Origin of the sequence: Pseudoalteromonas sp. SR43-5, from assembly GCF_014163835.1 — a bacterium.
GTDB classification, from domain to species: Bacteria; Pseudomonadota; Gammaproteobacteria; order Enterobacterales; family Alteromonadaceae; genus Pseudoalteromonas; species Pseudoalteromonas distincta.
In genome coordinates this window covers 1-57664 of the sequence record NZ_JACJEA010000027.1, presented here as the reverse complement: position 1 = coordinate 57664, position 57664 = coordinate 1, and the positions used below count along the sequence as shown (strand labels likewise).

Annotated in this window: 51 protein-coding genes and 1 tRNA gene; 25 read left to right on the top strand and 27 right to left on the bottom strand. The window is 39.7% G+C overall.

Annotated features, from left to right (window positions below; translation table 11 throughout):
* Positions 1-247 precede the first annotated feature (247 nt).
* Entirely contained in the window at positions 248-1393 is a 1146-nt protein-coding gene (locus H5090_RS15580) for an iron-containing alcohol dehydrogenase (protein ID WP_002962851.1), read from the bottom strand.
* Between the two features lie 185 nt (positions 1394-1578).
* Here H5090_RS15580 and H5090_RS15575 point away from each other — a divergent pair, with 185 nt between their 5' ends.
* On the top strand, positions 1579-2475 hold the full coding sequence (locus H5090_RS15575) for an AraC family transcriptional regulator (protein WP_182696153.1): 897 nt from the start codon (positions 1579-1581) through the stop codon (positions 2473-2475).
* 75 nt (positions 2476-2550) lie between these two features.
* Positions 2551-4155, top strand: a complete 1605-nt coding sequence (locus tag H5090_RS15570) for a diguanylate cyclase (protein WP_182696152.1) — start codon at positions 2551-2553, stop codon at positions 4153-4155.
* 2 nt (positions 4156-4157) lie between these two features.
* On the opposite strand, the gene H5090_RS20925 is transcribed toward H5090_RS15570, so the two are convergent.
* From H5090_RS20925 to H5090_RS15560, 3 genes are all read right to left on the bottom strand, one after another.
* Positions 4158-4316 (bottom strand): hypothetical protein, encoded by a 159-nt coding sequence (locus tag H5090_RS20925; protein ID WP_240915877.1) that lies wholly within the window; start codon positions 4314-4316, stop codon positions 4158-4160.
* A 58-nt stretch (positions 4317-4374) separates the two neighbouring features.
* Positions 4375-4572, bottom strand: coding sequence for a hypothetical protein (locus H5090_RS20920; protein ID WP_240915878.1), 198 nt, complete (start codon positions 4570-4572; stop codon positions 4375-4377).
* Between the two features lie 437 nt (positions 4573-5009).
* Positions 5010-5429: a VOC family protein gene (locus H5090_RS15560; RefSeq protein WP_010554617.1), complete on the bottom strand. Its 420-nt coding sequence runs from the start codon at positions 5427-5429 to the stop codon at positions 5010-5012.
* A gap of 273 nt (positions 5430-5702) precedes the next feature.
* On the opposite strand from H5090_RS15560, the gene H5090_RS15555 reads away from it, so the two are divergent.
* The 6 genes from H5090_RS15555 (at position 5703) to H5090_RS15530 (ending at position 11286) form a co-directional block, all read left to right on the top strand.
* The gene (locus H5090_RS15555) at positions 5703-6008 is read left to right on the top strand and encodes a hypothetical protein (RefSeq protein WP_002962854.1); all 306 of its coding nucleotides are present in this window, start codon (positions 5703-5705) and stop codon (positions 6006-6008) included.
* Positions 6005-6394 carry a hypothetical protein gene (locus H5090_RS15550; protein ID WP_002962855.1) on the top strand — a complete coding sequence of 130 codons (390 nt, stop codon included), beginning with the start codon at positions 6005-6007 and terminating at the stop codon, positions 6392-6394. The genes H5090_RS15555 and H5090_RS15550 overlap by 4 nt, the downstream gene beginning before the upstream one ends.
* Positions 6395-6564: 170 nt before the next feature.
* Positions 6565-7047 carry a DUF3015 domain-containing protein gene (locus H5090_RS15545; RefSeq protein WP_002962856.1) on the top strand — a complete coding sequence of 161 codons (483 nt, stop codon included), beginning with the start codon at positions 6565-6567 and terminating at the stop codon, positions 7045-7047.
* 79 nt (positions 7048-7126) lie between these two features.
* The gene (locus H5090_RS15540) at positions 7127-8965 is read left to right on the top strand and encodes a DUF4105 domain-containing protein (protein WP_182696151.1); all 1839 of its coding nucleotides are present in this window, start codon (positions 7127-7129) and stop codon (positions 8963-8965) included.
* A gap of 206 nt (positions 8966-9171) precedes the next feature.
* Positions 9172-9936 carry an ABC transporter substrate-binding protein gene (locus H5090_RS15535; protein WP_024596684.1) on the top strand — a complete coding sequence of 255 codons (765 nt, stop codon included), beginning with the start codon at positions 9172-9174 and terminating at the stop codon, positions 9934-9936.
* Positions 9937-10188: 252 nt separating this feature from the next.
* Complete coding sequence (locus H5090_RS15530) at positions 10189-11286, top strand: polysaccharide lyase family 7 protein (RefSeq protein WP_182696150.1); 1098 nt, start codon at positions 10189-10191, stop codon at positions 11284-11286.
* Here the strand turns inward: H5090_RS15530 and H5090_RS15525 are convergent, their stop codons facing one another.
* Entirely contained in the window at positions 11287-11688 is a 402-nt protein-coding gene (locus tag H5090_RS15525) for an NUDIX hydrolase (RefSeq protein WP_024589726.1), read from the bottom strand.
* Positions 11689-11874: 186 nt separating this feature from the next.
* Between H5090_RS15525 and H5090_RS15520 the strand changes: the two genes are divergently transcribed.
* From H5090_RS15520 to H5090_RS15510, 3 genes are all read left to right on the top strand, one after another.
* Positions 11875-13758, top strand: coding sequence for a propionyl-CoA synthetase (locus H5090_RS15520; protein WP_182696149.1), 1884 nt, complete (start codon positions 11875-11877; stop codon positions 13756-13758).
* Positions 13759-13933: 175 nt separating this feature from the next.
* Positions 13934-14791 (top strand): MBL fold metallo-hydrolase, encoded by an 858-nt coding sequence (locus tag H5090_RS15515; protein ID WP_182696148.1) that lies wholly within the window; start codon positions 13934-13936, stop codon positions 14789-14791.
* Positions 14792-15008: 217 nt separating this feature from the next.
* A complete protein-coding gene (locus H5090_RS15510) occupies positions 15009-15242 on the top strand; it encodes a hypothetical protein (RefSeq protein ID WP_182696147.1) in 234 nt (77 codons plus the stop codon).
* Between the two features lie 517 nt (positions 15243-15759).
* On the opposite strand, the gene H5090_RS15505 is transcribed toward H5090_RS15510, so the two are convergent.
* The 6 genes from H5090_RS15505 to H5090_RS15480 all read right to left on the bottom strand — a co-directional run bounded on the left by H5090_RS15505 (position 15760) and on the right by H5090_RS15480 (position 24288).
* On the bottom strand, positions 15760-16434 hold the full coding sequence (locus H5090_RS15505; RefSeq protein WP_182696146.1) for a hypothetical protein: 675 nt from the start codon (positions 16432-16434) through the stop codon (positions 15760-15762).
* Between the two features lie 190 nt (positions 16435-16624).
* Complete coding sequence (locus H5090_RS15500) at positions 16625-17917, bottom strand: HAMP domain-containing sensor histidine kinase (RefSeq protein ID WP_182696145.1); 1293 nt, start codon at positions 17915-17917, stop codon at positions 16625-16627.
* Positions 17914-18597, bottom strand: a complete 684-nt coding sequence (locus H5090_RS15495; RefSeq protein WP_166378157.1) for a response regulator transcription factor — start codon at positions 18595-18597, stop codon at positions 17914-17916. Before H5090_RS15495 ends, H5090_RS15500 begins: the two co-directional genes overlap by 4 nt.
* Positions 18597-21785, bottom strand: coding sequence for an efflux RND transporter permease subunit (locus H5090_RS15490; RefSeq protein WP_182696144.1), 3189 nt, complete (start codon positions 21783-21785; stop codon positions 18597-18599). Before H5090_RS15490 ends, H5090_RS15495 begins: the two co-directional genes overlap by 1 nt.
* 2 nt (positions 21786-21787) lie before the next feature.
* Entirely contained in the window at positions 21788-22930 is a 1143-nt protein-coding gene (locus H5090_RS15485; protein WP_182696143.1) for an efflux RND transporter periplasmic adaptor subunit, read from the bottom strand.
* Positions 22927-24288, bottom strand: coding sequence for a TolC family protein (locus tag H5090_RS15480; protein WP_182696142.1), 1362 nt, complete (start codon positions 24286-24288; stop codon positions 22927-22929). Before H5090_RS15480 ends, H5090_RS15485 begins: the two co-directional genes overlap by 4 nt.
* Before the next feature lie 153 nt (positions 24289-24441).
* On the opposite strand from H5090_RS15480, the gene H5090_RS15475 reads away from it, so the two are divergent.
* The 4 genes from H5090_RS15475 (at position 24442) to H5090_RS15460 (ending at position 31832) form a co-directional block, all read left to right on the top strand.
* Positions 24442-25134 carry a hypothetical protein gene (locus H5090_RS15475; RefSeq protein WP_241764510.1) on the top strand — a complete coding sequence of 231 codons (693 nt, stop codon included), beginning with the start codon at positions 24442-24444 and terminating at the stop codon, positions 25132-25134.
* Between the two features lie 198 nt (positions 25135-25332).
* Positions 25333-28077, top strand: a complete 2745-nt coding sequence (locus tag H5090_RS15470; RefSeq protein WP_182696141.1) for a cadherin-like domain-containing protein — start codon at positions 25333-25335, stop codon at positions 28075-28077.
* A 16-nt stretch (positions 28078-28093) separates the two neighbouring features.
* Positions 28094-30772 (top strand): TonB-dependent receptor plug domain-containing protein, encoded by a 2679-nt coding sequence (locus tag H5090_RS15465; protein ID WP_182696140.1) that lies wholly within the window; start codon positions 28094-28096, stop codon positions 30770-30772.
* Complete coding sequence (locus tag H5090_RS15460; RefSeq protein ID WP_024605820.1) at positions 30765-31832, top strand: cytochrome-c peroxidase; 1068 nt, start codon at positions 30765-30767, stop codon at positions 31830-31832. Before H5090_RS15465 ends, H5090_RS15460 begins: the two co-directional genes overlap by 8 nt.
* Here H5090_RS15460 and H5090_RS15455 read toward each other — a convergent pair.
* The gene (locus H5090_RS15455; protein ID WP_220488585.1) at positions 31827-32744 is read right to left on the bottom strand and encodes a LysR family transcriptional regulator; all 918 of its coding nucleotides are present in this window, start codon (positions 32742-32744) and stop codon (positions 31827-31829) included. The two genes, H5090_RS15460 and H5090_RS15455, sit on opposite strands and share 6 nt — an antisense overlap.
* Before the next feature lie 80 nt (positions 32745-32824).
* Here H5090_RS15455 and H5090_RS15450 point away from each other — a divergent pair, with 80 nt between their 5' ends.
* The 3 genes from H5090_RS15450 (at position 32825) to H5090_RS15440 (ending at position 35645) form a co-directional block, all read left to right on the top strand.
* Positions 32825-33964, top strand: coding sequence for an alkene reductase (locus H5090_RS15450; protein ID WP_182696139.1), 1140 nt, complete (start codon positions 32825-32827; stop codon positions 33962-33964).
* Between the two features lie 245 nt (positions 33965-34209).
* Positions 34210-34974: a DUF6515 family protein gene (locus H5090_RS15445; RefSeq protein ID WP_182696138.1), complete on the top strand. Its 765-nt coding sequence runs from the start codon at positions 34210-34212 to the stop codon at positions 34972-34974.
* A gap of 170 nt (positions 34975-35144) precedes the next feature.
* Entirely contained in the window at positions 35145-35645 is a 501-nt protein-coding gene (locus H5090_RS15440; protein WP_002962012.1) for an RDD family protein, read from the top strand.
* 80 nt (positions 35646-35725) lie between these two features.
* On the opposite strand, the gene lptG is transcribed toward H5090_RS15440, so the two are convergent.
* Positions 35726-36793, bottom strand: a complete 1068-nt coding sequence (gene lptG / locus H5090_RS15435) for an LPS export ABC transporter permease LptG (RefSeq protein WP_024603537.1) — start codon at positions 36791-36793, stop codon at positions 35726-35728.
* Entirely contained in the window at positions 36790-37902 is a 1113-nt protein-coding gene (lptF, locus tag H5090_RS15430) for an LPS export ABC transporter permease LptF (RefSeq protein ID WP_002962016.1), read from the bottom strand. The genes lptG and lptF overlap by 4 nt, the downstream gene beginning before the upstream one ends.
* Before the next feature lie 309 nt (positions 37903-38211).
* On the opposite strand from lptF, the gene pepA reads away from it, so the two are divergent.
* The 3 genes from pepA to H5090_RS15415 all read left to right on the top strand — a co-directional run bounded on the left by pepA (position 38212) and on the right by H5090_RS15415 (position 43228).
* Complete coding sequence (pepA, locus tag H5090_RS15425) at positions 38212-39723, top strand: leucyl aminopeptidase (protein ID WP_101164139.1); 1512 nt, start codon at positions 38212-38214, stop codon at positions 39721-39723.
* Positions 39724-39872: 149 nt separating this feature from the next.
* On the top strand, positions 39873-40319 hold the full coding sequence (locus H5090_RS15420) for a DNA polymerase III subunit chi (RefSeq protein WP_002962020.1): 447 nt from the start codon (positions 39873-39875) through the stop codon (positions 40317-40319).
* A gap of 53 nt (positions 40320-40372) precedes the next feature.
* Positions 40373-43228, top strand: coding sequence for a valine--tRNA ligase (locus H5090_RS15415; protein ID WP_182696137.1), 2856 nt, complete (start codon positions 40373-40375; stop codon positions 43226-43228).
* Positions 43229-43341: 113 nt separating this feature from the next.
* Here H5090_RS15415 and H5090_RS15410 read toward each other — a convergent pair whose 3' ends face one another.
* Entirely contained in the window at positions 43342-44610 is a 1269-nt protein-coding gene (locus tag H5090_RS15410) for an outer membrane protein transport protein (RefSeq protein ID WP_154903642.1), read from the bottom strand.
* Positions 44611-44893: 283 nt separating this feature from the next.
* Between H5090_RS15410 and H5090_RS20915 the strand changes: the two genes are divergently transcribed.
* Positions 44894-45217, top strand: coding sequence for a hypothetical protein (locus tag H5090_RS20915; protein ID WP_310736003.1), 324 nt, complete (start codon positions 44894-44896; stop codon positions 45215-45217).
* Here the strand turns inward: H5090_RS20915 and H5090_RS15405 are convergent.
* Positions 45177-46391 (bottom strand): HD-GYP domain-containing protein, encoded by a 1215-nt coding sequence (locus tag H5090_RS15405; RefSeq protein ID WP_039490270.1) that lies wholly within the window; start codon positions 46389-46391, stop codon positions 45177-45179. The two genes, H5090_RS20915 and H5090_RS15405, sit on opposite strands and share 41 nt — an antisense overlap.
* A 336-nt stretch (positions 46392-46727) precedes the next feature.
* Between H5090_RS15405 and H5090_RS15400 the strand changes: the two genes are divergently transcribed.
* Positions 46728-48491 (top strand): lysophospholipid acyltransferase family protein, encoded by a 1764-nt coding sequence (locus H5090_RS15400; protein ID WP_182696136.1) that lies wholly within the window; start codon positions 46728-46730, stop codon positions 48489-48491.
* A 106-nt stretch (positions 48492-48597) separates the two neighbouring features.
* Here the strand turns inward: H5090_RS15400 and H5090_RS15395 are convergent, their stop codons facing one another.
* The 3 genes from H5090_RS15395 to H5090_RS15385 form a co-directional block, all read right to left on the bottom strand.
* A complete protein-coding gene (locus tag H5090_RS15395) occupies positions 48598-49302 on the bottom strand; it encodes an NRDE family protein (protein WP_182696135.1) in 705 nt (234 codons plus the stop codon).
* Between the two features lies 1 nt (position 49303).
* Complete coding sequence (locus H5090_RS15390; protein WP_033022198.1) at positions 49304-49837, bottom strand: DinB family protein; 534 nt, start codon at positions 49835-49837, stop codon at positions 49304-49306.
* A gap of 211 nt (positions 49838-50048) precedes the next feature.
* Positions 50049-50123 (bottom strand) — tRNA-Arg (locus H5090_RS15385).
* 246 nt (positions 50124-50369) lie between these two features.
* Between H5090_RS15385 and H5090_RS15380 the strand changes: the two genes are divergently transcribed.
* The gene (locus H5090_RS15380) at positions 50370-50552 is read left to right on the top strand and encodes a hypothetical protein (RefSeq protein WP_039490259.1); all 183 of its coding nucleotides are present in this window, start codon (positions 50370-50372) and stop codon (positions 50550-50552) included.
* Between the two features lie 3 nt (positions 50553-50555).
* On the opposite strand, the gene H5090_RS15375 is transcribed toward H5090_RS15380, so the two are convergent.
* The 3 genes from H5090_RS15375 to H5090_RS15365 all read right to left on the bottom strand — a co-directional run bounded on the left by H5090_RS15375 (position 50556) and on the right by H5090_RS15365 (position 52435).
* Positions 50556-51362 carry a phosphotransferase gene (locus H5090_RS15375; protein WP_182696134.1) on the bottom strand — a complete coding sequence of 269 codons (807 nt, stop codon included), beginning with the start codon at positions 51360-51362 and terminating at the stop codon, positions 50556-50558.
* Between the two features lie 3 nt (positions 51363-51365).
* The gene (gene pnuC, locus H5090_RS15370) at positions 51366-51983 is read right to left on the bottom strand and encodes a nicotinamide riboside transporter PnuC (RefSeq protein ID WP_002963042.1); all 618 of its coding nucleotides are present in this window, start codon (positions 51981-51983) and stop codon (positions 51366-51368) included.
* A 200-nt stretch (positions 51984-52183) separates the two neighbouring features.
* Complete coding sequence (locus tag H5090_RS15365) at positions 52184-52435, bottom strand: hypothetical protein (protein ID WP_002963043.1); 252 nt, start codon at positions 52433-52435, stop codon at positions 52184-52186.
* 100 nt (positions 52436-52535) lie between these two features.
* Between H5090_RS15365 and H5090_RS15360 the strand changes: the two genes are divergently transcribed.
* Positions 52536-52775 carry a DUF2960 domain-containing protein gene (locus H5090_RS15360; RefSeq protein WP_002963045.1) on the top strand — a complete coding sequence of 80 codons (240 nt, stop codon included), beginning with the start codon at positions 52536-52538 and terminating at the stop codon, positions 52773-52775.
* A gap of 31 nt (positions 52776-52806) precedes the next feature.
* Here H5090_RS15360 and alr read toward each other — a convergent pair whose 3' ends face one another.
* The 5 genes from alr to H5090_RS15335 all read right to left on the bottom strand — a co-directional run bounded on the left by alr (position 52807) and on the right by H5090_RS15335 (position 57343).
* Positions 52807-53886, bottom strand: a complete 1080-nt coding sequence (alr, locus tag H5090_RS15355) for an alanine racemase (RefSeq protein WP_024596806.1) — start codon at positions 53884-53886, stop codon at positions 52807-52809.
* Positions 53886-55265 (bottom strand): replicative DNA helicase, encoded by a 1380-nt coding sequence (dnaB, locus tag H5090_RS15350; RefSeq protein ID WP_002963050.1) that lies wholly within the window; start codon positions 55263-55265, stop codon positions 53886-53888. The genes alr and dnaB overlap by 1 nt, the downstream gene beginning before the upstream one ends.
* 112 nt (positions 55266-55377) lie before the next feature.
* Entirely contained in the window at positions 55378-56316 is a 939-nt protein-coding gene (locus H5090_RS15345; protein WP_002963051.1) for a DUF4097 family beta strand repeat-containing protein, read from the bottom strand.
* Positions 56317-56325: 9 nt separating this feature from the next.
* Positions 56326-56808, bottom strand: a complete 483-nt coding sequence (locus H5090_RS15340; RefSeq protein WP_024596807.1) for a hypothetical protein — start codon at positions 56806-56808, stop codon at positions 56326-56328.
* Complete coding sequence (locus H5090_RS15335) at positions 56795-57343, bottom strand: RNA polymerase sigma factor (protein WP_182696133.1); 549 nt, start codon at positions 57341-57343, stop codon at positions 56795-56797. Before H5090_RS15335 ends, H5090_RS15340 begins: the two co-directional genes overlap by 14 nt.
* Positions 57344-57664: the final 321 nt, after the last annotated feature.

Sequence of the window (57664 nt, the reverse complement as noted above, 5' to 3'; positions counted from 1 at the left end):
AATCGCGGCGCGAGGTTTGTAACCTAGTGGGCTAAGTAAAAACCGAGCAACAAAGAGTTAATCGTCCCTAGAAAGAACCCAAAGGGCAGCGCATGTTTGGTATTTATGCTGCGTTATCGCCTATTCATGGGGAATAACCACACTACATAGGCTCCGCCTTGCCTAAAAACCAAACATACTGCTGCAAATTCACCCACCAAAGATCAACACGCCCTAGTATATTTAAGTAAGCGCTTAGCTTTGAAAATTAAGCAACCGCTTGCTCTAAAATTTCGCGGCTTTCTTTAAGCGTAATAGCTTGGTTTTCACCAAGAGCAACCATGCCGTGAGCTTCAAGTTTGCCAATAATATTGTCAATAGCAGCGGCTTTATCATCGCCATGTTCAGTAAGCTGGGTCGCTACGTCGAGGCTGTGGTAAAACGCTTCAATTGCTGCAATTGTTTTCTCTGCTAAGTCTTCAGATTGCTCAAGACCAAATACGTTTTTACCCATTTGCTCAAGCTTTGCTTTTTTAACTGCAAATTGGTTACGTAATAAAGAAGGCTGAACAATAGCAAGTGAACGTGCATGATCAACACCGTAAGCCGCTGTAAGCTCGTGACCAATCATGTGTGTTGCCCAATCTTGCGATACACCAGAACCAATTAAACCATTGAGTGCTTGGTTAGCAGCCCACATAAGGTTTGCACGCCATGCGTCATCTTGGTTTTCAAAGTTATCACCTAAAGTTTTAAGCGTTCTTAAAAGTGCTTCAGCGTAACCTTCTTGAACTAATGCTGTTTCAGGGAATGTTAGGTACTGCTCACAGGTGTGAACCCATGCATCTACTAAGCCATTCACAAGTTGGCGCTGCGGTAATGTTTTCATTACATCAGGGTCCATAATCGCAAATTTAGGAAGTACTTCTGGTGATGCAAACGGTAGTTTTTGCTTCGTTGCTTCTTTGCTCACAACTGAGTTTTGGTTAGATTCAGAACCCGTTGCAGGCAATGTTAATATTGCACCGATTGGTAATGCACTAGTAATAGTATGCTTACCAGTAGGAATATCCCAACCTTCGCCATCATAAACGGCTGATGCGGCAATGTATTTAACGCCGTCGATCACTGAACCGCCGCCTACGCCTAATACGAAGTCAATATCTTGTTCTTTACAAATTTTTACTGCTTGGTCTAGCACTTCAATTGTTGGGTTAGCGCCAACGCCCGAAAACTCAACCCAGTCAAAGCCTTCAAGTGCTGCTGCAACTTGGTCGTACACGCCGTTCTTTTTAATTGAACCGCCGCCGTACACTACAAGTACTTTTTGATCTTTTGCGATCAAATCAGATAGTGCCGCAATTTGTTGCTGACCGAATTGGATAAGAGTTGGATTTACGTAGCTAAATTTCATTATTTTGCTCCTAGGTGACGGTTAAATACTAAATAGAATGCTTAGACACTAGCTAAGCTAAATTCCAATGAGTGCATATTAGTAGCAAAACAAACATAAAAAAAGCCCAATAACTCGCAAAAGCTTGCCTAAAACTATCAACATTGTTATTTTACGTAAAATACACTCAATTAAAGATGCCTTTTATGCCCACCATAGCCAATATGTTGCAACAATACGCCGAGCATAATCAATTACTCAGCTTTGAAGGCACCATGGAAACTATCATTCCAGGCGTGTATTTTCATCGAGCAACTAAAAGCTCGCCGCGCCAGCCGCTTATATATAACTCAGGTATTATTATTGTTGGGCAAGGTCATAAAATAATTCACTTTCCTGAACATCAAATAAAATACGGCGCAGGCGACTACTTAGTCCTTGGCGTACCGGTGCCATTAGAGTGTGAAGCATTTACTGATAACGACTTACCCGTTATGGGCATTGCCATAGATATAAACCCTGCAATGCTACACAAACTCGTTAATCAAATAATGCAGCATAAGCCTCTTTCAGCATCATCGTCTTCTGCACAAATTGGCGCAGTACAGTCGGCAACTTTAGATACAGCAATGGAGCTCGTTACTCACCGGTTATTAGCTGTTTTAAATAACCCCATTGAGGCTGACATTTTTGGCGAGGATATAGTAAAAGAATTGGTATATCGCGTACTTTGTGGTCCACAAGGACATACTTTAATAGGGCTTGCTATGCATGATGGGCATTATGCACGTATCGCCCGCACGCTCTCAACTATGCATAGTAGTTATGCCAATCAAATTACGGTTGAAGGGTTAGCTGAAGATGTAAACATGAGCGTATCGTCGTTTCATCGTGCTTTTAGGCAAGTTACGTTTGAATCCCCTCTACAGTATTTAAAAAAAGTACGCTTAGCTAAGGCTAAAGAGCTTATAACCACTAGTGGAAGTAAAGCCAACGAAGCTGCATTAAAGGTTGGCTATACCAGCCCATCGCAATTTAGCCGCGAATTTAAACGCCACTTTAATAAAACACCTAGCGAAGTATTAACTCAATTACACAGTTAATTTAACTAATTAACTAATAGCTAAATAGGTGGGCTCTGCTAGTATAAAAAAATGTAGTTGAGCTTGGAAGTGCTTATGGCTGACAAAAAATATCATAAAAATACAGTTCCTAATATTTTACACGGAGGTGCTAAATACGTATTTCTTTTTTTTATTTACTTAATAGCATTTAATAGCAATGCAGGCGATTTTTGCGATATTACCCCCTTAAATAGTCAGTCCCCTCCATCATCTTTACAACCTAATACAACTTCTGAACTTCAGGCAAAACGCGGTACAAACCAATTTCAGCTTAACTGCTTGTTAAAGCGTGGCGGCGTACTTTCGTTTTTGCGCCCAGGTCTTGATGATTTTACATGGCAGCAAAACGGTGTAATAAAGCAGCCATTAAAATCGGCACAAGTGGCATTTTTAATGGACTCAGGAAACTTTACAGCCATTATTACAGTTGAGTCAAAACTTAACTATACACCACGCTTTAAGTGGCAAAATACACAAGTTTTTTTTAAAGAAACACAGCAACATAATCTCATTATGGGTGCTTTTTATGGGCTGTGTATCACACTCATTTTTTACGTATTTATAATGGGCTACAGGCTTCACGACAAGATATTTAAGCTATACAGCGCTTATATTTTTTGTATTGGCAGCTTTATTTTGCTTCAAGAAGGCCAACTCTATTTATTTATAACTGACCACGTTTCATCACTCCTATTTGATTTATACTTACTCAGCATAGGTTTAACAGTACTCAGTGCTACATGGTTTATGTGCGCATTACTTGAACTAAACAATAGATGGCCAAAAACAAGTAAGATTTTAAAAATTATGGCCGGTATTGTTATGTGCTTTTCTTTAATAAAAATATTGTTCAGTAACACTTTGATTTGGCAAATAGCTGGCAACATCATGGCTTACGGCTCATTAATTATTGTGACTGTTATTTTTGTTTTAGCGGCACAACAGGCTCGCAAAGGAATACGCGAAGCAACGCTTGTTTTTGTAGCATTGAGCTTGGTGCTCGTAAGCATGGTATTTAGAGTATTACTTATTAATCAAAGCCCATTTATGCAACGTTACGGATTTATTTTGGCTTTCGCTGTGGAGTCATTTTTACTAGCAGTAGCTGTTTCTAGGCGTATTAGCCGTATGCGAATCGCACAAAAACGCGCCGAAACCGAAGCCGATTACGATCACCTTTGTGGCATTTTAAACCGCCGTGGCTGGGGTAAAAAATCATCAGAGCTGATTGAGCTGCATGCAAAAAAAGGCGGAGTTTTATGTTTAATGTATATAGATTTAGATGACTTTAAACAGATAAACGACAATTATGGGCATGCCGTAGGCGATGAAGCTTTATGTAAAGTAGCCGCCAGTTTAAAAAGTATTGTACGCACCAGCGATGCAGTCGGCCGCTTAGGCGGCGATGAATTTGTAGTACTTGCCCACTTTTACAGCAAAGCGCAAGTAAGCCCAAAAACACACCATCTAAAAATAGAGTTAGATAAACTCGCCATCACGCATAACGACCAGCCTATTGCTATAAAGGCAAGCATTGGTAGCAGCGTATTTAGTGAGCCTCCTAAAAATATTGACGAAATTTTAAAAGCCGGCGACACCGCTATGTATCATGAAAAACTACAGCGTAAAGTAAAGCCGCTCACTTTAGTTGATAGCTAGCTTTAAGTATTTAAAACCGTAGCTGGCTTAGCAAACTGCTTACGGTTTATATAGTGGCTAAAAATAATAGTAAATAACGTTGAGGCTTGTTTGCCAATAAAGTGGGCAACACTACCCATTACCGCTAAAATAACCGGAAAGGTAGAGATTAACCGCTCCACGCAGACCCTATATGCTGTGATATAAACGTAACAAGTACGATAAAGCCCGTCACTAATATCATTTTACCAAAAGCTCCCAGCGGGCATTTAATGGTTTTGCATCAACTGATATATTTAGCCTTGTAGAGATAATAGCTAAACCGAGTAAAATACAAAGCGAAATCACCCTCGCCACAATAATATTCACTGGTAAAAATAAAGTAATAACGCTAAATACACACCAAATACTCAACGCTGTAAAAAGCGATTTAAGCATTCCAAATCTTTGTGAAACAACCAAGTAACTAAAACAAAATAAGCCTATACCGCTCATACCATAAAGAGAGGCCACCGCTGAGTTAGCTGCAAATAATTTACCTTGTTCTAATGCTATAAAATAAGAAATAGGCCAGAGGTAATAGGCAAACCAGGAATTATGCCGCTAACAAAACTACCAAAGCGTTTTTGGGCGAATGTTATTAGTAAAATAAGCAAAGGTGCAATTATGAGTTTAAGCAGCATAAATAACAATAAAATATGAGAGCTGAAATTAAGTCTAGGTGTCTATACTTATATTGTAGAGTGAATAAAAATCATGTATGTAGCGTAATTTTTTTACCTGTAAATATTAACTAATTTATCAAAACACTGATTAATAGTTATAAAAAAACCACTTATTGAAGTGGTTTTTTAGCTTAACTTAAGCAACAGCATTTATACTTTTTTAAATAAAACCTCTGGGTTTACCATGGTTTTCATTTCAAGCACATTGCCATTTGGATCTTCAATAAAAAACGTTTCTTGCTCAAACTCATCACCAATAAAACGGCGGTATGGTTTATCTAGGTATTCAATACCCGCATCTTCAATACGTGTTTTTAACCCGTTAAATTCATCTTCAGATAAGTGAATACCAAAGTGAGGTACTGCTACGGCTCCCATATCAACATCATGGCGAACTGTTGGTAGGCGCTCAACGCTTTGGTGTAAGGTAAGTTCATTGCCCCAAAAATCTATATCTACCCAGCGACCTTCTTCACTATTACCCGTTTTACAGCCTAGTACGTCACAATAAAACGCTTTAGCCACTTTTAAATCGCCAGCCGGAATAGCCAGATGCAAACAGTTAGACATAAATAACCCTTGGTTAACACTTTAATACATTAAATTATCGCCATTATACATAATTTGTGATTTATAGAACATTAACAGCAACGCTATTAAGCATATTTAATACCTAAGAGTCGTTTAAAAAACACGCTTTTTAAATGTGTAATTACTTATAACATTTATTTGTTAGAGAGTATTAGAAAGCGCAAAAGGATTAGTTTAAAATGCGCCGCTATGATTAAATTCTTACTTTTAAAATTCATTACTTTCTTTTTAGGCTTTGTAGCTTGCTTTGCTATGCACACTACTTTTGCACTGCCTTTAGTAATTTCTGCCGCGCTAACGGGGCTTATTGGCTCTTTTATTCCTTTTCCTGCGCGTTATAAAAACCATCCTTATGCTGCAATTTATGCTGGTAGTTTTGCCGGTATGTGTTCAACCCATTTAATTACCAGTTACTGGGAAATTGCTATTATTTCGCTTATTGGCTCAAGTTTGTATGTGCTTACTATGAATATGTTTACAGGCTTTGGTGGCAAACTTGGTAGTGTCGCTTTTGCAAGCGTGGCACTTTTTGTATTAGCTAAAGGAATCGTACTATGAGTATTGAATACCCATTACTTGTACTGCTTGGTGCTTTTTTAACGTTTTACTTAGCTAAACATAGTCGCTTTGATGGTATAAGAGCATCCTCTTCACTTTCTATTATTGCTTACTTAATTTTTAGCGCATTGAATTTAAACCCCGATTTATACGCAATTATATTTTTTGGCGGTACATTTATAGGCATGAGCGCCCCGCATCGTTTTGGTATTTATACCGTAGCAAGCTCATCTGTTTTATTTTCAATATTATTTGAATTTCTTGTACCAAAACTTGACGGCTACGGTGGTGCACTAGGTATTAGTGCATTTTTATCTGTATGTATTTGCCATACCTGTATTTTGTTAGGTGCCCCAAGAAGTAAAAAACCACCACCAGTTCAATAAAAAATTATTGAACTGGTCTAGTTTCTCCCTGCATTCGCTTTAATATAGTAGAGAAATTAGAGTGTAAAATATTCATGTTTTAAGCTGTTCTTTTTCTCTGCAAGTCTGTTAGAATCTTTCGCGAACTTTATTTACCCTAAATAAAGACAATCATATATGGATTTATGAAAATGAAAAAACTAATCGCAGTAGCTGCACTATCTTTACTACCTTTCTCAAATGCAATGGCTGACCAAGATATTGGTTGTGGTCTTGGTTCTATGTTATTTGCAGGTCAGCAAGGTAAAGGCGTTAAAATTTTAGGCGCTACAACAAACGGTACTTCTGGTAACCAAACTTTTGGTATCACTTTTGGTACTTTAGGTTGTGATGGTACTGGTACAGTAACGTCTTCAGAAAAAATTGCTTTATTCATCGACGGTAACATGGAGCAACTTGCTCGTGATATGTCAAAAGGTGAAGGCGAAACTTTAGCTACTCTAGCTGAAGCTTGGGGTGTTGCAGATCAAGATAAAGCAGCATTCAACGCGCTTGCTCAAGCACAGTTTTCTTCAGTATTTACTTCTGAAAACGTAACTTCGCAAACAGTTTTAGAAAACCTAAACACTGTTCTTGCAAGTAACGCACAACTTGCTTCTTATACTCTTTCTTAATCAGCTAAATTAGCCGGTTTTATACGTATAAATAAAGCCGCTGGAGTATTTCTCTAGCGGCTTTTATTGTTTAGTGATTATGAAAAAAATATTCTTTGTTTTATCAATTGCGCTGTTTAGTACTTACGTAAACGCTCAAAGTTTTAAAAATGACACCTTAGCAACCGACCCTTACTGGCTCAAATTAGGTCATTACCGTGGGGCCACATTAGGTGGTTGGAAAAGTGAAGTAGATAGTGCTGAGTTTTTTTTATCTCCTATAGGTAAAACAAGTCCACTGGACGAACTTGAAGCCACTATAGCCGCATTTAGTGGTAAAAATACTGACCCAAAAACAACACAATCTCGCTGTCGGTTTCCAGCACGCTATAAATGGCTAAAAACAAAAATTAAAAATAACTGGCCCGCGCTTAATTGCCCAGAGCTTCAAACGTGGCAAAAAATAATAAACCCAAAAGGGGTTACGTTAGTTTTTCCTACTGCATTTATGAATAGCCCATCATCAATGTTTGGTCACACCTTACTTCGTATTGATGCAAAAGATCAGACCCGCCATAAAGAGTTGCTCGCATTTGCGGTTAATTTTGCAGCAGAACCAGACGGCTCAGACAATGCAGCTATGTACGCACTAAAAGGCCTGATTGGCAGCTATCCTGGTAAATTTTCGCTTATGCCGTACTATAAAAAAGTACGCGAATATAATGATTTAGAATCTCGTGATATTTGGGAATACAAACTTAATTTATCTGAGCCACAAGTAGAGCTTATTTTATTGCACTTATGGGAGCTACAATCAGCTACATTTGATTACTTTTTTATTGATGAAAACTGCTCCTACCAATTACTTGCATTATTACAACTCGCACAAGAGGACCTTGATTTAACATCGTCATTTAATATGCAAGCTATTCCATCAGATACCGTTGCAATACTAAGAAACAACAACTTACTACAAACACCTAATTACCGCCCTGCTTTTGGCACTAAGCTTTACCATTACTCTACTCAAATGACTAACGAGCAACTTGATGATGCAAGAGAGTTAATGCAAGGTGGCTCCCTCAATACTCGTAATTACTCACAGTCGCAATTAGTCGCAATATTAGAAATGGCGTATGAATGGTTAAATTTTGAATTTTACGATAAAGCATTAAAGCGTGAAGAAATTGCACCGCGACTAACTAAGCTACTACTAATTCGCAGCAAATATAAAGTAGCTTCGCCATTTACTAAGCCAAGTCGTCCTATTGCTTCTCCAGAGCAAGGTCATGGCTCTTCTAAAGTAACGCTTGGAAGAACTGAGTATGCCCATCAAAGTGACTTAACAAGCTTTGCGTATCGCCTTGCATACCATGATTTATTAGATAGCTCAGCTGGATTTATTCCTGGTGCTCAAATTAGCTTTTTTGATATTGAAGGAGCCATAAGCGATAAGGGTAACACGCGACTTGAGCATTTTTATTTATTAGATGCTATGTCACTTGCACCCGATAACCGCGTGTTTGATAGCTGGTCTTGGAACTTTAAAATGGGCTTTGATCGTCAGCCTAATAATAATATTCAACAAGGTCGTTGGTTTGCTAAAGGTGGATACGGAAAATCAATCGGTAACCCAAACACGTTACACGGCTATTTACTTGGCCAAGTTGAATTTAATAATGGTGACATAACAGACAACCTAACAACAGGCATTGGTAGTGAAGCTGGTGCAATATGGCAAATAAATAACAGTCATAAACTCGCTCTTACAGCAAACATAACATGGTTAATAGATGGCCAAGCAGATAAACACAGTGACTTTGCAATAAAGTGGAATTACTCCTTATCACGTAATTTATCTATACGTACTGAACTTAAAAACCAACATTGGTATACAAGTAGTACATCGGCTAAATTTGCAATTCAATACTACTTTTAATCATTGCATATACCCACAAGGGCTCAATTATTTTTACAGCGCTTGTGGGTATATAAAACTTTACTCAATACACGTTCAATTTTCACTTCTTTAATTATGCAATAGACTCTCTACATACCTATTCATTTACTTATTTTATACATTTGAGTATATATTTCAGACAAGACCCTTTAAACTCAAAGTATTGTAGTTAGAAAGATTCTCTTATGTATCTGCGTGTTGTAGTTTTCATTTTCGTTTTTATTTTTTGCAGTAATGTAAGGGCAGTAAGCTCTCTTACTTTTATTGCCGAAGATTTACACCCTTACCATTTTAAAAACAAAAGCGGTGAAGCTGACGGAGCTTCCGTTGATATTGCTAAGGCTGTTTTAAGAGAAGCAAAGCTACAAGCTAAATTTGAAATAATGCCAATGGCACGAGCCTTTCATCAGCTAGCAGCTAATCCAAACACAATTATGCTCTCTTTATTAAAAACTCCCGCTAGGCAAAGTCAGTTTAAATGGTTAGGAGCGGTATACTTTACTGATGCCTACCTAGTTAGTTTAAAAAGCCATAAAGACGAAGTAACTCATTTAAATCATGCAAAATTTTATAAAGTAGGCACTATTCGTGGATATTTGAGTGCCAAATATTTAATAAAGATGGGGTTTGAAGAAGATAAAAATTTAATACTAGCTAGTTATTATCAGCAGGCATGGCAAATGCTTTATAAGGGTAGAACTGACTTTGTCCTTATGAATACACTCACCTTAGATAATGAACTAAAAATGTCAGGGCTCGACCCAGACTTAATAACTAAACGACTTCATTTAGCTGATTTTCCTTCAATACTCTATTTTGCTGCTAATAATCAGCTTGACGATAAAACAGCAAACTTAATCTCGCAGGCATTAAAAACTATAAAAGTAAGTGGCGAATACCAAGCCATTTTAAAAAAGTGGCAACTCCCTCTTCCTCCTTCTATAAATTAAACCTATTTAAATAAGTATATTAGCAAACATCAAGCGCTACCAAATATGATGAAAAACACCTCTGTTTAACAATTTTAAATAACATAATAACGTTAACCAACCCTATTGGTTAACCAAAACACCGTCATTAAAATAACAATTAATTATAAAAAACTACAAATTGGTAAGTTTTAATTTTTAAATTGGTATGTTAGATTGAAGTTAAGCGACGCCTGTACCGCGCAATTTTTACTTCATCACACAGAGACAATAATGATAAAAAATACATCCACATTTAAACTTACGGCTTTAGCCGTTATCACACCTCTACTTTTTACGGCTTGTTCAAGTACCCAAAGCACTAATCAGCAAAGCGATGCGCCGGTACCTGCAACAAAGTTTGATTTATCACACTGGAAAATAAATGTACCAGTTGATTTAAACAACGACGGTAAAATTGATGAAATAGATGTAGAAGAAATTCAGACTTACGCACACCCTGATTTTTTCTATCTTGATGATAAAGGCTACATGGTATTTACCTCGCCTAATAAAGCGCTTACAAGTGCTAACTCTACTAATACCCGTAGTGAACTTAGACAAATGATCCGTGGATCAAATACTAAAATTAAAACTAAACACTCTAAAAACAACTTTGCTTTAGCTGTTCACCCGCTATCTGACCGATTTGGCTCTGTTGGTGGAAAAATGGAAGCAACGTTAAAAGTAGATCACGTTGCGCTACGTGCAACTGATCCTGATAAAAAAGCGGCTTACTCGGTTGTTGTAGGGCAAATTCACGCAGGTAAAGATCAGGCACTTATTGATACCAAGCTTGGTTATGGCTGGGGCAATGAGCCACTTAAAATATATTACAAAAAATGGCCAGGGCATAAAACAGGCTCAGTTTTTTGGAACTACGAACGTAACTTACCTAAAACCAATCCTGACCGTAAAGACATTACTTACCCAGTTTGGGGTAATACATGGGAAAACCCTAACGAGCCTGGCAGTGCCGGTATTGCACTAGGTGAAGAATTTAGCTACACGGTCAATGTGTATAAAAATGTTATGCACCTTACATTTAGCGCACAAGGCAAAGAAGACGTTAACTACTCTATTAACTTAGGTAATAACGTAGATGCTTATGGCAAAGTGGACGAAAAAGACCATCCACATGGTTACGCTGCAGATTGGCATTACTTTAAAGCCGGCGCTTATAACCAATGTAGCACTAAGAGCGCTAAAGGTATTTGGTACCCAGGTTGTTTAGGCACTGGCGATTGGACTACAGATAAACAAAATGGCGATTACGCTCAAGTAAGCTTTAGTAAACTAGAGTTAAGCCCAGCGACACCGCCAACAAAATAACTAGGCTAGTACAGCCTCAGATAAGTAATTTTTTAGTGATGTAAACAGTGGCGTTGGTAGATTATTAATATCGCACCAGCGCCACTTTAAACATTTATTAGGCTCTTTAAGCTCAGGCTCTCCGCCTTCAAAATCAGCTTTTACATACAGCGTAATATAGTGCTTGTTCTCTGCTGTAAAAATATCATTGGTAAAATCAAGCTTAGTAATTTTACTTACCTTTAAACCTGTTTCTTCAAACACTTCTCGTATTGCACATTGCTCAACACTTTCACCAAACTCTAAATGTCCACCAGGTGTTGCCCATGTATTAGCACCATGCGCGCCAATGCGCTCACCTAGTAAAATTGTGTTTTGATGCTTTATGATAACCGCAACCCCTACTCTTACTACGTTACTCATATCGTATTTTCTCTTATTTTTACTGCCCGCCATGCTGAACCACACGCTTTGTGTTGTCAATTTTGTATTTTTAAAACCAGTGTATTGATTAACTTTTAGCCGACCAAGGTCGAATAGCTTGCTTGCTAAAAAAAGCCTACATTTTGTAAGGTCTCTCACACACAAATTTAGTTTTAGGAGCCTTACATGTCAGGCAAATATAAACAGCAATATAATGGTTTTAAACAAAACCCAGCCCAATTTTGGCTCGAACAAAGTAAAAATATTCCGTGGTATAACCCCCCCACAAAAGCATACACACAAGACGACGACGGGCTTTACCATTGGTTTAGTGACGGGCAATTAAACACCAGTTTTTTAGCACTAGACCAACACGTTATTGCCGGATTTGGCGAGCAAACTGCACTGATTTACGACTCCCCAGTCACTAATACAAAGCAAACTTATAGCTACTCACAACTACAACAAGAAGTTGCTAGATTTGCAGGCGTAATACAATCGTTAGGTGTTACAAAAGGCGACCGCGTTGTTATTTATATGCCAATGATCCCACAAGCTGTTATTGGTATGTTGGCGTGCGCTCGTCTTGGGGCTATTCATTCGGTGGTATTTGGTGGGTTTGCTGCACACGAATTAGCTGTACGCATTGATGATGCCAAGCCCAAACTTATACTTAGCGCCTCATGCGGTGTTGAAGTAAACAGCGTTATTGAATACCAACCACTTATTGATAACGCAATAGACTTAGCTGCGCACAAAGTAGAACACTGCGTTATTTATCAACGTCCACAAGTAACCGCCACTCTTAAGCCTAAACGAGACATAGATTGGACTCAGGCAATGCAAACGGCTGCAAGCGCAGATCCGGTGCCTGTAAATGCAGATGATCCGCTTTATATTTTATATACCTCAGGCACGACAGGCACACCCAAAGGCGTAGTACGCGAAAATGGCGGTCACGCAGTGGCAATGCAATACAGCATGGCAACCGTTTATGGTATGAAGCCCGGCGACGTATTTTGGGCAGCGTCTGACATTGGCTGGGTAGTTGGGCACTCTTATATAGTTTACGCACCGCTAATGTATCGCTGCGCGACCGTATTATATGAAGGTAAACCCGTTAAAACGCCCGATGCTAGTGCATTTTGGCGCGTGGTAGAAGAATATAAAGTAAATGCATTATTTAGTGCCCCCACCGCCTTTAGAGCAATCAAAAAAGAAGATCCAAATGCCGATGGTTTTAATCAATACGATACCTCAAGCTTAAAACGTTTGTTTTTAGCTGGCGAGCGGTTGGACCCTCCCACTTACGAGTGGCTTAAAGAAAAAACCAAACTGCCAGTGCTCGATCATTGGTGGCAAACAGAAACCGGCTGGGCTATTGCTTGTAACCCTGTAGGGCTTGAGTACTTAGCAACAAAACCTGGCAGCTCTACCCTGCCAACTCCAGGTTTTGACGTGCGAATATTAGATATGGATGGCAATGAATGCGCAGCTAACGAGCAAGGCGCCGTGGTAATTAAACTGCCACTTCCACCAGGTTGCCTACCAACTATTTGGCAAGATACCCCGCGCTTTAAAGCAAGCTACCTAAATGAATACGAAGGTTATTATTTATCTGGCGATGGTGGTTATATTGATGAAGACGGCTACCTATTTATTATGGGCAGAACCGACGACGTTATAAATGTAGCAGGCCATAGGCTTTCTACCGGCGAAATGGAAGAGATAGTAGCCGCGCACCCTGCTGTTGCTGAATGCGCTGTTTTTGGTGTGAACGATCCTCTAAAGGGGCAACTTCCTATGGGAATGATCGTGCTTAAGAATGATTTTATGGGCTCAAGTACCGACGTAGAACAAGCGCTTGTTTTAAGTGTTCGTAATCAGATTGGCGCTATTGCGTGCCTTAAAAATATAGTTAGCGTAGATAGGTTACCTAAAACTCGCTCGGGTAAAATACTGCGTAAAAATTTGCGCCAATTGGTTGATGGCGAAGAGCTACAAATACCTTCAACCATAGATGATGCCAGTATCTTTGAAGAAATAAACCAACAACTAACGCAAAGATAAACCCAACCAAGCTATCTAAAGCCATTTTTATAATGGCTTTTTATTTCATCCTTATATTTGATCCTTTTACTTAAGCTTAAGCTTTAATTTAACCAATAGCTGAAATTTTTTACTGCTTAATGCTTTCTTCTTTTAATAGCGTTATTAATTTAATCAATTTAAAAAGGAATGGTGTATGCCCCGCTTGCTACAAAAACTATTAACCACAGCCCTATTGTTTATAGGCTTTGCCACACAAGCCTATGAAATAGAAGACTTAGGAGATGGCTTACACCGCTTTATAGACGACAGACACCGCTCAGTATTTTTAATCACTCCTGAGGGTGCAATAGTTACCGACCCACTTAATAAAAAAGCCGCCACGTGGTTAAAGGAGCAAATTAAAACTCGCTATAACGTACCGGTAAAATATGTTGTATATAGCCATAATCACAGCGATCATATTTACGGCGCCGAAGTATTCAAAAGCCCGCACACCACTTTTGTGGCGCATAAACTCGCCGCGCAAGATATTAAAAACACACAAATGAAAACGGTAATGCCCAGCCTTACTTTTGATAACGAGCTACTACTTACCCTTGGTGATTCAACAGTAAAGCTTAACTACCATGGTCCAAACGATGGTCGTGGTTCGGTTAGTATATTATTCGAAAAGCAAAAAACCTTGTTTGTGGTTGATTGGATTGTTATTGGCAGAATGCCGTGGCAAAAACTGTGGAGTTACGATATTCAAGGCATGATTAACTCAACTCAAGCGGTACTCAAATATGACTTTAATACTTTTGTAGGCGGACATGCCGATATTGGCAGTAAAGCAGATGTAGCGCGTTACTTAAGTTATTTAGAGCTTTTGTATAGCCAAGTAACCGCAGGCGTTTTAGCCGGTAATACGCTTGACGAAATTAAACAAAATGTAAAATTAGACCAATTTAGTGACTTTAAACAGTTTGATGCATGGTTACCACTTAACATAGAAGGCGTGTACGAGCGTTTAATGGAAGAGTCTGGTATGGGTTGGCGCAGCGATTTATAAGTTTGAACTCAGTGGACTAAGCTCTGAGCTCTAAACTCAATATTGTAAGCATTGGTATTGGCGTATTTAACGCAGTACCAATGTACTTATTAATTAGTTAAATAGACGTCAAAAGCCATATAAGTCACCTTTACAATATCCTTACGTTTGCTTACAGCACTATACAAAAAAAAAGTTTATCCTAGGCTTTGTGTTAAGCTACATAGGACTAATAAACATGAACTTATCTTTAAAAGTAGTTTTAGTAATGACGACCGCGCTTATTATGAGCGGCTGCACAGTATATCAACATGGTCCCAGTGCGCATAAACCACATAAAAAAGTCGTTAAAGTAGTTACGCCTGCTTTAGTAACTGAGCACAACTCTCCCAACATTGTGATCGTAAAAGCCAAGCCCACAAAACAAGCCTGCACTAAACACGATGATCATTGGCATTGTAAGGCTCGATAAAAACTCTTTGATTGAGTAAAATTAGCAATCTAAACGTTACTAATATCCGCTTGCGATCTTATTTTCAGCTACTTCCATACTTTTCTAAAATACTGAAAAAACCTGACTAGCAAAACTCGAAAGCATGGTTAATTAGCGTTCATACTTTTAATTTCCTCTATTGTGTACGGAAGGCTCTTCCTATGCGCGACTGAGTAGTAATTAGAGCATAACGGGATCAAATCTTTTATTGGGCAAACTACATTATTTTTAGTTATGTCATATCCAGTTAAAGCTCCTTTAAGTTCGCCTTTAACATAAGCATGGAGTATTTTCATTGTTTCGTAGCCACCACCTCTTTCAGGAGCAACTATTTTTAATACATTTCCTGAATCCAGCGATGGCTCTTAGACTCAACGAGAAAAGACTTTAAAACTTTAAACTCGATATCCTCCATAAGACTTCCGTGAGCTAATTAATAGCAGCAAGAGCAGGTTTACTTTAAGTGCTTTAAAACCGTTCATATTGATTGTTTATGCTAGATTTTTTCAGAATAGAACTTAAGGAAACGATAGTAAAACTCGGCTCTCCCACTATCACAAGATACTACCAAACTTCCGTCATATAAGTATTTAAGTGCATTTTCAACCGAAGCTTCAATTAAGTCTACCAACATCACAGGATTGACAATCGTAGACATGCTGTTATTTAGTTTATTAAAATCACCATCCCATGGTATGTCTGGATACTTTATCAAATCATCTGAATTTTTATCAAATACGAAACTATGATTTGGTTGGTTAGGTCGTTCAGCTTTCGATAAACATGATGCCGTATGCAAAAATGAATTTCTTAATGCATATAATGTTTTTGTATCTCTATCATTCTCAGAAAAACCACAAAAATAATATAGAGACTTTTTTATTGAGCTTGCATTAATGTCACTATAAGTAGGGATATCACTTCTTGAATAACAAAAACCAAGCTGATCTAAAACAGTGAATGCTGAAGCAAGGGGTAGAAAATTCTGAGAATATCTATAAAATTTAGCGTGCCTGATCTCTCCTATAACTAAAGGAAGAACAGATTGTATTTGTCCATGCTTTATGTCGTTATAGTCTCGAGCATTTAGATGAACAAATGCTAGTTCATTAAAAGTAAGCTCTTTTAGAACCTTATCTTTAATTGAATTATAATAGTCGATATATTGCATGTTACTCCATTAACCCTAATAATTTAGTAGCACATAATTCACGTGTATTTCCATTCGCGCTACACTCGCATCCTTTCTATTTATAGTTTTAGCAAATTACTTAACACATTACTATCACTAAGTTTTTTATATTCTCAGCGTTAAATTAAATATTTTTGAATGTAAAAAACCTAAGTATTAAGAAAGTCTATTAACTAAAATCAACCACCACTTCATAACGCCCTGGCATGTCGTTTACTTCATATACCCAACCATGTCGTTTTATTATTTTTTCGCTTAACTCTAATCCTAAACCGTAGCCAATATTGGTAGGCTTATTTGCGCTATTAGTAACGTGTGACGTATCAGTTTGTGCGCTACTATTTACTATAATCACACGGCTACCCTGCTGAGTAATTCGCACTTGCCCTTGTTGCGTATGCTGATACGCATTACGTATTAAGTTAGTAAGCACAATGTGGCATGCGGTGGCTTCGGTATTAATAGTCGTATTTTGGTTATCGGTATTTATAAGTACATCAACTTGTTTTGAATTGAGTAAATAATCGAGTTCGTTACTCAAGGTCGTTATTTTTTCGGCTAGGTTTACGGGCTCTGGTGCACTTTGCTGGTCGTCATTTCTGCTAAGCCACAATAACGTCTCGGTTAAATCGCTCATGGTTAAACCGGCGCGCTCTATTCGCTGCAGTGTAAGGTGTTGTTTATCGCTTAAAGGTGCTTTTTCGCTTAAGCGGTTAAGTAATTCAACGTTGCTACGAATAACCGAAATTGGCGTACGTAACTCGTGGCTCGCATAACTTAAAAAGCGCTGCTCTCGCTCAAGGCTGTCGTGAGCAGAAAGCAAGCTACTGCGTATTAGCGTTGCCAAGGTATTTAGTTCGTTATAGGTAAAGTCGGGCGGCGTGTTTTGTAAATTATTTTGATTTAGCGACTTAGCCCAACCGCGTAGTGACTCTACTGGTTTAGCTATTTTTTTCATTACCATAAACAAAAAGAAGGTAAATAAAGCAATTGCCGTAACCCCTGTTAACGCTATCCATGCCAACTTTTTTATAGGTTTATCGGGTGAGCTTTGTTTTTTAAGGCGCTCTTTTTCAAGCATAATACGTGATACGTAACGGGGCTCCCCTGCAGGGTTTTGAAAATACGCTACAAAATAGAGGTCTTCCGGCATTGAAAAAAACGATGGTTTTACTTTGCTTTTTTGTAGTACGCCAACCTCTGTAGGCTTTGTAAAGCGTTGCTGAATTTCGCTTGGCATGTCTTCCCAGCGACTCGCTATTTTAAAGCCAATCATTTCTGCAGGTTCACCGTTTTTAACCTCAGTAGATTGCGAAAGCGCATGCATTACGCCATTTAACCCTCGGTCTAAGCCATCAATAAAATAATTAACACTTAAAAACGAAAAACCAATTGCCATTAATGAACTTAAAAGCACCATGGTGGCAAAAAAATACAACCTCAGGCTGGGTCTAATTTTCATGCTTGTGTCTCATTTTTTAATTTTAGCGCAAACCCCACACTAGGTATTGTTTCTAGTACGGCTTGGCAATGCGCTTGCTCTAGCTGTTTACGCAAATGATGAATATGCACTTTTAAGCTATTGCTGTCTGGCTGATCGTCTCCCCATATTGCTTGCATAATTACCTGTCGGGTTACCGGTTTTTGCTGCTCTCGTACAAGCACTTCTAATAACTTAAAAGTAATGGGTGATAACTTTAAACTGTGCTCTGCCACTGTTGCTGTATGCGCGGTTAAATTAAGTGTTAAATTAGCAAATGTAAGTCGCTTAACCTCTCCACTTTTACGCTTTGCTAATACTTGAACCCGCGCTACTAGCTCTTTCATGGCAAAGGGTTTTACTAAATAGTCGTCGCTACCGGCTGCAAACCCCTCAAGCTTATTGTCGAGGCTATCGCGCGCTGTCAGCATTAATACAGGTATATCAATGCCTTGCTCACGCAATGTTTTACACATGGTTAAACCGTCCATTTTGGGCATGTTTACATCTAATATAATCATTTGATATTGATTACGTTCTATTAAATTTAAACCCATTACGCCATTGCTTGCATGGTCACACTCTATTGACTCAATTTCGAGATAATCAACAATGGTGGTTGCCAAGTCTATGTCGTCTTCAACCAGTAGTACGTTTATCATTAAGAGGCTACTTCCTGCGTTTTATTTTTAGCACCTAGCGATATTAGCACAGCATCAATACCACGCTTAGCATCGGTTTGAATCATCAATAATGCCGGTATAAGTATTAAGGTAATAACCGTGGCAAACAAAATACCGTAGCCAAGTGATGCCGCAGCAGGGATTAAAAACTGTGCCTGCATTGAGGTTTCGCTAAGTAGCGGCACTAAGCCTGCGTACGTCGTAATTGAGGTAAGTAATACCGCACGTAATCGGCTCGTACACGACTCAACTATGGCATCGTGCGTGCTCATGCTCTCTTCTTTTACTAGTTCGTTAAAGCGTGAAACAAGTAATAAGCTGTCGTTTACAACTACCCCACTGAGCGCCAAAATACCATTTAACGACAATATACTAATGGTTAAGTCGTTCCACCAATGTCCTAAAATAGCGCCCACAATGCCAAACGGAATTGCTACCATAATCAACATAGGTTGAATGTACGATTTAAGCGGAATAGCCAGCAACACGTAAATAACTAATAAAGCGGCTACAAACATAGTGCTCATTGAGCTGGTGGTTTCGCTTTGTTGCTCTGCCTCTCCTGCAAAATACACACTTAAGTTAGGAAATTGCTGTGTTAACTCAGGAATTAAGTCGCGCTTTAAGTTAGCAACTAACTCGTTTGGAGCAATCACGTTTTTATCCACTTGGGCGCTTAAATAAATTGCACGAAGTCCATCAATGCGGGTTATTTCATCTTGCTGATATTCACTGCTTACTGTGGCTACGTTAACTAAAGGGACAACCGTGCCATCAGGCAGGCGAATACGCGACTGCATTATATCGGCAGGTGTTTTACGAGCATCTTCTGGGTAGCGTACACGTACTTTAACTTCGTCTTTATTACGTTGGTAGCGCTGTACAACTGCACCACCAAAGGCTTGCAGTACTTGCTTTGATAAACTAGCTGTATCCATGCCAAGCGCGCGCCCTTGTGCATTTAGGGTAAATTTAAGTTGTGGCTGACCTGGGTTTAAGTTGTCGTCTATTCCGTTAACGCCTGCGGTATTTTGTAAGCGCTCCTTAAATAGTGCGCCCGCCGCCATTACGGTTTCGTCGTCCCACGCTTTAAGCTCAACTTTAAAGTTATCAACCATTTTACGCGTGGCTAATATTTGTAATTTTTTACTGCCCTCAAGGCTACCTGCTACGCGCTGCCACTCTTGAGCAAATTCGCTTGCTGTAAAAGCGCCTTCGTTTAATAGCTCAACGCTTACTTCACCGCTGGTGTCGCTGCTACTAATGACTTGTAGGCTGGTTATTTCGCTTTTGTCAGAGTTCAACTTAGTCATTAAGTTTTGCTCAGCTTGTAATGCACTTTGCTCAAGCGTTAGTAAGTTTGTGTTTGTTTGCCCATAAGCGGCGTCGTTTTGCATAACCAAATCGGCTGTTACGGTATCGCCTGCAATACTTGGGAAAAAACCAACTTTAACTGTGCCTGTCATCGGCATGCCAATAACTAATATAAAAAAGGCGATAAACGCAGCCACTACGGCGTATCTAAAGCGCAGTGAAAATTCAATAACCTTGCAGTAAATGTTTTTACTAAACCAGCTTAAGCCGCTATCAGCACCATGTTGTATTTTTGACCACAGACCTGCTAAGCCTTTTTTAACTTGGCGTTTAGTACTAATGTGGGCTAAATGCGAGGGTAAAATAAGTTTTGATTCAACAACTGAAAGCAGTAAACAAATGGTCACTACAGTGGCAAATTGAGAATAAATTTTACCTAAGTTGCCCGACACATTCGAAAGCGCTACAAACGCAGCCACCGTGGTTAACACCCCAAATATTGTTGGCACAGCAACCTTCATGGTACCTAAAACTGTATTATTTAATGTATCGCCATGCTTTTTACGTGTGGTGTAAATACTCTCGCCTACAACAACGGCATCGTCTACCACTATGCCCAGCGCCATAATAAAACCAAAGGTGGTCATTTCGTTTATGGTTAGTGCGGTGTAGCCATCGGTCATAAAATAAAGCGTACCAAAAAATACAAACGGCAAGCCACCAGCAACCCACAGCGCTACGCGTACGTTTAAAAATATGGCAAGTATTACAAACACCATAATAATACCGGTCACGGCATTTTTAGTAAGTAGCGATAAACGCTCGGTGATCATGGTGCTTTTGTCGTGCCAGCTTTCAAGCTCTACGTTTTGAGGTAATAAACCGCTTTCGTGCCATTTATCTATTACGCTATTAGCTTGCTTAACAATGGTAGTTATATCGCTGTTATCGCCCATTAAAATTTCAACGCCTACGGCATTTTGTTGGTTATAACGGCTTAATGAGTTGCTATCTTCGGCAAATGAGTCGGTAACTGTGGCTACATCTCCTAACTTAATTTGTGTGCCTGATGCGGTTGTTAACAATACAATATTGGCAAAGTCGCGCTGCCAGTAAGCTTGGTCGGCGGCTTTTAAGCGTATAATTTTACTGCTATCGCGCAAACTAGTCGAAAGCGGGCTTGATGACTCATTATTAATGACCTCACTTACATCACTAATAGTTAAGCCATACGCTTGTAATTTACCTTCGTCGATTTCTATGGACATCATCGGGTCGAGCACACCCGATTGCTCTACGTCGCTAATGCCTGATTGCGCTAATAAATCGGCTTTAAGTTTTTCACCCAGGTTTTGTAATGTATGGCGATCTGCATCCCCAAAAAGTTGCAGCGTTAATGCATGATCTTGCCTACGGGCTTTATCAATAACAGGTTGCTCAGCATCTGCCGGAAAGTTATTAATAGCGTCAACTTGGTTTTTAACGTCAACAAGTAACTCATCGAGTGAGTAATCAGTACTTTTTTCAATGCTTACATGGCTACCGCTAGCATCGGATGTAGAGGTAATACGTTTAATACCCGATACGGTTTCGAGCGCTTCTTCTATTTTTAACGCTATTCCTTCTTCGGCTTGCAATGCATCGCCACTGTCGTAAACCACCGATACCGAAATAGTATCTGGCTCTAAACTCGGAAAAGCCTCTTTACGTAAAGTCGTAAGCGACATAATACCCATTACAATCACACTAACTAACAATAAGTTAGCGGCAACAGAGTTATTTGCAAACCAATTAATAATACCGTGCAGCGGGTTATTATTACTGGGTATTTGAGGTGGTTGATGAGGGCTCATTATTATATCTCCTCAACTATTGGATTTACTTTCATGTCGTTTAAGTAACTAACAAGTGGGCGCGCCACCACTTTTAGATTTTTAGCACCATCTACTGGCGTAATATATACGTAATCCCCACGCTCAAATACTTTATTAGCGTGTGTGCTTACTAAGCTATTTTGATCATTTACGTACCAAATTAAGCCATCTTGAGATACCGCCGAAGCAGGCAGTTTTATTACGTTACTTAACTGCTTACCGGCAATTTCTACCGCTAAAAATGTACCAGGCAGTAACGGCGTTGTTTGCTCAAACGGTTTATCTAAGGCAACAATTACGCTGCGTTGGCGCGAGCTGTCATCAAGGTGTTGCTCAAAACGTGCAATATAACCGTTCCATTTAGTATTAGTGGTTACATCACTTAAAATAACATCGCCTGATTTATTATTTGCTAGGTTTTGCCACTGACTTAATGAAAGCGGCACCGTTATTTCTACTTTGTCAGTGCTGTTTAGCGTGGCAAGCGTATCGCCAATACTCACATAAGTACCTAAATCTATATCGCGCGATAAAATAACAGCGTCAAATGGTGCACTTAACTGGGTGTTATTTACATCACGCTGTGCGGTTTTAAGTGCATATTGTGCTTTATCGAGCGTAGCTTGCGCGGCTTCTAACTGCAGCGTTCTAAATACAAGCGGCGAGCTTGGCGCTTGCATAACGCCTGAGCGATCCCATTCACGTTTTGCTTGATTACCTAAATCTTGTTCTTCTTGCAGTGCTAGTTTTGCATCAGCCAATGTTGCTTTTGCGCTAGCTAGAGCTTGTAAGTATTCGGTGTCATCAATTTGTGCAAACACCTGCCCTTTAGTTATTAAGTTACCGGTCGAAAATTGCTCGCTCATACTGGTTACTTCGCCTTTAACTTGTGCTTTTAAGCTAAGTGACCAATGCGCTTTAGCTTCACCGTGGCCGCTAACATAAGCCTGATAAGTGCTCGGAGCTGCATTAATTACCGATACATTTGGGGCAATAGCTTTAATAGCGGCTGGTTGTGGACTATTTGCTTTTTCAACCATTTTTTGACCGTTATACATAATAGCAAGCCCTATACAAACAATAGCAACAAGCGTTACAACAACCGGTGTTGGCGAAATTTTCATGACGATACTCCAAGGCCCAAAGCGAGGCCTAAATCTATGCGGTTAGTTAAAAGGGTGTAGTTTATTTGGCTAAGCTGGGCTTGCAGGTCGTATACTTTTTGTTGCACTGTTAGCAAATCTAAAATATCAACCAAACCTTGTTGATACTTACTTTGATAGTTACTAAAGCTGCGTTTAGCGCTAGCAAGTGCATTGCTAATTTGCAGTTGCTGCTCGGTTAATGATTGCTCCTGCCCGAGTGCATTTTCAACTTCGTTTACAGCACTTAGCAGCGTATCTTGGTACTGCCAAAACGCTTGCTCGGCATTTAATTTTGCAATATCAACTTGCGCACGCAGTGCTCCACCTTCAAATAAAGGGGCACTTAAACTGCCTAATAAACTCCACACTGGGCTGGTTAATAATGATTGGCTTGGCGTGCTTGCAAAATCACTCAGTGATGCCGAAAGCGAAATACTCGGTAGTAGCTCTTTGTACGATACATCAACCAAGTAATACTTTGCCTGAATGTTGTAATAGGCACTTTGTAAGTCAGGTCGGCGCGCTAAATCTTGCTCTGGTAAGGTACTTAATGGCTCAATAACGCTTGGTAGTGTTAATGTATTTGGCAGGTTTTGAAGTTTATCAGTGCCTACAATTAGCATTAAAGCACGCTTTGCTTTTGCTATTTGTTCTTGGTAATCGGCAATGGTTGCGCGAGTAGATGCCGTGCTAGTACGGGCGGTATCAAGCGCTTCTAAATCACCTAACCCATATTGGTAGCGCTCTACAATACTTTGCTCATTATTTTGTAAAACAACTAAACGTTGTTGCTCTATATCGAGCAAATTTTGCTGCAAAATAATGTTTAAATACGTGCGTATCACGCTGGCTACTAAGGTGTCTTTAGCGCCTTGATAAGTAGCTTGATTACTGGCAATAGTCATATCTTGCGCGGCTACATTGTCAGCAATTTTTTGCCATATATCAGCTTCCCAACTTATACCTACTGATGAGCTATATTGCGTGCCTTCGGTTTCACTGCGCTGCGCGTCAAATCCCGCATCTACACTAAACCACTGACTTGCAGCGGTTACATCACGCTGCGCATAAGCTAGTTTTAATGCAACATGCACTTGATTAAACGATGGATTATTAGTAACAGCTTGCTCAATAAGCGAATCAAGCCCTTCTATATTCACCAAATCGGTAATGTAATTTACGTGCTGTGCGTTACTTTGCGTGTACTGCCAGTTTGTATGTTGCTTTAGCGACTGCTCAGTACTATTACCTTGATAGCTTGGCTGACTACTACATGCAGCAAGTGTACAACTAAGTGCAAGTAAAAAACCAGTTGAGTGCTTTTTAAAATAAACCATTTAACTATGCCTAATTCGTACTATTACACATAGCTTATTAGGTCGAGGGTTAAGAAGGGGTTAAAAGGAGTTAACTTACTTTAGACAAATTAGTATTTGCCTCGCTTAGCCAAATTACGTAGCCTTTGGCAAAAATACTCATTCAAAACCCACATGCAAAAATTAATTTTTACTCTTTTTTTAATATTCCCAGCTTTATTACAGGCTAAAGTCACTTTAAGCGATAAAACGCTTATTTATAGTGGTCAAATCAACAAACAAAATAACAATACAGCAGCTGAGCTGTTAAAAAACAATCCCACAATTAATACCTTTACTATTACCAGCGGCGGCGGAAACATAGCTTTAGGAATGGATTTAGCCGAGCTAATTTTGGCGCATAAATTAACCGTAAATATAAAGCAGTTTTGTTTTTCATCGTGTGCTAATTATGTGTTGCTTGCTGGGCACCCTACTACAATAGAACCTAATGCAATTATCGGTTGGCATGGAGATGCAGCCTCAGCAAAATGGTTAGACAGTGATATTGATGCCATGGTAAAGCATTTAGAAGAGCCGCAAAAAAGCCAAAAGTGGGAAGAATTACGTGCTCATTACGATGAGGTAATTAATAAAGCAAGCCTGCGCGAAAAAGCCCTATACAAAAAATTAAACGTAAATCATGATTTACTCACTGTAGGGTTAAAACCCAATTTACGCAGCGCAGCTATAAAGCAACGTGCCCGAGGCTGGACGTATTCACCTAAAGTGCTTAACTATTTTGGAATTAGCAATATTAGCTATAATAATTGGCAACCTCGCTCAGCTAAAAACTTCCCCCTTCTTATTATTAACGATCTTAAATAATTAATTGGTTCCCCTCCATTTAGTAACACTCTCTTATTTGCAATATAAACCCTGTTAAGCGCAGGGTTTTGCTTTTTAGGGACATTTTGAACCTCAATTGAATACTCACTATTTATAATACAAATACAGATTAAACTTTTAAATCTAATTGATATCAGTTATCATTCGCAACATCATTAACTTTTTATATTAACAATAATGAACAAGCTAATTAAGTTTACCCCAATATTATGCGCCCTTGCTTTAGCTGGCTGTGGTGGTGGCTCAGGCAACACAGCCCCGCAGTTTGCACAACCTAATTTAAGCTTTACTGTAAACGAAGACACTCCATTTACTGCTCAAGTAACAGCCACCGACGACGATACCCTTAGCTACACACTTGCTAATGCACCAAGTAACGGCACTATAGCAGTAGAAGCAAATGGTCAATTTACGTATACGCCTTTTAGTAATTATTATGGCGAAGATACCGCGACCATTAGCGCAAGCGATGGCAACTTAACAGCAAATGTTGTGGTACGTTTTAGCGTAGAAAATGTTAATGATGCACCACAGTTACTAACCACTAACGTGTTTGTTACCTCTTCAACCACCACACAAGGGATTATTACTACGCAAGATTTAGATGGTGACACCGTAACTATTAGCTTAATTACACCACCTAGTAATGGCGTAATGAGCATAAATAGCACCACGGGTGAATTTACCTATGAGGCACAAACTCTAAGCAGCATTGATGAGCAATTTGAAATTAGTTACACAGATGGCCTAATTAGCGAGCCATTAACTGCAATTATTTCGTTAAGCCCTTCTTATGTAACTAACGAAGACAAACTTAATTATTACTACAGTTCTAGACTATCTCATCTAAAACAAGCAGATGAACTAAGCGCAAATATTGCTGACGAACTGTCTCGTTACGATATATACGCAACCCAAGCTGCGGCCTATGCGCGTGCAGGATTTTTAGATACTGCTAACGACTATTTAGCACTTATAAACGAGCAAACGGCGCGTTCTTCGGCACTAAAAGATGTGGCGCAAGCACTTGATGAAATAGGCCAAACAGAGCAAGCAAACGATTACCGCGTCCAAGCGGTAGCGGCCTACAACCAATACTTAGCTGATAAAGGTTTCGATAACATTGCCTCATCAGACGCATCAGCACTTTACTCTTTAGTAAAAAGCTACCTAGACGCCGATCAAGTCTCGCAAGCAAGTAGTTTGTTGAATACAATTTCGTTATACGCTGAGCAAGTACGCGAAGACGAATACACATCAAGCTATGGCTACTTTTTAAATAGCGTACGCTTATCAATAGATGATGCCCTACAAAGCTATGCACAAAGCCTAGATGAAAGCGATTTAACTCAAGCCAAATTACTTGCCAATAACTACGCGCAACTTGCGGTAAAAACGGGTTACAGACTTGTACGTAGCGGCGAATACGAAGGCCAACCATACGAGCAATACAAAACGTTGCACGGGGCTTGGGCTGCGCAATACCTTTATAGAGCTGGCGAATTTGAAGCAGCAAAAGATTACACTAACCAAGTCCTTGCTATGTATGGCTCTACCGGTTTTGATAGTAACTACACCTACTCAGCGTCGCCATACAGCGCCGCTACATTAGATAACTACACTTACCCTATTCAATTTTTAGCGGGCTTAATTGAAGGCTTATACCAAAGCGACGAAAACCCAGCAATAACGCTGTCAGACAGCGAAACCGATATAAACAACGCTCAAGAGCAAGTATATGGCTTTAATATAGCTAACCGCCTACTTGCCGGTGAAGATATAACAAGTGCCGCAGCACAAGCTCGCAGTTTTTTTACTGAAAATGGCGATTATAACGAATTCTTTAGAGCACTTACCGAACTTGATAACGTCCCAGGCACAGGCCTAATTTTAAGTGAGGCCGGCAGAAACGACTTAGCACAGCAAGTATTTACCTATGCGGGCGACTTTTTAGCCTCTGATGAATACATTAGCAAAGAGTCATCAACCACGTTTTTAACGGGTTTTAAAGGCTGTAAGTCATTAGTAAGCTTAACAGCGCGAGTTGGTGGTGATACAGCAAGTGCGGCTAATAAATGTTTAACCATACTTAATACGCTTAATGATGGCGACATACGCACGCTAAGTAATAGCTCATCAATTACGGCGCATAATCAAGTAATAGTATCGCTAATTGAAGGCGGCTTAGCGGAGCAAGTAGCCGGTGTACACAATCAACTACTTAGTTATATTGCACTAGATGAAGATACCGAAGACAGATTTGAAGCCCGCCTAGAAACCTTAGGTTACTTAGTTAATGCAAACCAAACATCGCTTGCAAGCACCACTTTAAATGATGCAATTACAGAAATAACACCTGCGTTAAATGAGTTAACAAGCGATCAGCTAGAAACTATTTTAGCCGCTGTTAAAGCCGAAGTAATTGGTTTAGAAGAAGCTCAAACAGGTGAATTTTTACGTTATTCTATGCTTTCAAGTATGGGTTCAAACGCAGCGAACATTAGCGACTTTTCAGCAAATTATAGTAATGCAAAAACACAAGCTAGCACGCTTTTAAATACGCTTGAGCCTCTTATTTTGGGCTTTGCCGATACAATTATTGCCGACAACATGGCAGACTTAGTTAACAGCTTTACGTTAATTAACGATATTACTAAATCACAAAGCCTAATAACTAATGGCGTTAATGGCGAGGCTGATCAGCTTGAGCTTTACATAGGCATGACCAACTTAGTTGCCTCACGCGATGACTTTAGAGGCATAGCTATTGCGAGCGTAGACACCGACCACGACGGCTTACCTAACTTCTTTTTACCTAATAGCAGCGATGAAGACATAGCCTTAGCAGGATTAATTGCCGACCAAGATGCCGATAACGATGGCGTCATTGATAGCGAAGACACTACCCCACTAGGTATTTAAATAAGAGCCGTAATATATGCAGACACCGACTACCCTCGCGTGTCTGCTTTTGCTTTCTCAGGGTGTATACGCCGCAGAGCAGCAACAGCAGACCGAACCAAAGCCACAGCCATGTAACGAACTTAAAGATGAGCAAAAAGAGCGCTGTGAAGCACTTGAGCATATTGAAGTAAAAGGCCAGTACATAGGCATAGAAGTACCCGAAGTTATTGGGCGTTCTTATTTAAACCGTGATTTTATAAACGCCACACCTAAAGGCAATGGCGATATAAATGAGCTAATTGCATTGCTCCCTGGCGTGCAGCTAAGTAACGAAGCGTACTCTATTGGTAGCTTAGCTGAGATCAGCGCGCCAGAAATATCAATCTCAGGGGCGCAGCCTTGGCAAACAGGGTTTTCGTTAGATGGGTTAAATTACAATAACCGCATAGACCCAGCAAGCAGCAGCCGATTAAGCTCTTCATCAGACGATGTGTCGGGTGGCGTACAAAGTATGAACGTGAACTCCGATATAGTTGAATCAATCACAGTTTACGACCATAACATACCGGCTGAATTTGGTGGTTTTTCGGGTGGTATTGTTGATAGTAAAACCAAAAGCGTATTTGCAAACAACAGCTTTAGTTTTGGCGTGCGGGGGAATCAAAGTAGCTGGGGGAGTTATCATTTTATTGAGGCTGATCAAGACAGTTCACAGCAAAATGTTGACCAAAGTACTCTTGAAGAGCCTAAATACGAAAAAATTAGCTATAACCTGCGTGCTAATAAACAAATTAATGAGCGCCATGGATTAATGATGAGCGTTAATTACTTAACCAGCGACATCAGCGATTTATCGCTAGGGGAAGTAAAAACCCAAAGCAGAACAAACATAAATGCGATTGTGAAGTATGGCTACCGAAATGGCTGGGTAGATGCACTAGATTTAACACTAATGTACTCCCCCTACGAAGTTGATAACTTTATAACGGATGCCAAAGACAGTAACTTTCATTTAGAAGGCGGTGCTATTGGCGCCGTTGCGGCATTAACTGAGCATTTTGACTTTGCATCGTGGCACAGTAATCTTAATTTTAGTATGAGTGACAGCAGCCGAGAAGGCCCAGCTCACTTTTATAGCTGGCTACAAGCCAAAGGGAAAGATTGGGGGCAATATGCCGACCAAGGCGATGCGCAAACTCGTTACTCTCGCCAAGGGGGATATGGCGCCCTAGATAATACCCAATACACCACCAGCTGGAAAAACACCCTTGATTTTAAAACGCTGGAGTTTGCAGGCACTGAGCACCGCATTAAAGCCGGTATTGAACTTATTCGCCAAGAAGTAGAACGCGAACGCATACAAAATAGCTACAGCTACGACTCCCCTATTATATGGTCTAGCGCGAGTACGCCACTTAATTGCAGCGGTTACACACTTGATTGCCAAGCACTTCAAACCACTATTTCTATTGATGAGTTAGCAGCACAACTTGGTGGCGAAATTGATTTTAATAATCAATCGCACATTACTGCCTATACAAATAATGTAACAGCTACAGCGCAGTATTTTAATGGCCGTTTAGTCACCCCTGCCGAATACATTAACGTAACACTTAATCGTGCCTCGTTTTATGTAACCGATAGCATCACATTAGGGCAGCTAAACCTAAACTTAGGTATGCGCTACGAATATGATGACTTTTTAGCAAATCATAATATCGCGCCACGTATATCGCTGGGTTACGACGTATTTAACGACAACCGCACTATTATTAGTGCAGGCGTTAACCGCTATTACGACTCTGCCATTATTGGTTATAAAGTCAAAGAACAGCAGCGTTTTTCATATCGAGAATACCGCCCAATTGAAAACGGTTACCTGCAAGGGTGGCTACCTTCTAACTATACTGGCGCGTTTAAGTACCGCTTTGATGATGTAAACACCCCGTACGATGACGAACTCGCATTAGGTATTGCACATTCATTTGAAAAAGCAGGTAATGTATCGCTTAAATATGTAAAACGTAAAAAGCATCAGCAATTTTCTCAGGTTACCGATGAAGAAGCAGGTAGCGATGGCTATAAATATATTCGTATGACCAACGAAGGTGATGGTAGCTCAGAGCGCTATTCTATTTCGTGGAGCGCGCAGTTTGGTAGCCATTCATTATGGGCTAACGCCTCATACGCTGAAAACAAAGTCTCTAACGACGACTACAATGCCACTGCTGAAAATACCCCCCTTGACGAACTCGTTTACTACGTAAATGCAAGTGGCAGCGGCGAGCTTGTAACGCTTGGACAACTTGATCAAATTCGTACAAACTTTGGCACTCCGATTACCGGTGCGCTAGGTTGGAATGTTGATTGGAGCAATTCATTAAGCACAGGGCTTAACGTAACCTTCAGTGATAGCTACACCAGCGCAGTGAGTACCGGCGCAAGCGAAAGCATAGGCCTTGAACAGAGCTGTGCAAATTGTCCTGCAGAATCAACACTTGTTGATGTATACGAAGAACAAGAAATTCGTGCCAGAACCATGCTAGGCCTTAGCCTGCGCTATAGCCACAACCTAACAAAAACCCAGTCAGTTGAAATAAGAGCAGATATTTCTAACTTGTTGAATGCACGTACTTACACAGTAAACGAAGGCGCATCTGGTATTGAGCCTGGGCGTATGTTCTGGCTAGGAGTTAGCTATAACTATGATTAGGTTATTAAGCATTTTTTTTCTGTGCTCATTTAGCTTAAACGCCACACCAACAAGTAGCCACGATTTACGCTCACTGTATAGCAAAGGCCAAGCACACTGGCCTGCTATTCAAACCAGTGATGGCAGAAGCGTTGAGCCCATGTCGCTTTTGCCTGTAGCCTCGCCAAAACCTGAGCATGTTGCTTTAGGTGACAAGCTCTTTCACGATGTGCAGCTCTCGCGTAATAATACCGTTAGCTGCGCAACCTGCCATGAGCGCGACAAAGGCTTTCATGATGGCCGCACAACCGCAGTGGGTATTGATGGGAAAATAGGCACACGCAATACCCCTGCAATTTTTGGTATAGATCAGTGGCAAAGTTTTTTTTGGGATGGTCGCGCTAAAACAGCTGAGCAACAAGCACTTATGCCCATTAGCAACCCAATTGAAATGGATTTAGATCCACAAAAAGCTTTAATGCGGGTCAATAAAGATAAAAGCTATACGGCATTTAATAAAAGTGCTTTTAATTCAAATACGCTCTCTATGGCACAAATGGCAGAAGCCCTCGTAGCTTTTGAGCGAACACTCATTGCACCTAATACTCGCTTTAAATCATTTATTAATGAGGTTCAGAGTAATCCAAAAAAAGCGCTTAGACGTTTATCCGATAATGAATTAAACGGATTACATTTATTTAGAACCAAAGCAAAATGTATGACTTGCCACAATGGCGCACTATTAAGTGACAACCAATTTCATGGCACTGGCCTTCATTATTACGGCCGTAGTTTTGAAGATAAAGGGCGGTTTAATTTTACAAATAATCCAAGTGATATAGGGTTATTTAGAACCCCTTCTCTACTTGGTTTAACTGAAACATTTCCTTGGATGCACAATGGGCTTTTTGATGACCTACTAGGCATAGTAAACATGTACAACCATGGTGGAGCAAGACCTAAGCCTAGGAAAAGCCAATTAAACGATCCACACTTTCCTAAAACGACGAAACTGTTAAAACCATTAAAACTCACCAAGCAAGAGCGTTTAGATCTTGTTGCATTTTTACGGATTTTATAAGTTTTGTAATTGCTCTATCAACCATTTATGAATAGGGCTGTTATTAGTACGCGGATGCCATGCGGCTATTACTTTAAATGTAGGGGGCAGAGCTTCTATTTTTAGCTGTTTAACTTTGCTGTTTGGTAATAATCTTGATGGGTAAAACGCGAGCATATCGGTTGTATGTAAAATGTCGGGTACCGCAGAAAAACTTGGTACCGACATTACAATATTACGTTTTAGCCCTTGGCTTTCAAACCACTGATCGTGCGATCCGCGCAAATTTGCACGAGATGGCGACACCACTAGCTGTGGATGCTTTGCAAATTGCGCCAAACTCAAAGGTTCAGTGTAAGTCGTGTTACCTATACCGGTAATACACAAATGTTGTTCTTCAAACAAAGTGATATAAGAAAGGTTGTCGGGTATAAATTCTGGAAAGCTTATCAGCAAATCAAGCTCGCCTGCCGTTATAAGTTGATTAACGTTATCTGATGCAAAGTCGCGCACAATCAACTTTAAACCTGGCGCTTCGCGGCGGGTAATATTAAATAATTGTGGCAATAAGGCCTGCGTGGCGTAGTCGGTTGCGCTTATGGTAAACACACCTTTATAAGTTTGCGGGCTAAACTGCTCGGGCTCTAGTAACGACTCTAATTGCTTTAAAATATGATTAACAGGCGCCTTGAGTCCTTGCGCTTTAGGAGTAGCAACCATGTTATTGCCTTGGCGTATAAACAAGCGATCGTCAAATAAGTCTCGTAGTTTTCGTAGTTGCTCACTAATAGCTTGTTGCGTTAACCCCATTTTTTTGGCTACTTGTGAAAGATTTTGCAGTTCTAATAAGCTACTGAGTACTCTTAACTGTTTTATATCGAGCCGACTGATACCATTCATAATTGTATGCTGCACAAAAAAGTGTTGTTTCAAATTGTATCCTTAAATCTCTATGCTGCCAATGTTGCTTAACCACTATTTAAGCCTTTGTTTGCTTTATAAGAGAATTTAAAATGAAATCAGAATTAGTTAATACCGCCCCTTTATTCTCATCAATTGAGCTTGGCCCTTTTACACTTAAAAACCGTATTGTGATGCCACCTCTTACTCGCTCTCGCAGCACTCAGCCTGGCAATATTCCTAATGAATTAATGGCTGAGTATTATGCGCAGCGGGCATCGGCTGGTTTTATGGTTACCGAAGGCACACAAATAGAACCTCGTGGACAAGGCTACGCTTGGACCCCAGGTATTCACTCGCAAGCACAAATTGAAGGCTGGAAAAAAGTAACACACGCGGTACACGCTAAAGGCGGTGTTATTTTTGCTCAGCTTTGGCATGTAGGGCGCGTATCGCACGCCACACTACAACCAAATTCAGGTAAACCGGTTGGTCCTTCAGACATTGCAGCTGACAATGTAAAAGTATTTATTGAAACCGCACCTGGTGAAGGCGCATTGGCTGACCCAAGTGAGCCTCGTGCGCTAACAACAACTGAAGTTGGCGAACTGGTAAACATGTATGCTCAAGCTGCACGCAATGCTCTAGAAGCTGGCTTTGATGGTGTGGAGCTTCATTGTGCTAACGGCTATTTAGTTAATCAGTTTATTTCTGAGCATACTAATAACCGTGACGATCAATACGGTGGAATGCTTAGTAATCGCCTGCGCTTTTTAAAAGAGATAGTTGAAGCGGTAAGTGACGTTGTAGGCGCAAACCGTTTAGGTGTACGCTTTGCTCCTTTATTTGAAAGCACAGATGAAACACGAGTGTATTTAGGGCTTGTTGAATCAAACCCTCATCACACTTATATCCAGGCCGTTAAAGTGCTTGAGCAAGCAGGTATTGCTTACTTATCGATTGCGGAAGCTGATTGGGATAACGCTCCCGATTTACCACAAGAATTTTATAAAGCAGTCCGAGCTGAATTTTCAGGGCGCATTATTTATGCAGGTAAATACACAGTAGAAAAAGCAGTGCGTATTTTAGGTGAAGGTTACGGTGACTTATTTGCATTTGGTCGCCCATTTATAGCTAACCCTGATTTACCAGAGCGTATAGCAAATAATTGGACGTTTAACGAAGCTGATGCAGCCACTATGTATGGCGGTACTGAAGTAGGTTATAGCGATTATCCTTTTTATCAAAAGTAATTAACCAGCAAAGCCAAGGAAGGCTTAATTACTAATTTAATAGCCATTTTTTATGACACGACTAATCATTTTGGTATATTAAAACGTTCCTATAATCGTCAAAAACTAGAGATTATGTCAAGAACCGTCAGTAAAATGTAAAAAGCTGTAAGCATAACTCCGTTTGCTGTTGTATGTCAGTTAACATTCAGTTTGAGCCGCTAGTATTGAACCCAGTTATGTAAAAACATAAACGAGGCAATACTATGAAACTTACTTTTTTACTACCTGCCCTGCTCGCCATTGGCGCAGTATCAGGCTCTGCGCTTGGAGCACAAAACGAGCGAGAGAATGATAAAAGCTTTAAACGCGATCACGACAAACGTGTTGAATATAAACGCGATGAACGCCGCCATGAAAAAAAGCAGCGTATTGAGCATAAAAAAGAAAAACGAGAAGACCGTAAGCAAGAAAAACGTAAACTTGCTAAGTACAAACAGGAAAAGCGTGAACTACACCGCTACAACCAGCGAAAATATAACTACTTAACAAGCCATCACAATTCAGTCGCTTACAGACAAAATCGATTTATAAACCATTTACCACGCAATAGCGCATCAATCAGATTTAATGGTATTTCGTTTACGTTTAACGACGGCCTTTATTACCGTAAAGCTAAAAGAGGCTACCATGTTGTTAAACCACCTAGAGGCCTGCGTATAAATACGCTACCAAGAAATTACAGGCATTTTAAACACCATAATACGACTTACTACACTTATCAAAATGTGTACTACATTGCAGATAATAATGGTTATACGGTTGTTGATGAGCCATCAACTCGCCTTAATCAGGCAATAAAAGTGGGTAATGTGAATGACTATAACTTGGGCCAAACTTACGATTCATTGCCTCAGACAGCACAGGCCGTAATAATTAACTCACAGCAGTATTTTAAATACGGCGATATTTATTTTTTACCGCAAATAAGTGGTGACGACATAAAATACCTTGCCATTAAGCTAGGTTAAACTCGCTATAAATTAAAAGGCCTTACTGTAAATAGTAGGGTCTTTTTCATTCCCCTCCGTAGGTAGTAATTTACAGCAATAAAATCAATTCTCTCTAAACATTAACATGTCTTAGTATTTGTAAGCTTTTTTGTTAAACTAGCTCGCATATTAATAGTGAGAGTGTAATTATGTCGGGTGAGTTTCCACGTGCTGGTTTTTGGCGCCGTTTTGCGTCGTTGGTCTACGATACGTTAGCCATTATTGCGTTTGCGATGTTAACTGTAGTGCTGTATTTATTTGCAGTACAGGGGCTTATTTCTCTCGATGTAATTAGTTTAAATGGCGCAGAGGATGTATCTGCATTTATTCAAAATTCAAATCTTCTTTCGGGTATTCGTACCGCTCTTTTAATTATTGTTAGCTTAGTATTTTTTGGCTACTTTTGGACTAAAAGCGGGCAAACCATTGGCATGCGTGCATGGCGTTTAAAAGTACAAACTCTTGAAGGTAATTTAATTAGCTGGCCGCAATCAATTATCCGCAGCGTTAGCGCTTTACTCGGTTTAGGTAATTTGGTGGTGTTAGTCGATTTTAAAAACAAAAAGGCACTGCAAGATTACATCTCTAAAACAGAAGTTATTGCACTTACTAAAGAAGAGAACAGGCGTATTTATAGTGAGCTTGATTAATACCAGCTTTCCAAAACTGGTAATTAAAAAGCAAAAAGGGTGACCACTGGTCACCCTTTTTAATGCTTTGCATAGGTACTCTATACCCGTTTATTCATCAAATATGTCGCAAAGCCTATAAATATAATACTGGGTAATACCGCCCCTATAATGGCAGGTATTTGGTAAACCATAACTACAGGGCCAAATATTTCATTAGTTAAGTGAAACACGATCCCCGTTACAACACCCATAATAATACGTGCGCCCATAGTAACGGTACGCAGTGGGCCAAATATAAACGAGAGCGCCACCAGCAGCATTACCGCTACAGATACAGGCTGCATAAGCTTACGCCACAGAGCGAGCTCGTAGGTACTGGTGTCTTGTTCGTTTTGCTCTAAGTAAGTTAAATACGACCAAAGCCCAGTAAATGAAAGTGACTCTGGTTTTACCGAAACAACCCCTAACTTTTCAGCGGTCAATTGTGAAGGGTAAAACTCTTCTGGTAGTTGCTCTGTTGTGGTTTTTTCGCTCGTAATAATAACCTTATTTACATCACGAAGTAGCCAGCCTTCTTTTCGGCTCAGTGCATCTTTTGCTTTAGTAATTTGGGTAAGCTCTAACGATTTGTCAAAGTGGTACATGTGTACCCCGTTGAGCCTGCCGTTTTCGTCAACATCTTCAATATTAATAAAATTGCTGCCGTCTTTAGCCCATACACCTTTTTGTGTGTTAAATACATCGCCGCCATGTATTGCTTGGTTACGCATTTCTTTAGCGTGTAATTGCGCTTCAGGTGCACCCCATTCGCCAAGTGCCATCATGCATACAGCCATAAATATGGCCGTTTTCATCACAGAGCCAATTATTTGTAAGCGCGACATACCAGCCGCTTGCATCACTACCAGCTCACTGTTTGAGGCAAGTGCCCCCAAACCCGTTAGGCCACCAATTAGCGCAGCCATCGGAAAAAACACCACTAAATCGCCAGGTATTGTGTAAAGCGTGTAAAGCATTGCGGTCATTAAATCGTAACTGCCACGCCCTACCGACTTTAGCTGGTCGATAAACTTAATTAAGGTGCTAATACCAACAAGTACCAACAATGCAAAGCCGGTAGTTTGTAAAATACTGCGGCCTAAATACCAATCAAGCGTTTTCATCATGAGCCTAACTCCCGCTTAGTTACAACGGCTTTAAGCCAAGCGCCCAACGGTCGCCCTTTTATAATTAATAATCCACCTATAAACAAGGCACTTAGATGAATCCACCACAAGCCAATTGAAGGCGGAATTTTGCCATCTTCAACTGCAAATTTAGCGGCATTTAGTAAAATAAAATAGCCTAAGTACAAGCTTATAGCAGGTACTAGTTTTGCAAATTTACCTTGGCGAGGATTAACCACACTTAGCGGTACTGCCAGTAAGGTAAGTAGCGGAATTGATAACGGAATAGCGAGTCGCCATTGCCATTGAGCAATAGATTCAGGAGTATTTATAGCCAATAATTGGTTAGTTGGCACAGCCTCTAATTTACGGCGTTGGTGTTCTATTTCTTGTTCTCGTATTTGTACGCTGTAACCATCAAATTCTGTTAAGTTAAGTGCAGGCGTTGTGCCATCTGTTTCGTAGCGTTTACCGTCTGTTAGCACGAGCTGTTGCTCACCATTTACGGCTTCAACCACAACACCTTGCTCTGCATATACTAAGCGCGCTAGGTTGCCTTTTTCGCTATCGGGTAACTGTGCAACAAATACCTTATTGAGCTCTTTGCCACCCTTTTCAATATTATGAATAAACACCACGGCTTTTTCGTTACCGGTTTCTTGGAACCGCCCAGCTCTGAGTGCAGATAACCCCGCATCGGCTTTGGCTTGCTCTTTTAATTGATACTCTTGCTCGCTTGCCCACGGCGCTATATACATAGTCAGTGCGGCGGCTAATATAGCAAGCCCTACACTTGATATAAGTGTTACGCGCACAACATACCATTCACTTACGCCACAGGCTTTAAGTACGGTCATTTCGCTATCGGCGTAAATACGGCTGTAGGCTAAAATAATGCCTAAAAATATACTCAGCGGAAGTATTAGCGAGGCTAGTTGTGGAAGTTTTAGTGCAATCATCGATAGCACTAATTTAGCAGGAATGCTGCCCTCAGAGGCATCACCTAAAATACCAACTAACTTTTGTGACAAAAATATTGTCATCAAAGTTAAAAATACGGCGACCTGCGATTTTAAAACCTCAGCGGTCAAATAACGGAAAATTAGCAATGCTCGCCCCTGTTAAACATGGAATTTCACTACGATAGTGAGAATTGAATAGTTAAATGGCTATTTTACCCAATTAATACCGGCAAATAGGCTATTATTATAAGCCATCAGAATTAATTATCCTACCTAAGTGCACGATATAATGTTGCATTAGTAGCCCTTAAGCATATAAAGTTCAATTACACAGTAAGAGTCTAACAAAATCAGCTAAAATAAGAATTATCTTTACATAAGTTACGTAGATAAGACTAGAAAATACTTTTTTAGCCCCAACTTAGTAACTTAAACGACTCAAAACCAGGAGTAACAATGGAATTTAACGTAAAAAGTGGTAGCCCAGAAAAACAGCGCAGCGCATGTATTGTGGTTGGCGTTTACGAGCCACGTAGGTTATCCCCCATTGGTGAACAACTCGATAAAATTAGTGATGGTTATATCTCTAATTTACTTCGCCGTGGCGATTTAGAAGGTAAGCCAGGCCAAGTTTTATTATTGCATCATGTACCTAATGTATTAAGCGAGCGCATATTGCTTGTTGGTTGTGGTAAAGAGCGTGAGCTTGATGATAAGCAATATAAACAAATCATTTCTAAAACTATTAATACCTTAAACGAAACGGGCTCTATGGAAGCAGTCTGCTTTTTAACAGAGCAACACGTTAAAGGTCGCGACACCTACTGGAAAGTACGTCAGGCAGTTGAGACAACGCAAGACTGCTTATATACGTTCAACCAACTGAAAAGTAAAAAAGTAGACCCTCGTCGTCCACTGCGTAAAATGGTGTTTAACGTACCAACACGACGCGAACTAACTATTGGCGAAAGCGCTATTGAGCATGGTTTAGCCATTGCTGCAGGTAGTAAGCTATGTAAAGACGTAGCTAATATGCCACCAAATATTTGTAACCCTGTGTACTTAGGTGAACAAGCACAAGAGCTGGCAACTGATTTTGACAACATTACTGTTGATCTTATTGGCGAAAAGCAAATGGCAGAACTTGGTATGAATTCTTACCTAGCTGTTGGCCGAGGTAGTGATAACGAATCGATTATGTCGATTATTAACTACAAAGGCGCCGCTGATGACCAAGCCCCTATTGTACTTGTTGGTAAAGGTCTAACGTTTGATTCAGGCGGTATTTCATTAAAACCAGGCGAAGGCATGGACGAAATGAAATACGACATGGGCGGAGCAGCAGGCGTTATTGGCGCAATGCGTGCACTTGCACAAATGCAATTGCCGATTAACGTTATTGGTGTTTTAGCGGGTTGTGAAAACATGCCTGGCTCAAATGCGTATCGCCCAGGTGATATTTTAACAACAATGTCAGGGCAAACAGTTGAAGTGTTAAACACCGACGCTGAAGGCCGCTTAGTATTATGCGACGCACTAACATATGTTGAACGATTTAACCCAGATACGGTTATTGACGTAGCAACGCTAACTGGCGCGTGTATTGTAGCCCTTGGCGCGCATGCTACTGGTTTACTATCAAACCATAACCCACTTGCACACGATTTATTAAAAGCGTCTGAGCAAAGTGGCGACCGTGCATGGCAGTTACCGTTATGGGATGACTATCAAGATCAACTAGAAAGCCCATTTGCTGACTTTACGAACTTAGGTGGACGCTCTGCGGGTACTATTACTGCGGCATGTTTCTTATCTAAATTTACTAAAAAGTATAATTGGGCACATTTAGATATTGCCGGTACAGCGTGGCGCAGTGGCGCTAAAAAAGGCGCAACGGGCCGTCCTGTTCCTATGCTTACTCAGTATTTATTAAATCGAGCGGGTGTAAGCGAAGCTACGCACGATTAATAATCTATTTAGCTATTTATAAGGCGCCATTTGGCGCCTTATTTATTTGTGTATTAATTGAAGCAAACCCCGTTATATGGCAAAATCTGCCTCTTAATTTGTGTATATCAATTTGGTATACATTCAATGTCATGGGAAACCCCGATACAATGAACATGAACGCTAAATTTTTCGTTCTAAAGCAACAAGATGAGTCTAAAGCGAAGGCTGACGATCATTTTGCATTGGCAGCTCAAATTGCGGCCGATCAGTATCGAAATGGGCAGCGTGTGTTTATTTGTGTTAACGATAACGAAGCAGCCTGTGCCATTGATGAAATAATTTGGGCATTCGATCCAGATAGTTTTGTGCCACATAATTTACAAGGTGAAGGCCCTAAAGGCGGCGCACCTGTAGAAATTGGTATTACGCCACCTGTTGGCAATCGTAAAGTTTTAATTAACTTGGCTACTCAGTTACCGGATTATATTCGTCGGTTTAACCAAGTTTTTGATTTTGTACCCGTAGAACCAGCTGCTAAGCAAGCAGCCCGCGAGCGTTTTAAAAAGCTACGCCAACTCGGTGCCAATCTCACCACGCAAGATATTAATAGCTAGCCAATCAGGCAAACTAACCAACTAATTTAAGTACTTATTTAAGGTTCTGTGTAATGGATAAAACCTACAATCCGCAAGATATTGAACAGTCTCTATATCAAGACTGGGAACAAAAAGGCTACTTTAAGCCATCTGGCCAAGGCGTACCATATTCAATTATGATCCCGCCGCCAAATGTCACTGGTAGCTTACACATGGGCCACGCCTTCCAAGATACAATAATGGATACCCTAACGCGTTTTAAACGTATGCAAGGTAACAACACATTATGGCAAGTAGGTACTGACCACGCAGGTATTGCAACGCAAATGTTGGTTGAGCGTAAACTGCATGCCGAAGAAGGCAAAACACGCCACGATTTAGGCCGCGAAGATTTTATTAATAAAATCTGGGAATGGAAAAAAGAATCTGGCGGTACTATCACTAAGCAGCTTCGTCGCCTTGGCGCATCGGTTGATTGGGATCGTGAACGCTTTACCATGGATGATGGTTTATCTGAAGCTGTTAAAGAAGTGTTTGTACGCCTCCATAAAGAAAACCTAATTTACCGAGGCAAGCGCCTAGTAAACTGGGATCCAAAATTACACACGGCTATTTCTGATCTTGAAGTTGAAAACAAAGACAAGCAAGGCCACATGTGGAACTTACGTTACCCATTAGCTGATGGCGTTACAACACAAGACGGAAAAGACTACATAGTAGTAGCAACAACACGTCCTGAAACCATGTTGGGTGACTCGGGTGTTGCAGTAAATCCTGATGATGAGCGCTACACAGATTTAATCGATAAAGAGATTTTATTACCCATCGTTAATCGTCGTATTAAAATTGTTGCTGACGAACACGCCGATAAAGATAAAGGCACGGGCTGTGTAAAAATAACCCCAGCGCACGACTTTAACGATAACGAAGTGGGCAAGCGTCATCAAATGCCTATGATCAACATTTTCGATAAAGACGCCGCTATTCTTACCCAAGGTGAAACATACACCTTTGACGGTAAAGAGCTTGAGTTTGATGCACCAATACCTGAGCGCTTGCACGGCCTAGATCGTTTTGCAGCGCGTAAAGCAATTGTGGCAGAATTTGAAGAACTAGGTTTACTTGAAAAAATTGAAGACCATGGTTTAACGGTTCCTTACGGCGATCGCTCTGGTGTGGTAATTGAGCCACTGCTTACCGACCAATGGTATGTACGTGTTGCACCACTTGCTGAACCTGCAAAAGACGCTGTTAAAAACGGCGACATTCAATTTGTACCTAAGCAATACGAAAACATGTACTTCTCGTGGATGAACGACGTACAAGATTGGTGTATTTCACGCCAGCTTTGGTGGGGTCACCGCATTCCAGCTTGGTACGACAGTGAAGGCAATGTATTTGTTGGTCGCGACGAAGCTGAAGTACGCCGTGAAAACAACATTGCAGATAACGTAACACTAAGCCAAGACGAAGACGTACTTGATACGTGGTTCTCGTCAGCACTTTGGACTTTCTCTACACAAGGTTGGCCTGAAAATACCGATGATTTAAAAACCTTCCATCCGTCTGACGTGCTGGTAACTGGTTTTGATATTATTTTCTTCTGGGTTGCGCGCATGATTATGATGACGCTGCACTTTGTGAAAGACGAAAATGGCAAACCACAAGTTCCGTTTAAAACCGTGTATGTAACGGGCTTAATACGTGATGACAATGGCGATAAAATGTCTAAGTCAAAAGGTAACGTACTTGACCCACTAGACATGATTGACGGCATTGAACTTGAAGACCTAGTACAAAAACGTACTGGTAACATGATGCAGCCAAAACTTGCCGCTAAAATTGAAAAAGATACGCGTAAAGTATTTGCAGGCGGTATTGAGGCACACGGCACCGACGCCCTTCGCTTTACACTTGCTGCAATGGCATCTACCGGTCGTGATATTAACTGGGACATGAACCGCCTTGAAGGTTACCGTAACTTCTGTAATAAATTATGGAACGCGAGCCGTTACGTATTAATGAATACAGAAGAGCAAGACTGTGGTTTTGCAAACGATGCACAAAAAGAGCTTTCATTAGCTGACCGCTGGATTTTAGGTCAATTTGAGTCAACAGTTAAAACATATACTGAGCACCTTGATAACTACCGCTTTGACTTAGCTGCTAACACGCTTTACGAATTCACTTGGAACCAGTTCTGTGATTGGTACTTAGAGCTAACTAAGCCGGTATTATTTAAAGGTAATGAAGCGCAGCAACGTGGTACACGTAATACACTTATTACCGTACTTGAAAGCTTACTGCGTTTAATGCACCCAATGATGCCGTACATCACTGAAACGATTTGGCAACGTGTTGCACCTCTTGCAGGCCTTGAAACAACAAACACCAGCATTATGGTTCAGCCGTTCCCTGTATATAATGAAGCAAGCGTTGATGCTAAAGCGATGGACGACTTAGAGTGGGTTAAACAATTCATTTTAGCTATTCGTAACATTCGTGGTGAAATGGATATTAGCCCAAGTAAACCGCTTAGCGTATTACTTGCTAATGCATCAAGCGACGACGTGCGCCGTATTGAAGAAAACAAATCATTTTTAGCATCACTTGCAAAAATTGAAGAGTTTACAATGCTTGAAAACAAAGACGACGCACCTGCATGTGCAACGTCTTATGTTGGCAACCTTGAGATCATGATCCCAATGGCGGGCTTAATTGATGTAGAAGCCGAGCTTTCACGTATTAATAAGCAACTCGAAAAAGCAGAAAAAGGCCTAGCACAAGTGCAAAACAAACTCGCTAACGAAAAGTTTGTTAATAACGCACCTGAAGCGGTACTTGCTAAAGAAAATGCAAAACTGGCTGAGTTTAGCGATGCTAAAACTAAGCTACTTGAGCAAAAAACTAAAATAGAAAGCTTATAAGCTTTCATAAAATGTCTATTAACACTATTTAATAGGCATTAAAAAAGCCGCTCACTTTAATTAAAGTGAGCGGCTTTTTTGTGCCCTGTGATTAACCACGAGACACTTCTACATTAAAACTTGTAGTTATACTGAGCGCCAAGTAATACCGCGTGGCCTTTAGATTCGAAGCCCCACTGGCTGCCCGAGTCATCAGCTTCTGTGAACGTTTGTGTTTTACCACGGATGATACTTACACCAAGATCAACGTTAGAGTTTTGATCAATTGTGTAGTTACCGCCAAACGAGAACCAAAAGCGATCGGTATCAGGAATAGAGATTGATAGGTGCGTTTGTGATACTGGAGACTCATCAAATGCAACACCGGCACGAAGTAGTAAATCTTCGTTGTATTGGTAATCAGCACCTACAGAGTATCTGAAAGAGTCATCAAACTGCTCTTGCTTTTCAAACGCAACAAACTTATCACCAGTTGGTAACGTTACTTGTGCTTCTAGTGATTCAAAGCTGCTCCAACCTGTCCATAATACACTGTAATGTAGGCCTAACTTATCATCTAACTGATGTGAGCCAGAAAACTCAGCAATAGCTGGTAGTGTTAGATCAACAGCTCCTGGTAGCTTAGCGCCGCCTGTACCACCAATAGCTGCTGGTAGATCGTTTGAGAAGTCACCATCAAATGTGATGTCTGTTTCGCTACGATAGTTAAAACCAAAACGGCTGTTATCATCTAGCTGGTACATTAAACCAACGTTTAAACCAAAACCAGTATCATCACCTTGAAGGTTTACAGCATCAGCACCAAAATCAATACCGCTTGCATTAGCACCCACTTTACGAATAACAGTTGCATCAGCATAAATAGCGTTTAAACCAATACCAAAGCTGAATTGCTCAGTTACTTTATAAGCAACGCTTGCATTAAGGTTAACAGTAAAGATTTCTGTTTCGCCAGCAATTTGGCCAGCAACGTATTCGTCGTTAAACTCTGTAGATAAACCAAAGTTAGAAAATGCTCCAAAACCAATCGATACTTTATCGTTGTAAGGCATAGTAAAGTAAACAGCAGGTACTACAGCACTTGGTGCAATGCTGTCGTCATCTAATGCACTTGGGTCAATACCGTTATTAGTACTTTCGCCTTCAATACTTACATCTGGAATTACACCAATAGCAGCAACACTTAGTTGTTTATCTTTAAATAAAGTCATTAGTGCTGGGTTACGTGCAACTACAGACGCATCGTCTGCGATAGAAGCTTCACCAGCGTATGCACGGCCTAAACCCGATGCATTTTGCTCTGATAATTGAAACGCAGCTGCAAAGCTATCAGCTGAAACAAATGCAAGCGAAGCTGCAATAAGAGTTTTAGAAAATTTCATTGTTGAGTCCTTAACCAAACTGACTGTCTGGGTACTATGTGTGTTGTTATTAGGATTTGAAACTTTGCTACACTACCTTAATTTTTTGTAAAAAACTCTATGAATGCGTCAAAAAACAGCAAAAAACATGTTATTTAACGACATTTTAACAACTATTTAAAACTCATCGGATGAGAAATGTGTTATTAGAGTTAAAGCTCTAATTGTAATTAATTATCATTTAGATTGACTTGAAATATATAGCAAATTACACTCACTATAAAATCGCAAAGGAAGTAAAACTGTGATCATTTTATTTATTATTACAGGGCTAATATTTTGTGGGGCGAGTGTATTTTGCTTTTACAAAGCAAACTACTGCGCATGCACTCAAGCAGGACAATGCGATAACCCCGTAAACCATTATTGGTTAGGGGCAATGTTAAATGCGTTGATTTCTTTAACGCTTTGTTGTTTTGCATTGCATGTAGAGTTAGGTACTTTGCTATGGTTAACACTGATGGGGAGTTGTTTTTTGGGTGCGTTTATTTCTGCAAAACAAACTAAAAAAAGGCAATGCAGTAAAACTAGTTCAACAAATGCTCTTTTAGCAGGCGAGACAAATTAATCTGATAATCAAGAGGCTTAACACTCGCTAGTATTTTAAGCTCTTGGGTGTGCTCACTTAAATCTATGTCTTTAGGTGTAACATGATGATTGTGCTTAGCATTATAAAATAGCTTAATTTTAGGTTTTATAGGATTTAATACGTTCCCCTCAAGCACTAAGGCTAAACGTTCATTCGTTAATTTTACAATAGTCCCTACCGGATGGACCCCTAAACACTTTATAAAGCGCTGAACTAACTCACCATCAAACAAGTGTTTATTGGCTAATAAGTAGCGTAATGCATTAATAGGCTCATCACCCTCTTGGTGCATTCTATCGGCTGTCATAGCATCGTACACATCTACAATTGCCATTATACGCGCCGGGCGACTTAACTTTTCAGCCTGCAGGCCTCGCGGATAACCAGAGCCATCTAAACGCTCATGATGATTTACTATCATATCGAGCATAAGGGGAGTTATACCCTTCTCACCTTTAACTAAACCTAAACCTTGGGCAACATGCTTTTTAATTGCTGCTAGCTCGTTATTACTTAGTTTAGTTGGCTTGGAAAATATACCCTGCGGTAATTTAGCTTGGCCTAAGTCATGAAGTAACGCCCCCATTGCAAGCTCTTGTACAACAGCCTTTTCATACCCTAAGTATTTAGCAAATACAGCAGTAAAAATGGCGCAGTTGATCATATGCCGCCAGTTATAGCTATGTTTGTCTTTTATACGAGTAAGAATAGTCATAGCGTTAGCATTACGAAAAACTGAGCTGACTATCTCGCTGGCAATTTCATCAAGCACTTTTATATTAACACTCAGGCCAGATGTTAAATCACCATATAATGATTGTAACTTTCGGCCATGCTGATCGTAATTTACAGTCGCTTTAGCAAACTCCTGTTCGATAGAAATAGCTATAGGTGTTTTTTCTACTTTTTTTTGGCTATTAGATGTTTTAGGTGCGCTTTGGGGCTTATATTTGGCAGGAACTGGCGCATCACCTTTAGTAAAATCTATAAGCAGCTCGAGCACCCCTTCAGACACTAAACGCTTAATAATAGATTTGTCGCGCACCAAGCCACTGGTCTTAATTTTTATGCTATTGATCCCCTCGTGTTGCTTAGTAACGCTATCAACGTACATACCAGGGGTGAGCTCAGACACAGGCAAAGTAATTAGCATAAAGGTGAGATTTTTTACATTTAAAGTAGATGTACCTTAAATAGCATTAATTAAGCTTAAAAGTCTAGTTTTTGAGTTATAAGTAGTGATATATAACTACAAAGGATTACTTGCTGTATCACTCTTATTAGCTGTAGTGGGTAACCTTATTTTATGGATAATTAAAACCCTCTTCTATTTTCTTAATAACCTACAACCATTTAGCACTTAAAAGACTATTTGAGTATTATTTTTACGCTTTTAAACAAACTTAATTAACCTAATTTGAACATAATGTGGTTTTTCCTCGGTCTAAATATACACAACAGCTATAAAAATTTAAGAGCATCAACGTATATGACAAAATTAAACCACCCCGTATCAAACTTAAGTGTAGCGGCAATAAACACCGTTTCTCCTTTGAGTCATATACTAAAAATAGCCGCTCCGCTGCTCGATAGCCTATTGGGCATCAATAAGCTGCGTGATATATACCTCTCTAATAATTTATCGGGTTTAGATAAACAAGAGTTTAGTGAAAAGCTGTTAAATGTATTAGGTATAAATGTGCTTGGTGCACAAGGTGTTATTGACAAAATACCAAAGCATGGCCCTTGCATAGTGGTATGTAATCATCCTTATGGCATGATTGAGGGCGTAATAATTGCAAATTTACTCACCCATTATCGTAGCGATACAAAAGTAATGGCTAACGTGGGTTTAAAAATATTTAAAGAAATTAAAGACTATTTTATTTTTGCTAACCCACTAAAACCAAAAGCAGCCATTAATACCAGCGCAATAAAACAGTGTTTTAGTCATGTTAAAAATGATGGCTTACTTGTGGTTTTTCCTGCGGGAAGAGTGTCATTTTTTCAATCAGAAAAACAGCGTGTAACTGACGGGCAATGGAATCGCTTAGCCGCTCAACTAGCTTTAAAAACACAAGCTCCTTTATTGCCTGTATTTATTAGCGGTCAGAATAGCTCAACCTTTTATAACTTGGGGCGTGTTTACTACCGATTTAGATTATTAATGCTAATACGCGAATTACTTAAAATTCAAAAAAGCTCTATTAGCTTAAGCGCTGGTAATTTACTTACACCCAAATTATTAAATAAGTTTGAAAAAACTGACGACATAAACGCACTTGCGCGCTTGCAATGTTACTTAAACGATGAGCGCTTTGTAACGCCTTGGCAAGAGGATAACCAATCAACACAGCTCAAAGCCATTATGCAGGAAGTTGATAAAACAAAAATGAAAAATGAGCTTGCTAACTTGCCAAGCGAGCAGCACTTAGTCGACTTTAAAGGTTACTCAGTTTATTACGGCTACCAAGAGCAAATACCTAATTGCGTTACTGAAATAACACGCCTCAGAGAAATAACTTTTCGCACATTAAACGAAGGAAGTGGCGAGCCATGCGACACAGATAAGTTTGATGCGACTTACATGCATTTGTTTATTTTTGATCATAAAAATGAAGAAATTATTGGTGCTTATAGAATTGGACAAACCGATTTATTACAAAAAAATAGCGACGTGAGCGCTCTTTATTTATCGCAAATGTTTAACTTTGAACCTTCTTTTATTAATCAGCAACAGCCGTGCTTAGAAATGGGTCGATCGTTTATAGTTCAAAAACATCAGGGCAGTTACCATGGTTTATTACTGCTATTTAAAGGGATTGGTGCGTTTATGGCGCAAAATCCACGCTATAGGACTTTATATGGCACGGTTTCATTAAGTAAACTTTATGACCCTCGTTCTGTTGCAATTATTGACCATGCAATGGTTAATAATAAACAAGGTGTTAGCGCCAATACGCCTTTTAATAATAAGCTCCACCCAGAGTTTGAATACTTTATTAATGACCACACGTTAAATATAAGCCATGTATCAGCATTGGTTATGGGAATAGAAGAAGATAAAAAAGACATACCGATTTTATTAAAGCAATACCATAAGCTAGGCGCTCAATTTCATTGCATGGGCATTGATAGCAACTTTAATCAAACGCCAGGATTACTTTTAAGTGTGCACCTACCAAGTGCGCCTGAAAAGCTACTTAAGCTCTACCTTGGTGATAAAAAGGATGATTATATAAATCACTCATAATTTTTACCTGCTGTATTAATATAGCAGGTAAAAATTGAGCAAAAAAAGTCGACGCTATTAATTGCGTCGACTTTTTTAGTTATGTAACAGCTATAAAAATATTTAGTTAAGCAGCAGCCACTTTTAAACAACCAATGCTACTAATGAGCTGAGACTGCTTATCAAAATAATTAAAACGTATAGTGTTACCAACTTTAATATGGCTAATACTGACCGTCATTGCATCTTCCCTTAGCATATTTACGCCATATTGCCCTTGTTCGGCTTTACTGTAATGAAACGCTAAAAACTGCTCACTTTCAGGATGTCTTAAATCAATAAGTTGCTTAAATTGTTGTTTACGTTTTTGTGTCACCGTTTCAAGCTCAACACCTGATGACGTAGCAAGTGGTTCAACTTGGCAGTGGATCAACTGCTTTGTATCCCACCTAACAAAAACCACGTTATTGTTATTTATCGATAGTCCATCCGGAAAAATACATAACTTAAAAGGCGCGTAGCCCGATAAATCCATGTTTTGTAATTGGTACAATGCAGGGGCTTTATTGCTCAGTAAATGAGGGATTAACAAACCTCTACTATGCTTTACCGCAGTTATATCAAATACACTTTGGTAATCGTTTAATAATGCGAGTGTTTGCCCAAAATGCGATACCCCAAGCCAAGTACCTCCTCCTTGCGGATCAATGGGGAAAATTGCATTGCCCTGGTGCTTACTTGGAGCGATTGCCGTTTCTCGTGTTTTTTGCTCATCGCGATTAAAAAATAGCTCGTAGCCATCATCAGTTAAAAAGTAGCTTAACGTGCACATTTTAATTTTGCATCGATTTTGGTTGTGCTGGCTGGCTATTTTCTCTTAAAAAAGTAGCTGTACTTGGTGCTAAACCAAAGCTTTGATCGAGCTGCGACTTTTGAGCAAAAGAAATTTGTGAAATCATCGCGTAATGGTGCACAGCGTGACTGCCTACAAAAATAAGCTCTCGCGCAAGTGATGTGGTTACTGTTTGTACATTTTTGCTTTTAATTGAAACTTCGCTTGAAAGTGATAACGGTTTATTAAAATCATCTGGACTTAGCTGTTCAATCCACGTTGTTATTTCGGCAATTTTTTTTATTGCAGCAGTTGGAGAGTTTTCAATATCTCCTCCTCTTAAGCGGCAATCATAATCTACTTTTTGCGTGCTAAAGCCGGTCATTAAAGATTGATAATGATCGATAATATGTCGCATATGAGCTCCAGCCGAGCTAATAAAGTTAGGAGTGATGACTTGGGAATAGTCCTCTTTAGTTACACCTTCAAGATAAGCGTGTCCTTGAGCTAGTATCTCTAATTGACTATTTAACATTAAATCGGTCTTCCTCATTTATCACTAAAACTTATATGCAAATAATTACAACATGATTTTTGGATGCTAATTTTGCATTGTATAAATAACTAGAAAGCTGTTTTTAAAATTAACTTTCAAAGTTTTTGCAGTAAATGCATTTTTAAATACAAGAGTAATTAATAAGAAGCTAGGTAATATAGAGAGGATAATTAATACATATAAAAGCAAATGGCGCTCTCGGTAGGGATCGAACCTACAACTCAGCCTCCGGAGGGCCACGTGATATCCATTTCACCACGAGAGCACATTTGTTGCCGCCACACCAACTCGCGATATCAGTGCTTTAGCACCCGCAATGATAAAGAGATCTTTAAATAAATACCAGTAAGATCAGCTTATATGCTTATTAATTAAACTCTTTTAAATAAAACACTTCACAAAGGCTTAAAAACACGCTATTTATTCTTATTAGATAAGAAACAGTAACGGTTTAGTAACATTAAAATTATGATTGTCGCTGTGAGGATTAGTTTAATACGAGGAAATAATAATGAGTTTAATGTCTACTGAGCAAGTCGCTGAATTTTTAGGTGTAAAAGTAGAGCGTGTAAAACGTCTCTCTAGAGAAAGTTTATTAATTGCTAAATCTGAAGACGAGAATGGCGAACCACAATTTGATGCGGCCGAAGTAACAAAGTACAAAGAGCTCGCTGAACGCTTTGGTGGTTTGTAACTTTTATAAAAAAGTATTAGTAACAAGTTTATTTAGCTGCGCACGTAACATTATAGATTTACTAGTTATGTTGCGCTCCTCATACCAAGCAATACATAACACCAAAAAAAACAGTTTATAGTAATTTAGCTTATCTATTGATGGGTAAAACGTGCTTGTTTTATCAACGCTATTTTTATAGTTGTTTAACAATGTACTGTCACTGCTCTCATTAAGATTAAAGCTCACTGCAAGGGCTGCCAAATCAAAATATACATCGTTAGTTTGCGCGTACTCAAAATCAATTAAATACATGCCCGAAGCATTTACAATAATGTTATCTTTTACCAAGTCATTATGACAAAAGCCTTCATCAAATTGCATGGCTGCAACTACTTTGAGTGCCTGCTCTATTTGAGGTTTATATTGCGTATATACGCCGGTGCTTTGATAAAAATGCAGCTCTTTAGCTATATCCATTGGCGCGGTAGACGCTTTGTAATTATGTACTTGGGCAAGTTTATTAATAAAGCTAAGCGTTATATCCGATTGCGCTGTATTACCTTCAATATAATTAAATACCGCACGGCTATTCTTTTTATCGAGCCAAACAGGCGCAGGACATATATTAAGCTCACTTAAAAAACGCTGTGCTTCAAGCCCTATGGCTGGCCAATGGCTTTTATAACACTTTAATAAATACCCTTGTTGTTTGGTACGTATTAAAAAATTATCGTTACTAAAACCATTTAGTAGTCGCTCGCTTGAAGTAACGCTAGTAGGCTCTATAAACGCCCTACACATTTTTACTAGCTGATTATGCTCAATCATTAATTAAAGCTGAGCTAGCGGCTTAGCTTGGCTTTGTTCGTACTCTTCGTACCAAGTTTTAAAGCCCCACGCGGCCATAATGGTATAAAATATAAAGAGCGCAAGCGTTGGGTAATAGCCTTTTTCATAATATAAATACATGGAAGCTGCATCTATTACAATCCAGTACAGCCAGTTTTCGAGGACTTTTTTAGCAACTAAGTAAGTAGTTACTACGGCAAAACACGTTGTAAAACTATCAAGATAAGCAAAATCGGCATGCGTATAGTTTTGCATAACGTAACCAATTGTAATTGCAGCTACGGTTGTTAAACTAATTAAAACAGCATGACGGTTTATCGACCACGATGTAATATTTAAATTTTCAGCTTTGCCTTTTCTCCATACAACCCATCCAAACACAGCCATATACATATAATAAAAATTAAGTAACGACTCCATGAGCAATGCGCCATTCCAGTACATAATTGTATAAATGAGCGTGCTAAAAAATGCCGCTGGCCAACACCATAAGCTTTCCTTTATTGCCAATAATAAGTACGCCATCGACAATCCTACCGCAATGTATTCCCAATGCGACATTGCTGTAAAACCGCTTAAGGTTTGTGTTAAAAAGTCCATATTATGCAATCACCGTTTAGTTGCGCCATTTGTTATACCAATCTGCTTATATACGGGGTCTATTTAACGGTAAGAAAATCACGCTAAAACTAGGCAAAAATTTTTGTATCTAGTTGTTCTAAATAAAAAATTTTAACGACGTTATAGTGCAATTTAATTCGTTAAATTGATCAAAGATTTATGCAGATTGGTATTATAGATTATTCAGGCGATAAGTCGCCAGAGAGAAACTTACATACAAAAATAGCTTTACCAAATTCTTCATATGAGCGCTTAATTTCGGTATTTAACACCTGCATTACTAAATCATAATCACCAAAAATTTGCGTTGATAGCGTATTAGTAATCACTTTTAAATTTTCGTATTCGTTTAAGCGGTCAATAAAGCCTTTAATAAACGGAATGTAATCTTGGTGAAGTGGATATTTACTGATCTCTACTGATAATTTCATTTTAAACTCTACTTTTTAATTATTTGATTTAAACAAATCATTCAATGCCAGTTCAATACAGTGTAAAATTATACTAACACTCAATTTAACTGAGCTTATTATGGCACGCAGAATAACGTATACATTTAAAAACCAACCGCGCGAAATTAACTTCGCAAAAGATAAATACCACGACATGTATCAAGCTATTGCTGCTGCCGAGGGTATTGATTTAACAAATTACTTAAATATGGTACGCCAAATAGAAATGACCTCAAAAGGGTCTGCTTCTGTTCGTAACTTTCGCGACCAAGAATTTGCCCGTATGGGCTTTAGCGACATTTACTTTATAAAAGAGTAATTATACCCAATTGGTATACGCTAAAAACTAACTATGGCTGATACTCATAACTTACGCGTGGTGTAATATTACATAATAGCTCGTAAGGAATAGTATCAGCGCACAGTGCTATTTCTTCAACTGGTAGCTCAGGGCCCCACATAGTGACTCTGTCGCCAACTTTAATATTATGCTCATTAGCGCCTATATCAACGCTGATCATGTCCATAGCTACGCTACCTACAATACCATAACGCTGCTCACCAATTATTACCGGTGTCCCCTCTTTAGCATGCCGAGGATAACCATCGCCATAACCCATAGCTACAACAGCTAACTTGGTTGGTTTATCGCTTTTCCAACGACCACCATACCCAACAGCTTCATTAGCAGGCACATCTCGCACTGCAATTACGCGCGTAGTTAAGCGCATAACTGGTTTTAATTTGTGTTGCTGCCCAATACTATTTGCCATTGGCGATACACCATATAACATAAGCCCAGGACGCACCCAATCGCCATGACCGCTCGGCCAGGCAATAATACCAGCCGAATTTGATAAACAATGCGCTTGGTCAATACCATTCACTAAATTATCAAACAACGTAATTTGCTGAACCGTTTTAGCATTATCAACGTCATCAGCACACGAAAAGTGGGTCATTAAATTAACGGTATTTTTAGCGTTAGGTGTTTTTTGCAAGCGGCTATAAAAGGCTTCAAACTGCTCTGGCGCAATACCTAATCGATGCATACCTGTATTTACTTTTAACCAGCATGTTATTGGTGCATCTAGCTTTGCTTTTTCAAGCGCCGCTAATTGGTACTCATCGTGAATAATAGTTTGAAAATTGTTGGCCAGCAGAATCGGTAAGTCGGCTTTGTTAAAAAAGCCTTCTAGTAAAACAATTGGTTTTGTTAAGCCCCCAGCTCGAAGGGCAAGCCCTTCATCTATACGTGCCACAGCAAATGCGTCAGCATTATTTAAATGCTGCGCAATCGTTACTAATCCATGCCCGTAAGCATTTGCTTTTAGCACCGCCATCACTTTGCTGTTAGGTGCAAAGCCCTTAACTTGCGCTAAATTATGCGCAAGTGCCGTTAAGTTAATTTCAGCAGTCGCTAAGCGCATTAGTAATCGTCATCTACCGCTGGTCCCGCGTAATTATCAAAGCGAGAAAATTGACCTTGGAATGTTAAACGCACTTTACCAATTGGGCCGTTACGTTGTTTACCTATGATAATCTCAGCAATACCTTTATCAGTACTGTCTTCGTTGTAAACTTCGTCACGGTAAATAAACATGATTAAATCGGCATCCTGCTCTATCGACCCTGACTCACGTAAATCTGAGTTAATTGGGCGTTTATCGGCACGTTGCTCTAGCGTACGGTTTAGCTGCGAAAGCGCAACAACCGGACATTTTAGCTCTTTTGCTAGTGATTTAAGTGAACGCGAAATTTCAGCAATTTCAAGTGTTCGGTTATCAGCAAGGCTAGGTACGCGCATTAGCTGCAAGTAATCGACCATGATCATACTAATGCCGCCGTGGTCACGCGCAATACGACGTGCACGAGAGCGAACATCGGTAGGTGTTAAGCCCGAGGCATCATCAACATACATTTTGCCTTTTTCCATCAACAAGCCCATTGTTGATGAAAGTCGCGCCCAATCGTCATCATCTAACTGACCTGTACGTACCTTAGTTTGGTTAATACGGCCAAGAGACGCTAACATCCTCATCATAATTTGTTCTGAAGGCATCTCTAGCGAGTAAATTAGCACGGGTTTGTCTTGAGTCATTGCGGCATGTTCTGCAAGATTCATCGCAAAGGTGGTTTTACCCATTGAAGGACGCGCTGCAACAATAATTAAGTCAGACGGTTGCAGGCCCGTCGTCATTTTATCAAGATCGGCATAACCTGTACTTACACCCGTTACACCATCTTGTGGCGATTGATAAAGCTCTTCTATTTTATCAACGGTTTTTTCGAGTATGTTATGAATACTTTGCGGGCCTTCCGTACTTTTTGTACGTTGCTCGGCAATTTTAAATACTTTGCTTTCGGCAAAATCGAGTAGGTCGTGACTAGTACGCCCTTCGGTATTAAAACCCGCTTCGGCTATTTCATTTGCCACGCCAATCATTTCACGTACAACAGCACGCTCACGTACAATGTTTGCGTAGGCATCAATGTTGGCTGCACTTGGCGTATTTTTAGCAATTTCGGCTAAGTAAGCAAAACCCCCAATACCTGCAAGTTTATTATTTTTTTCTAAACTTTCAGAAATAGTGATTAAATCTATCGGATCGCCAATCTCAGCAAGTGCCGTCATCGCCTCAAAAATTAACTTGTGCGTGCGGGTATAAAAATCCTGTGATACAACAAGCTCAGCTACGCGGTCAAAAGCTTGGTTATCAAGCATTAAGCCACCTAAAACAGATTGTTCAGCTTCTATTGAATGGGGAGGAACTTTAAGAGTATCGACTTGCTTATCTGGTTTGGCCATAACTTCACAGTAGTAAAATTGAATGGCTCTATTCTATCGACTTGCAGGGGCTGTGCAAATAGAAAAGCAGGAAATCTTTCCTGCTTTTTGTAATCGTGATGGGGAATGAGTGTTATTTGGTACGAAGCTCTATTCGTCCACTTATGGTATCCATTTCAACATTTGCATTACCGCCATTAATACTAAACTCTAAATCACTGGCTGGGCCATATTTAGCTTTACTGACTTTGTCACTACTGACTTTGTTAATGATTTTACCATTAGCATGGGCTTTAATTTCAAACTTTGCTGATACACTTTGTGGGAAATAAAAGTCGGCATCACCACTTACTGATTCAAAACGTACATCACCGCCTTTTAAAAGCTCGTTAATCTGTACTTCTGCTTCGCCATTGACCGTATTAATACGTAGGTTTTTAATAGCCGATAGCGTAAATTCTATATCGCCATTTACGTTTTCAAGGCGTACATCATTAGCGCTTGAAGTTGATTTAATATCACCATTAACAGCGCTAAAACGCAGCTCACCACTTGATTGCCTATCGTTAATTTCACCATTTACGGTTTCAAACTGAATATTCCCGTTTAAGTTCTCAGCGTTCACATCACCATTTACAGTGGTGAGCTTAATGTTGCCAGTAATATCATCTACCGTAATTTCGCCGTTAACCACATCAACTTCTGCGCCGTTTTTAAGCTCCTTTGCAGTCACCGATACATTAACGCCAGCAAACTCTAAACTACTGCTTTTAGGCATAAATATAGTTAGGTTTGAGCCGTCACCACTATTGCCCCAATTTGATTTACGGGGCATTTTTACAATAAACTGTGTTTTATCACCACTTGTTTTAAGCTCATAACCCTGTGCTTTATCATCAAGCTCGCCAGATACTTTAAATTCGTTTTTATCCCAGCCTGTAATATGTATATCACCGCGTTGGTTTTCAATAAAAATAGTGCCGCCACTTGGTACGTCTATTTGCTTATCTATTTTTTCACCCGCAAATGCCGCCAGTGGAAATAAGCTCAGTCCTAATAAAATCGCTTTCATATCGTACTCCTAAATGTGCTGCCAACGTGGCGCGTGCACCTTGTTAATTAAATCAAGTTGTTGTTGATATATTTGCGCTAACATTGTCAGTAGCGCTTGGTTTTGTGGTTCGTTTTCAAGAGCTTGCTTTATTGCTTGCTCAGCTTCTTCAAGTTCTTGTAGTTGCGTTTGCCAGTTAGTGGTTAATGCTTCTTTATTTTCGTATTCAACTAACAAACTATTTTTTTGAGCCGAAAAGTAATCACTTATAGCCACTACGGGCTGTGGTTCAGGTGCTATAACAAATATATTAACAGCAATTAAAGCAGCCACAGTACACGCTGCTATTGCCGTTAGTTTTGGCCAAATAATAGTGCTGTTTGGGTTCTGCTTATTATTAACAATTGCTCGCTCAATCCCCGCCCATAAATCTTTTTGTGGCGTAATTTCTTTATCAAGCGTGTTTAATGACTTATTTAAGTAGTCGTTAAAGTTTGGTTTACTCATTTTCATACCACTCTTGTAATAACTGCCTAGCACGATGATATTGTGACTTACTTGAACCAACAGTCATACCTAATTGCTCCGCGATTTCCTCGTGCCTGTAACCTTCAATAGCAAATAATACAAATACCATACGTGCGCGCTCAGGAAGCCTTACTATTAACTTATCGAGGCCATTTAAGCCTTTGCAGTCGTTAGCTGATTGCTCATCCATACCGCTGTGTTCAATACTTACTACTTTTTGTAACCAGTTTTTTTGCTTGCGCAGGTAACTTATCGCTACATTACTGGCAACACTATATAGCCAAGTAGAAAACTGCGAACGCCCATCAAACAATGCTATTTTATGCCATACCTGTACAAATACCTCTTGGGCGGCGTCTTCGGCGTGTGCTTGGTCTGCTAATAAGCGTAAACATAAACCGTATACTCGTTTTATATGTAACTCATAAAGCGTTGTGTATGCGCCTTGATCACCCGATTTAACTCGCTCAATGAGTGCAGCTTCGCACAAAGGCGTTGGTTCGGGTTTAACGTGTAACATCCGTGATGCCGCCTTTTAATTATTATTGTTGAGTTGCTATTTAAGTGTATTAATAAGTTAGACGTAATGACAGTTCGAAAAGGTTTAAAAGGAATGAAAAAATAATTGAATAAAAAGTGGCTTATGCGAGGCTTTATACCAATTCGCTTAATTAAGTGATCTATTTTGAGGATGGAAAAACGTGTTGATAGCTAGACAAAAAATTCGCTATTTAGTTGTTCTCGGCAATTGCTCCTGCATTGCTCTACCTTCTGCATCCATGCAGTCGTAAATGAGAATTTTTTAACACAGGTAGCGACACGTTTAGCCCCGCAAAATGAT

Bases quoted from the DNA above. Each gene is read 5' to 3' on its own strand.
- H5090_RS15535 (WP_024596684.1), top strand. From the start codon at position 9,172: ATGTATCTGCGTGTTGTAGTTTTCATTTTCGTTTTTATTTTTTGCAGT.
- H5090_RS20920 (WP_240915878.1), bottom strand. From the start codon at position 4,572: ATGCTTAAATCGCTTTTTACAGCGTTGAGTATTTGGTGTGTATTTAGC.
- H5090_RS15470 (WP_182696141.1), top strand. From the start codon at position 25,333: ATGAACAAGCTAATTAAGTTTACCCCAATATTATGCGCCCTTGCTTTA.
- H5090_RS15505 (WP_182696146.1), bottom strand. From the start codon at position 16,434: ATGCAATATATCGACTATTATAATTCAATTAAAGATAAGGTTCTAAAA.
- H5090_RS15580 (WP_002962851.1), bottom strand. From the start codon at position 1,393: ATGAAATTTAGCTACGTAAATCCAACTCTTATCCAATTCGGTCAGCAA.
- H5090_RS15365 (WP_002963043.1), bottom strand. From the start codon at position 52,435: ATGAAATTATCAGTAGAGATCAGTAAATATCCACTTCACCAAGATTAC.
- H5090_RS15390 (WP_033022198.1), bottom strand. From the start codon at position 49,837: ATGTTAAATAGTCAATTAGAGATACTAGCTCAAGGACACGCTTATCTT.
- H5090_RS15495 (WP_166378157.1), bottom strand. From the start codon at position 18,597: ATGATAAACGTACTACTGGTTGAAGACGACATAGACTTGGCAACCACC.
- H5090_RS15530 (WP_182696150.1), top strand. From the start codon at position 10,189: ATGATAAAAAATACATCCACATTTAAACTTACGGCTTTAGCCGTTATC.
- H5090_RS15485 (WP_182696143.1), bottom strand. From the start codon at position 22,930: ATGAAAATTTCGCCAACACCGGTTGTTGTAACGCTTGTTGCTATTGTT.
- H5090_RS15545 (WP_002962856.1), top strand. From the start codon at position 6,565: ATGAAAAAACTAATCGCAGTAGCTGCACTATCTTTACTACCTTTCTCA.
- lptG (WP_024603537.1), bottom strand. From the start codon at position 36,793: ATGATGAAAACGCTTGATTGGTATTTAGGCCGCAGTATTTTACAAACT.
- H5090_RS15405 (WP_039490270.1), bottom strand. From the start codon at position 46,391: ATGCTAATTACTTTGCCTGTGTCTGAGCTCACCCCTGGTATGTACGTT.
- H5090_RS15335 (WP_182696133.1), bottom strand. From the start codon at position 57,343: ATGTTACACGTTAAACCCGAACCAACGCCTTTGTGCGAAGCTGCACTC.
- H5090_RS15570 (WP_182696152.1), top strand. From the start codon at position 2,551: ATGGCTGACAAAAAATATCATAAAAATACAGTTCCTAATATTTTACAC.
- H5090_RS15445 (WP_182696138.1), top strand. From the start codon at position 34,210: ATGAAACTTACTTTTTTACTACCTGCCCTGCTCGCCATTGGCGCAGTA.
- H5090_RS15525 (WP_024589726.1), bottom strand. From the start codon at position 11,688: ATGAGTAACGTAGTAAGAGTAGGGGTTGCGGTTATCATAAAGCATCAA.
- H5090_RS15490 (WP_182696144.1), bottom strand. From the start codon at position 21,785: ATGAGCCCTCATCAACCACCTCAAATACCCAGTAATAATAACCCGCTG.
- pepA (WP_101164139.1), top strand. From the start codon at position 38,212: ATGGAATTTAACGTAAAAAGTGGTAGCCCAGAAAAACAGCGCAGCGCA.
- H5090_RS15440 (WP_002962012.1), top strand. From the start codon at position 35,145: ATGTCGGGTGAGTTTCCACGTGCTGGTTTTTGGCGCCGTTTTGCGTCG.
- H5090_RS15340 (WP_024596807.1), bottom strand. From the start codon at position 56,808: ATGAAAATGAGTAAACCAAACTTTAACGACTACTTAAATAAGTCATTA.
- H5090_RS15420 (WP_002962020.1), top strand. From the start codon at position 39,873: ATGAACATGAACGCTAAATTTTTCGTTCTAAAGCAACAAGATGAGTCT.
- H5090_RS15520 (WP_182696149.1), top strand. From the start codon at position 11,875: ATGTCAGGCAAATATAAACAGCAATATAATGGTTTTAAACAAAACCCA.
- H5090_RS15465 (WP_182696140.1), top strand. From the start codon at position 28,094: ATGCAGACACCGACTACCCTCGCGTGTCTGCTTTTGCTTTCTCAGGGT.
- H5090_RS15510 (WP_182696147.1), top strand. From the start codon at position 15,009: ATGAACTTATCTTTAAAAGTAGTTTTAGTAATGACGACCGCGCTTATT.
- H5090_RS15345 (WP_002963051.1), bottom strand. From the start codon at position 56,316: ATGAAAGCGATTTTATTAGGACTGAGCTTATTTCCACTGGCGGCATTT.
- H5090_RS15475 (WP_241764510.1), top strand. From the start codon at position 24,442: ATGCAAAAATTAATTTTTACTCTTTTTTTAATATTCCCAGCTTTATTA.
- pnuC (WP_002963042.1), bottom strand. From the start codon at position 51,983: ATGGACTTTTTAACACAAACCTTAAGCGGTTTTACAGCAATGTCGCAT.
- H5090_RS15550 (WP_002962855.1), top strand. From the start codon at position 6,005: ATGAGTATTGAATACCCATTACTTGTACTGCTTGGTGCTTTTTTAACG.
- H5090_RS15395 (WP_182696135.1), bottom strand. From the start codon at position 49,302: ATGTGCACGTTAAGCTACTTTTTAACTGATGATGGCTACGAGCTATTT.
- H5090_RS15480 (WP_182696142.1), bottom strand. From the start codon at position 24,288: ATGGTTTATTTTAAAAAGCACTCAACTGGTTTTTTACTTGCACTTAGT.
- H5090_RS15500 (WP_182696145.1), bottom strand. From the start codon at position 17,917: ATGAAAATTAGACCCAGCCTGAGGTTGTATTTTTTTGCCACCATGGTG.
- H5090_RS15460 (WP_024605820.1), top strand. From the start codon at position 30,765: ATGATTAGGTTATTAAGCATTTTTTTTCTGTGCTCATTTAGCTTAAAC.
- H5090_RS15515 (WP_182696148.1), top strand. From the start codon at position 13,934: ATGCCCCGCTTGCTACAAAAACTATTAACCACAGCCCTATTGTTTATA.
- H5090_RS15450 (WP_182696139.1), top strand. From the start codon at position 32,825: ATGAAATCAGAATTAGTTAATACCGCCCCTTTATTCTCATCAATTGAG.
- H5090_RS15560 (WP_010554617.1), bottom strand. From the start codon at position 5,429: ATGTCTAACTGTTTGCATCTGGCTATTCCGGCTGGCGATTTAAAAGTG.
- H5090_RS15375 (WP_182696134.1), bottom strand. From the start codon at position 51,362: ATGATTGAGCATAATCAGCTAGTAAAAATGTGTAGGGCGTTTATAGAG.
- H5090_RS15380 (WP_039490259.1), top strand. From the start codon at position 50,370: ATGAGTTTAATGTCTACTGAGCAAGTCGCTGAATTTTTAGGTGTAAAA.
- H5090_RS15575 (WP_182696153.1), top strand. From the start codon at position 1,579: ATGCCCACCATAGCCAATATGTTGCAACAATACGCCGAGCATAATCAA.
- H5090_RS15410 (WP_154903642.1), bottom strand. From the start codon at position 44,610: ATGAAATTTTCTAAAACTCTTATTGCAGCTTCGCTTGCATTTGTTTCA.
- H5090_RS15555 (WP_002962854.1), top strand. From the start codon at position 5,703: ATGCACACTACTTTTGCACTGCCTTTAGTAATTTCTGCCGCGCTAACG.
- H5090_RS15415 (WP_182696137.1), top strand. From the start codon at position 40,373: ATGGATAAAACCTACAATCCGCAAGATATTGAACAGTCTCTATATCAA.
- dnaB (WP_002963050.1), bottom strand. From the start codon at position 55,265: ATGGCCAAACCAGATAAGCAAGTCGATACTCTTAAAGTTCCTCCCCAT.
- H5090_RS15360 (WP_002963045.1), top strand. From the start codon at position 52,536: ATGGCACGCAGAATAACGTATACATTTAAAAACCAACCGCGCGAAATT.
- H5090_RS15540 (WP_182696151.1), top strand. From the start codon at position 7,127: ATGAAAAAAATATTCTTTGTTTTATCAATTGCGCTGTTTAGTACTTAC.
- H5090_RS15400 (WP_182696136.1), top strand. From the start codon at position 46,728: ATGACAAAATTAAACCACCCCGTATCAAACTTAAGTGTAGCGGCAATA.
- alr (WP_024596806.1), bottom strand. From the start codon at position 53,886: ATGCGCTTAGCGACTGCTGAAATTAACTTAACGGCACTTGCGCATAAT.